This is a genomic window from Arthrobacter sp. P1_A5 (assembly GCF_056406825.1).
On record NZ_JBFTZL010000009.1, the window covers coordinates 1 to 56,506 of the forward strand.

Genomic DNA, 56,506 nt, shown 5'->3' on the forward strand with positions numbered 1-56,506 from the left:
GGCTGCTGCCGGGCGGGCTGGCCGTCGACTGGTTGGCGGCCGGCACGTATGACCGCAGCGTCGGGCTGTCCCTGTTTACCCTGCAGATCACCCACAAGATCGATGAGAACACCGACGCCGAACGCGACCATGTGGTCGGCGCCATTACCGGGGCCGATCCCGCGGCCGGGCTCAGGGTGATCCGTGATTTTTCCACCGGCTATCACGCGCGCAACGGCGGGGGTGACACCATCACCACCGRCGGCAATCTCCCGATCGTCGATCTCAGGCAGACCGTCGCGGAGCCGACCGCTGCGGGCTTGCTTGCGTCCGTCACGGCCCCGGGCGAGGGCCGCACCAGGCGTCCTTCGACCACGATTGTCGGGGCGGCCTTCGTCGGTGCCCGCGCGGCGGCGGCCGCGCTGCTGGCCCTGTCGCTGGTGCTCTTCAAGGACGCGCACGTCGGCTCACTGGTGCAGCCCGTGGCCGGCCCGGCGGTCACGGAGGCCCAGGCGGAATTGGCCGTCAGTGCCGCAACGGTGCTTGTCCTGCTCTTTGCCGTGGCCGAGATCCTGCTGGCGTGGTTCGTGTTCCTCGGCCGAAACTGGGCCCGGACGGTGGCCATGGCGCTGAGCACGGCTGCCATCTGCTTCCAGGCCGTCGATGTTTTCTACGGCGGCCCGGACATCACCCTGAAGTCCAATCTCCCCGGCCTGACCCTGGACATCCTGTTGCTTCTGGCGCTCTCCAGCAAGCGGTCCCGCGACTATGCCCTGCGTCCCCGCAAGGAAGTCAAACGGGATTCCAGCCGTCCCGGCGGCCGGACGCCCTGAATCCCCAGGATCCAGGGGCCCTTGACAGCCCTCTCGCTGCGGGAGCTAGATGTTCAAATAGCCAGCAATCCACCGCAGGAGCAGCTAAGGAGCGGACATGAGCGACGACTCACAGGCGCCCGAGCGTCATCACAGCGAGACCCCCGCCGAAGGTGATGCAACGGCTGAACCCTTCGACGACCGCGCCCATTCCCAGGACGCGGCAGAAGGCCCGGACACCGACGACGAACCGGGCCCCACGGCCTAGCCCCCCTTACGCGCCAGCCTCCCTGCGCGCTAGCCTCTCTACGCGCGAATTCGCCGGAACCCTGCGGGCTCGCCGGAACTTTCCGGCGAGYGGGGAGGCTTCCGGCGAATTGGACTCGCCTGCCCCGGCCGGTGGCCTGACGGTCCCAGCCGCACAGCGTCCTTAACCGGCGAAATATCTTCGCCTGCCCGGGTGTTGCTCCGGCATGACAACAATCGGAATCATCGGTGCAGGACACATCGGCGGCCAGATCGCCCGCAAGGCCGTGGAGCTCGGCTACGACGTCGTGATCAGCAACTCGCGCGGTCCGGAGACCCTGGCGGACCTCGTCGCGGAACTGGGGCCCAAGGCCCGGGCCGCGACGCCGGCCGAGGCGGCCGCAGCCGGCGACTTCGCCGTCGTCACCGTGCCGCTCAGGAGCCTCCCGGACGTCCCCGTGGAACCGCTGGCCGGSAAGATCGTCCTCGACACCAACAACTACTACTGGGAACGTGACGGGCATATCCCGGCCCTGGATGCCGGCGAGGCCACCACCTCCGGCCTGCTGCAGGAGCACCTTCCCCAGTCCAAGGTGGCCAAGGCTTTCAACCACATCATGTTCTCCCAGATCACCACGGACGGGACGCCGGCCGGCACCCCGAACCGCCGTGCCATGGCCACGGCGAGCGACTTCCCGGAAGCGGCCGAGCTGGTGACCAGGCTCTACGACGAATTCGGCTTCGACACCGTCAACATGGGCCCGCTCGCCGAAAGCTGGCGCACGGAACGGGACCGCCCGGCCTACGTGATCCGGCAGAACGCGGCCGAGCTCACGGAGAACCTCGCCAAGGCTCAGCGCACCATCTGACCCGCCCTGGCCCGGGCGCACGAATTCGCCGGAAGGCTGCGAGGTCGCCGGACTTTTCCGGCGAACGGGCAGGTTTCCGGCGAATTCAGCCGTGCGTGCCTGAGTGGGCGCTAGGAGGAGACCCCCACGGCCGCCGCAGTCAGGTCGGTCAGCTCAACGGGGGCAGGGCGGGCAACCGTGCTGCCGATCCGGACCGGCGCACCCGTGTGCGCCGACTCCAGCACGGACTCCATCACCTCCAGGGCGTGGAATGTCAGGGCACCGCCCGCCCTGGGTTCCTGGCCCGCAGGCGTGCGGATGAGATCGGAGATGCCGAAGCCCCGCCCCGATTCCACATAGCCCGCGGAGACGGGCAGGGTCTCCCAGTCGTCTGCACCGAGGGCGAAGAGCTGCACGTCGCCGTCGAAGTGGTTGGGATCCGGGACCACGAGGGAGCCGTGCTCACCGTGGATTTCGATGTTGGGGCTCTTGGTCTTCACGGCGTCGAAGCTCATCACCAGCGTGGACAGGGCGCCCGAGGCGTGGACCAGGACGCCGGTGACGTGGGTGTCGGTTGCCACGGGCACGTTCTGGCCTTCGCGTGGGCCCGAACCGATGGTCCGCTCGTCGCGGGTGTGGCTGGCCGCACCGATCACCGAGACCACGGGTCCGAGCAGGGTGACCAGGGCCGAGACGTAGTAGGGTCCCATGTCCAGCAGCGGGCCGCCGCCGGGCTGGTAATAGAAGTCCGGGTTCGGGTGCCAGCGCTCATGCCCCGGGGTGACCATGGTGGCGGTCGCGGAGATGGGCCGGCCGATCAGTCCGTCGTCGATGGCTTTCCGTGCGGTCTGGATCCCGGTCCCGAGCACGGTGTCCGGGGCGCAGCCGACCACGACGCCGGCTGCCCGGGCGGCGTCGAGGACCTGGCAGGCCTCCGCTGTGGTTGCCGCCAACGGCTTCTCGCCGTAGACGGATTTGCCGGCGGCAATGGCGCGGAGGGCGATCTCGGCGTGCGCCGCGGGAATGGTCAGGTTCAGGACGAGTTCGACGTCGTCGGCGGCCAGGAGCGCGTCGACTGTGAGCGCCCGGACGCCGTCGTACGAGTCGGCAACTGCCTGCGCCCGGGACGGGTCAAGGTCCGCGACGGCGACGAGGTTGATGTCCTCGAGCCGGCGGAAGTTGACCAGGTACTGGGCGATGATGGCTCCACAGCCGATGATTCCAACGTTTAACGGCTTGCCCACAGCAGGCCCCTTTCGATGATGGTGCGGACGTTGCTGTCCTGGAGGATTTCGACGCGGTGTCCCGGGGTGCAGACGAAGATCCTGCCCTTGCCCCACTGCCGGGTCCAGACGGCGGGCGAGGTGACTTCCCGGTGCCAGGGGTCCCATTCGCGAACCTTCTGGGTGGTGGTGGCCAGGACGTCGATGTAGTCGTCGGCGAGGACCCAGTACTGTTCGGTGACGAGATCGAAGTCGCCGAGACCGGCAGTGATCGGATGGTCCGCTGCCGCCGGGATTGTGGTGACGTCCGGCTTCAGTACGGCCCAGTTGAGCGCCTTCCGCCGGCGGCACATCCCGGTGGTGGTGATCGATCCGCTCAACCCGCCGCCGTCGGAGGTTGTCAGTGTGGGGGCCACGAACTGGGCGGGCGGCAAGGAAGCCACGGAGCACCTGCTCGGCCTCGGCCACCGGCGGATCGCTTACATTGGCGGACCAGAATCGGCCGAATGCAACCAGGCCCGCCTCCATGGCTATATGGCGGCACTCATGGCCGGCGGAGTCCAGATCAGGCCCGACTACGTCATGCTGGACAAATTCCGCCCCGAACACGGAATCCGCTCGCTCAAGGCGCTCATGGCCCTCCCCGAGCCCCCCACCGCCATCTTCGCGGGGAGTGACAGCATTGGCCTCGGCGTCCTGGCCGAAGCCCGGCGGCACGGGCTGCGGATCCCCGAAGACCTGAGCGTGGTGGGCTTCGACGGCACGTACCAAGCGGAGCAGTCCATCCCCGCCCTGACTACCGTGACGCAGCCGCTGCAGGAGATGGGCCGCGCCGCACTGCGCGCCGTCCTCCGGCTGGCCAACAACGAGGAGCTCGACTCGCGGCGGGTCGAACTCGCCACCCACTTGGTGGTCCGGGAGTCGACGGCCGCTCCCGCCGCCGGGGACCCGGAACCGGAGATTCCGCGGCACTAGTCGCCGTTGGCACGGCGGAAACCGGGCGGATCCTGGTGGCCGGAGGCCAGCAGCACCGGGCGGATCCTGGTGGCCGGAGGCCAGCAGCACTGTTACGGCCAGCAGCGGCTCAGTTGCCGGGGTCAACGCGACTGCTCGCCCGCAGGTAGTTTTGCCTGATGGCTGGGTGGAAGTCCGGGGCGGGTGCGGCGTCCACCGCGACCGGCCAGGCCGGCCGGTTGCCGCTGGACGCCCAGGCTGCCTGGACGGCAGCACCCCTGGCCACGTACTCCCCCGGGCTCGGGACCACGACCGGCAGGTCGAAGACCTGGGCCGCGATGGCCTGCACCGCGGGGTTCTGCACGGCGCCGCCGATCAGCAGCAGCCGTGTTGCGGGGCTCCCTTGGGCGCGGAGGGCATCCAGGCCGCCGGACAGCCCGCAGAGCATGCCTTCGATGGCGGCCCGGGCCACATTGCTCCTGGTGCTGGAGGCAATGCTGAGCCCGTGGAAGCTGGCTTTGGCGTGGGGCAGGTTGGGCGTGCGCTCACCTTCGAAATACGGCACCAGCACCACGCCGCCGGCGCCGGGTTCGGCGCCCAGGGCAAGTCGCGCAAGTTCGTCGAAGTCCACGCCCAGGATGCCTGCCACGGAGCCGAGCACGCGCGCGGCATTCAGCGTGACGGCGATGGGMAGGTATTCTCCGCTGGCGTCCGCGAAGCCCGCCACCGTTCCGCTGGGATCGGCGACGGCACGGGACGCCACCGAGAACACCGTGCCGCTGGTGCCAACGGACACCACCACGTCACCGGGTTCGGCCCCCAGACCGAGGGCGGCGGCCGCGTTGTCCCCGGCGCCGGCGCCGAGGAGAATGCGGTGACCGGGTCCTGCCGGGCTTGATCCGGACTGGCCGGGCAACTGAGTCGCGGAACCGAAGCAGCCGGGGTGGACCGCCCCGGCGGCGTCCCCGGGGCCAAGCACCCGCGGCAGAACCACGGTGCCTGGATCCCGGTGCCCGGCACCCCCGCTGGCCTGCCTGGCGTCCCGGCCGAAGGCCAGTTTGAACAGCTCCAGATCGTATTCGCCGGCCGAAGGGCTCCAGTATCCGGTGCCGCTGGCCTCGGAGCGGTCGGTGGTGAGCTGGTCCAGATCCGGGCCCAGCGGGCTGGCTGCTGCCGGACCGTAACCGCGGAGCCGCCAGGTCAGCCAGTCGTGGGGCAGCGCAACAGCCGCCACCCGGTCCGCCAGGTCCGGTTCGTGGTCCCGGACCCAGCGGATCTTGGTGATGGTGAAGGAGGCCACCGGGACCAGCCCGGTCCTGCGGGCAAAGTCCTCCGCCCCCACTTCATCGGTGAGTGCGGCCGCCGCCGACGCCGATCGGGTGTCGTTCCACAGCAGCGCCGGGCGCACTACGTTGCCGGCGTGGTCCAGCAGCACCATGCCGTGCTGCTGGCCCCCCACCGAGAGCGCGCTGACGTCCGCCAGCCCGCCGGCGTCGTCGAACGCCGCTGACAAGGCCCGCCACCAGTGGTCCGGGTGGACTTCCGTTCCGTCCGGGTGGGCGGCCCGGCCCTGGCGGACCAGCGTGCCGGTGCCGGCGTCGAGGACCACCACTTTGCAGCTTTGGGTGGAGGAGTCGACGCCGGCAACAAGGTTCATAGGAGCAGCCGTCACGGTCTTAGCGGGCGCCGAGCAGGTGCTCGATGAAGAGCTGCTGCAGCTTCACGAAGCCGAAGCCCTTGCCGCCGAAGTAGGCGTCGGCGTCGAAGTCCTCGTAGGAGGCGCGGTCGGCGCGGAGCTGTTCGTAGCCTTCGCCCGGGTTGAGGGTGGGTTCGTTGATTTCCGCCACGCGGGAGGCCTGCAGCGCGGCCTGGACCTCGGGGTCGGCGCGGAAGGCCTTGGCGCGTTCCTTGAGCAGCAGGTAGGTCTGCATGTTGGCGGCCGCGGAGTCCCATACGCCGTCGATGTCCTCGGTGCGGCTGGGCTTGTAGTCGAAGTGGCGCGGGCCGTCGTAGGCCGGTCCGCCGTCGGGGCCGCCGTTTTCGAGCAGGTCCACGAGGGAAAACGCGTTCTGCAGGTCGCCGTGGCCGAACACCAGGTCCTGGTCGAACTTGATGCTGCGCTGGCCGTTGAGGTCGATGTGGAAGAGCTTGCCCTGGTAGAGCGCCTGGGCGATGCCGTGGGTGAAGTTCAGTCCGGCCATCTGCTCGTGCCCGGTCTCGGGGTTGATGCCCACCAGCTCGGGGCGCTCGAGGGTTTCGATGAACGCCAGGGCGTGGCCCAGGGTGGGCAGGAGGATGTCGCCGCGGGGTTCGTTGGGCTTGGGCTCGATGGCGAACCGGATGTTGTAACCCTTGTCCGTGACGTAGTCGCCCAGCAGGTTCACGGCTTCGCGGTAGCGTTCCAGGGCGCCGCGGATGTCCTTTGCGGCGTCGTATTCGCTGCCTTCCCGGCCGCCCCACATGACGAAGGTTTCCGCACCCAGCTCGGCGGCGAGGTCAATGTTGTCCAGGACCTTGCGCAAGGCGAAGCGCCGGACGCCGCGGTCGTTGCTGGTGAAGCCGCCGTCCTTGAAGACGGGGTGGCTGAAGAGGTTGGTGGTGACCATCGGGACGATCATTCCGGTGGCCTTCAATGCGCCGGTCAGCCGGTCGATTTCGCGCTGGCGGTCAGCCGCGGAGCAGCCGAAGGGAAAGAGGTCGTTGTCGTGGAAGGTGATGCCGTAGGCGCCGAGGTCGCTGAGCCTGTTGACGGCTTCCACCGTGTCCAGCGGCGGGCGGGTGGCGGAGCCGAACTGGTCCTGGGCCTCCCAGCCCACCGTCCAGAGGCCGAAGGAAAACTTGTCGTCACGGGTGGGCTGAATCGCCATTGAATGCTCCGAGGGTAGGGGGTGGTCGTCGATTGGTCAGGTTCAGGAATGAATTGTTCTAGAGACAAACATATTACGGATTTTCGTGATGTCAACCACTCGCTCCAGACCCAATCCGGCAATGTGGTGCCCGCTGTAGCGGAATCTTCGTGCGACTGTTATGTTGTGACAAACAGCAAAACCGGCCGTGTCCGCGGCACCACTATGGCTGTGACGTGGGCAAAGAGCCCCGAGCGAAGGATGCAACCGTGATCGATCAGATGGTGACCGAACGCAACTGGGCGGGGAACTACGGCTACCAGGCACCGCAGATAGCCCATCCGGCCAGCGTGGCCGAGCTGCAGGACCTGGTTACGGGTGCCGCGAAGATCCGTGCGCTGGGGTCCCGCCATTCGTTCAACGACATTGCGGACACCGCCGGCACCTTGGTGGTGCTGGACAGGCTCGACGCGGGCATCAGCGTCGATGCGCAGAACATGACCGTCACCGTCAGCGGTGGCACGCGCTACGGGACGCTCTCCGCAGAGCTCCAGCGCCGGGGCTTCGCCCTGCACAACCTCGCGTCGCTGCCGCACATCTCGGTGGCGGGCGCCGTTGCTACCGCCACCCACGGCTCCGGCGACCGCAACGGCAACCTCGCCACCGCCGTGGCGGCGCTGGAGCTGATCACCGCCGACGGCGCCGTGGTCACCGCGCGCCGCGGCGACCCGGACTTTGCCGGCATGGTGGTGGGACTGGGCGCATTGGGCATCGTCAGCCGCCTGACCCTGGACATTGAACCCAGCTTCGAGATTGTCCAGAGCGTCTTTGAGGGCCTGGACTGGGAACAGGTCCTGGAAAGCTTCGACGACGTGACGTCCGCGGCCTACAGCGTGAGCCTGTTCACCGACTGGAGCGGGACGAAGGTGGGCCAGGCATGGCTCAAGAACCGCACGGACCAGGCGGTGCTGTCCGCCGGATTCCCGGAATTCTTCTCCGGCACCCCGGCCACGCAGGCCCGGCACCCGTTGCCCGGCGTGTCCGGGAGCAACTGCACCGAGCAACTCGGCGTTCCCGGGCCGTGGTCCGACCGGCTCGCGCACTTCCGGATGGAATTCACCCCCAGCAAGGGTGAGGAGCTGCAGAGTGAATACCAGATCCCCCGCGAGCACGCCGTGGAGGCCATCCGCACCATACGGGGCCTGTCAAAAATCGTCACTCCCCTGCTCCTGGTCGGGGAAGTCCGCACGATCGCAGCCGATGACCTGTGGCTCAGCCCCAACTACGGCCGCGACGGAATCGGCCTCCACTTCACCTGGCGCCGGGACGAGCCCGCGGTCACCGCGATCCTGCCCCGCCTCGAAGCGGAACTGGCCCCGTTCGGCGCCAGGCCGCACTGGGGCAAACTTTTCCACGGCGGCGCCGCCGCCCTCGCCCCGCTGTATCCGCGCTTTGCCGACTTCACAGCCCTGGCCGGCAGGCTGGATCCGGCCGGAAAATTCCGCAACGCGTTCCTGGACCGCACGGTATTCGGCCGCTGATATTGTCACGATGATGCCTCCACGTACCCAAGCTTCCGCGCCGACGGGCGAGCCCGATCCGTCGCGCCGCAACAATTTGTCGTTGCTGACCTCCCTCGTCCATCACCACGGGGTCCTCAGCCGCGCCCAACTGACCCGCCAAACGGGGCTGAACCGCTCCACCGTCGGAACGTTGATCGGCCACCTCACCTCCCTGGGCCTGGTCTACGAATCGGCGCCCTCCGGCGAGGGGCAGGTAGGCAGGCCCAGTCCCGAGGTCCACCCCAGCCCGTCGATTGCGGCGCTGGCCGTCAACCCGGAGGTCGACGCCGTTACCATCGGCCTGGTCAGCCTCGGAGGGAAAGTGCAAAAGAAGATCCGCTTCGAAACGGAACGGATTCCGAGCGCCCGGGAGGCGGTGAATATCGCAGCGGCCGTGATCGCCGGGATGCGGTCCGAGCTGGATGCGTCCTACCGGATCACCGGCGTTGGCATGGCCGTGCCGGGCCTGGTCAACCGCGACGACGGCGTCGTGCGGCACGCTCCGCACCTGGGCTGGCGCAATGAACCGGTCGCCCGCATGCTGAGCGAGGCCGCCGGCTATCCGTGCCAGGCCGCGAACGACGCCTCCCTCGGAGCCGAAGCCGAGCTGATTTTCGGCGCTGGTGCCGGTGCCGGCACCAGCGCCGGGCAGGGGAACCTGATCTATCTCAACGGTGGCGCCAGCGGCATCGGCGGCGGGATCATCGCCGACGGACAGTTGCTCAGGGGTGCCTCCGGCTACGCGGGGGAACTCGGCCACACCTTTGTCCGTTCCGGCGGCAGCGCCTGCCACTGCGGTGCCACGGGCTGCCTGGAAACCGAAGTCTCCCAGTCCCGCCTCATGGAACTGGCCGGGTTGAGCAGCGGCGATACCGCCGACCTCGAAGAGGCGCTCGGGAACAGCCGCAGCGCCGCGGTGGACGATGAAGTCGGCCGCCAGCTCACGTATCTGGGTATAGCCCTGCGCAACGCCGTGAACATCTTCAACCCCGATGCGATTGTCCTGGACGGTTTCCTGGGAACGCTGCACGCGCTCGCCCCGGCGTCGTTGGATGCAATCCTGCGGTCGCAGGCCATGGACGGTCCCGCGGGCCAGGCGAAGATCTACCGCGCAGCACTCGGGTCAGATCTGATGATGATCGGCGCCGCGGAACTGGCCTTCACCCCATTCCTGGCCGATCCCGCAGGCCTCGGCCCAACCCCCGGCACCATCCCCGCACCCGCGTCACGGACAGGCTGACCGTGCCAAGGCAGGGAACTTCGCCGATGGGTGAGCACTACGAACTGCAGGGAATGTTGGACGGCCGCAGCCAAAAAGCCGTCGTCACGGAAATCGCCGCCAGCCTGCGCGCGCTGGAAATCGACGGCGTCGCCCTCCTGCAGGACTACCCCGCCCAGTCCGCTCCGCCCTCGTGCGCCGGCTGGGTCCTGGTGCCGTGGCCCAATCGGGTGGCCGATGGCCAGTGGACCTACGACGGTGTCCCGCAGCAGCTGGAAATTACAGAACCCGGCAACGGCAACGCCCTGCACGGGCTGCTGTCCGGCGCCTCGTACCGGGTAGCACGCCGGACGGCTGCCAGCATTACGCTGGCCGCCGATATCACCTCAGCACCGGGCTACCCCTTTCAACTCGCGACCTCGGTCGGCTACCAGCTCACGGCAGATGGACTTCTTGTCACCCACAGCCTGACCAATACCGGCTCCAAGGCCGCCCCGGTCGCCGTGGGGGCCCACCCTTTCCTCCGGGTGGGTGCTGTGCCCACGGAAGACCTCAAGCTCGTCATCAATGCCGGCGCCCACCTCGAAGTCAACGACCGACTTAATCCGACCGGTGCCACCACGGCTGTCCACGGAACTAAGCACGACTTCCGGGCAGGGCAGCTAATTCGCGAGGTCGCCCTCGACGACGCCTGGAGCGGCGTTCTCCGGGAACCGGACGGCAGCTCACTGCACTATCTGGAAGCCCCGGACGGCCGCCAGGTGCAACTGTTCATGGATGCGTCCTTCGGCTACGTCCAGGCCTTCACCACCCGTGTCTTCCCCAGCGAGAGCGGCCCGGTAACGGCGGTGGCGCTGGAGCCCATGACGGCCCCGGCGGACGCCTTCAACAGTGGCGAAGGCCTGCGCTGGCTGGCCCCCGGCGAGACCTGGCACCTCAGCTGGGGCATCCGCTACCGGCTGCCCTGAGCCAAGTAGCCGACGGCCGCCGGTCTTGAAGGGCGCGAATTCGCCGGATGCCTCCGAAGTCGCCGGACTTTTCCGGCGAACTGGCAGGCTTCCGGCGAATTCGGCCGGGCGGGGACAGGGTCCGCCAGCCGAGTCACCTGTCGCCGGGTGGAGCGTCCTTCCCGAACCAGGCACTGACCAGCAGCCACACGGACCACACGAGGATGAGGACAATGCCCGCCAGCGTGGGAATGGTGTTCGCCGGGGAGAAGCCTTCGGCCCCGATGATCCAGCCCTGCGCGAGGTAGGCGAGCCCGGACAGCGCCATGAGATAGCCGATCGGCCGGGAGACGCGGCGCGCCCCGACAACCACGGCACCGGTCAGGATCAGGGCCACGCCCAGCACGAAGCTCTGGTAACTGCGCATGCCCCACTCCAGCCAACGGATACCCTCGGCCGTCGCTAACCGCGCAGCTTTCTCCGGCTCCGGGGCCGCAACCCAGGCGTCCACGGCGTGCTTGAGGGCAACGCCGTCGACGGCTTGGAGCGCGGCGTAAAGTGCCAGCGCGGCGACCACGGCGACAGCGCCGAAGCGGGCCGTCCAGGCCATGGCCCCATTCGGTGCTTTCAGGACCACCAGCAGGACCAGCAGCCCGGAGATGAGAAGCGCCATGCCGGCGAACTGGCCGAGGTGGACCGCCGTCCAAATACCGCTGCGGGCGTACTCCGCGAACGTCGTCGGGTGGTCGTTTGCGCTGGCCGTATCGGCATGGAGCAACCCGGCGACCACGGACAGGGTGAAGCCGGCAAACGCCAGGGTGGCGGCGAGGCGAAGCGGTGCACGGGCTGATGACGGGCGCCCAGACCCGGCCGAAGCCGCCGGCCGCGGATCATGATCTGTGCCGTATTTCTTCATGGCATCGTCCGTTTCGTGCCGACGCGCGGGTGCGCGAAGTGCTCCCCTAAGCGCAGGCTACGCCGATTGCGTCCGCGGAGCCACGGACCTTTGACCGGCATCTCGCGGCCGCACGTGCGACCCGGCGGGACCGCCCGTTAGTCTGGACCCCGCCACACCCATTAGGACTGCGCTCCTCCATGGCCCAACCGCGCAGCGAAGCGCGCGACCGCGTCTTCCGGAGTTGGCGCGGGACCGAAGAGCTCTGCCTGGCGGCTCGTCTTGGCCACGTAGCGGCCGGTATCGAACCAGGCCGCCATGGCTCCCATGTCTTTCATGAGCGGGGCTGACTTTCCCGCAACCTTGCCCACAGCGCGGAGCAGACCGGCGGGAATGGACACGACCCTGATTTTCTTATTCGCCAGCCGCGACACCAGCCCAGCGCCCTCCTGCATGCTGATCGGCCGGCTCCAGCCCAGATCGATGCGTTCCCCGGCGGCGATGTCCGCGTCAACGGCTTCCGCGAGATAAGTCGCGACGTCGCTGACCAGAACGAATGTCAGGGGCACGCTTTTAGAGCCAAGCCAGACGATCCGGCCCTTCTCGAACGGGTCACCGCCCATCTGGGCGATCTGATCGAAAAATGCACCGGGACGCAGGGCAACGAACGGGACGCCGAGTTCTTCGAGTTTGTCCTCGGCGAGCTTCTTGTGCCAGAAATGCGGCACATTCGGTGTCTGGTCGCTCGTGAGGATGCTGGTGAGCACGAAGCGCGGCACCCCGGCTTTGCTGGCGGCGATGGCGAGATTGGCGTTGCCCCGCGTGTCGATCTCGTGGGCGTTCTTGTTCTTCCCGGTGTACCCGGCCGCCGTCGTGATCACAGCGGCGGCGCCGGTCATCGCGGCGATGAGCGAATCGAGGTCGAGCATGTCGCCGCGGGCTATCTCGACGCCCTTGGCCTCGAGTTTGCCCGCGTCCGAGCTCGGGCGGACAAGCGCCCGCACCTTCTTGCCCCGGTCAAAAAGCCGGTCGACGACCTGCCCACCGAGCGATCCCGTTGCACCGACAACCAGAACGGGTTCCTGTTCAGACATTGTTATCTCCTAGATGTTTTCTCTGCGGCAGCTGCGAAGGGCGGGCACCCGGGTAACCCGGGTAATAAGCCGAAGGAGTTCGACGGCGCCCGTAGCCTGTGGGCGTTTAGTTCGGCGGCGCCTGGCCCGCCCCGCTCCACAGCCGCCGCCACCAGGGCCGCTTCGGCTCCGGCTCCGGAGGGGCGACGGCGGCCGCGGCAGCCCGGCGGCCCCGCCAGCGGTCCAGTTCGACGTCGACGTCCCGCGTCTTGGTGATCACGGGCGGCCCGCCCTGTAGCTGCCGCCGGGCGTCGATGACCCGGGCATTGAAGTCCTCCACGATCTCGCGGACCTGCTTTTCGCTGAACTGGGCATCGAGCCGCGCGTCGAGCTCGGCGTCCTCGGTGCGGAGCAGGATGGCCTTCGGGCCCAGGCCGGAGATGTTCTCCCGCTGGATCAGGCCCTTGACCCACCAGTCGGGGTCGTACGCCTCGCCCAGCCCGGGAATGGGTTTGCCGGCGTACTTGAGGTTGTCGAACTTGCCCTGCGCCATGGCATCCCGGATCAGGTACTCGGCCTTGGCGGCGTCGTCGATCTTGGCGCGCTTTTGCCGGAGTTCCTCCTCGGCGGTGTTGAGCTCGTCGTTCTCCTGCGCGGTGCTGCCCGAGGCCCGCACGGCCCGGAGTTCCGCGGCACGCTCCACCCGGCGCCGGAAAGCGCTGTTGGAACCACTGACCCCGCTGCTCATCAGTCACCACCGTCCTCGCCTGTCGGAATCGCGGATCTGCCTTCCAGTATGAGGAACAGCCGGGCGGCGGCAAAAGGTCCGCGCGGCAGCAAACCGCGGCCATTGCAACCCGCCCCCTCGCCGAGACGGGATCCTTACACACCCGTAACCCGGTGTTAACCCACCCGTGCGAAGCTGGGGACTTCGGATAAAACTAAGCGTCCTTCCCATCTTTTCTGCACAGCAGATCCCGAGGAGTTGCAGCCGTGAACAGCCAAAACCAGAGCGCGTCCGGAAGCCCCCTACAAACCAGCAGCGAGGAAGCGCCCGAGGACCAGAGCAGCACGCACGTCACGCATGTCCGCGAAGACGTGGCCATGGCGGGCCGGTGCGCCAACGTCCACCTGCCCACCGGGCGCACGTGCACGTTGCCCAAGCGCCACCCCGGCTCGTGCAATTTCGTCGGACCCGAGGACGCGGAGCACGTTGCAAAGCAATAGATCAAAGCAGTAGGACGAAGCGGACTCCCTACGCAGTTTTGCGCAAGGATTCCGGCGGATCCGGTCCCGGGTGCCACGCCGCGGCTACGCTGATCGGACATTGAGCACCGGATCTAGCTGAGGGAGATCACGTGCCTCGTGAGAATCTGCGTGAAGATCTGCGGCAGCGCGCCGAGAATGCATCGGCTCAAGGGCTGTCCGACGGAACCACATCCGCTGCGCCGCGGCCCGTACCACCGGACGCCACAGCCCTGACCCGGGCCGGCATTGCCGGCTGGGCCGCCCGGCTCGGCCCTCCCGGAGCGGAAGCACCCCGGTCCCGGAGGCTGGCCCATGTCGGCGGTATCGCGGCCATCGCCGCCCTGGTCCTCTACCTGACGTGGCGTGTCCTGTTCACGATGCCGTCGGGTGAATGGAACCTGGCCATCGCCTGGATCCTGGTCACCTTCGAGGCCCTGCCGCTGGCCGGACTCATCCTGAAGGCGTGGTCAGTGTGGAACATCGACAGCCATCCGCCGGCGCCCGTGACGGAGGCCCCGAACGGCATGCGGGTGGCGGTGCTGATCCCCACGTACAACGAGCCCATCGAGGTTCTGACGCCCACGGTTGCGGCGGCCTGCGAACTGGCCCCGGCGCATGAGACGTGGGTCCTCGACGACGGCGACCGGCCTTGGGTCGAAGAAATGTGCGTCGCCTACGGCGCCCGGTATGTCCGACGGGCCGTCCACGACCACGCCAAGGCCGGCAACATGAACCACGCACTGTCCCTGATGGCCTCGGAGAAGGCCGCCGGCGGCCCGGGAATCGACATCATCGCGGTCCTGGACTGCGACCACGTCCCGCTGCCCACGTTCCTCACCGCCACCCTGGGCTGGTTCGAAGACCCCGGGATCGCCCTGATCCAGGGTCCGCAGTCCTTCTACAACGGCGGCGCGTTCGACGACGACGGCATCACGGGTGAGCAGGGCACCTTCTTCAACGTCCTCATGGCGTCCCGCAACGTACCCGGCGCCGGACCCTTCTGGTGCGGGTCGACGTCGTTGTTGCGCCTGAGCGCCCTGGAGGAGGTGGGCGGCGTGGCGACCGAGACCATCACCGAGGACATGCACACCACGCTCAAACTCATCCGGCGCGGCTGGCGGACCGTCTACCACCACCAGACGCTCGCCGTCGGGCTCGCGCCGGCGACGCCGGACCAGTACCTGCTGCAGCGCCGGCGCTGGGGCATGGGCGCCATGCAGATCCTCGTCCGCGAGAAGCTGTGGGCGGCGAAGGGGTGGCTGTCGTGGCGGAATTACCACGAGTACCTCAACGGCACGCTGTGGTGGCTGGAGGGCATCGCCACGCTGGTGGCCTTCCTGATTCCGGTGGTGATCATGCTGTCCGGGGCGCAGACCTCCACCGCCGGGCCGCTGCTTTTCACCGGGGTCTTCCTGGTCATGTTCACCGTGCGCCTGTGGGGGTCCAAGCAGCTGATGCGCAACGAAATCCACTGGCCCACGGCCTTCGCCCTGCGGATTTTCCGCGTCCCGGTCGGCCTGGCGTGCCTCTGGTGGCTCATGTCCCGGAACATTCTGGAGTTCCAGGTGACGCCCAAGGGCGCCGCCGACCTCCGGCTCCGGGGCCGGACCCCGCGCATCCTGATCGTGATGGTTGTCCTCATCTCCGCGGTGATTCTTTACGCGGCCGCCGGGTTGGCCGGGCTGGTGCCCTGGCGCACGACGCCCGGTTCCACGGTGGCGTCCGGTGCCTGGCTGGTGCTCGCCGGCGCGGTCCTGGTGCTCGGGACGCGCAGGATCCGGGCCGCCGAATTCGCCACATCCCGCCGCAACGCCTACCGGATGGAGGTGTCCGCGCCGGTGGAGGCCGAGGGCACCAGCGGAGAGCTGCTGGACATTTCGGTCGGAGGCGCCGCAGTCCGCTTCCCGCACGGCACGCTGCCGGCTTCGGGGACAGTCACGCTCCGGTTGCCGGAGGCCGCGCCGGTCCGGCTGCAGGTCATCCGCACCACCAGGCAACCCGACGGCACCGAGATCGCGTCCCTGCGGGCGGCCGACGACGACTGGGCCACCTATCGTGCGCTCTCGTTGTGGATCTTCCACACGCCCGCAGGGGCGCTGCCCGATTTCCCGCCCGGCGTCCCGGCCGCGGCGTCGCTGCGGGGGCGCTGAGGGCTGGAGGCCGGCGTTACCGTCCGCTCACTCCCCCTCGAGGCAGAGGATGAACCCGGGAAACACATGCCGGCCGGGGCGTCCGCCCACCTCGTCGATGGCCCGGCGGATCTGCCGGAGCTGCTCCACGGTCATCTGCAGCGGTGGTTCGTCGGGCTGGTAGGTGGTGAAGATCGGATAGTCGACGCCGGGCTGCCGCGACATTTCGATGTGGCAGCCCAGGACATGGGTGACGGTGTGGGTGGCGCAGAACCCGATCAGCCGTTCGATGGTGCTCACAAACGCTGGCCAGTCCTGGATGTAGAGCCGGCCGGGATAGACCGTGTCTCCGGTGAGCAGGAACCCGGTGTGGGGATCGTAGAACGTCACGGCCGCGTTGTGGTGCCCCGGGCTGGGCCAGCATGCCAGGACGCGCCCGCCGAGGTCCACCTGCGCGGGCTGACCGGCGCCGCCGCGGGCGTCCGGGTCGCCGGCGTCCGGGTCACTGGCGTCCGGGTCGCCGTCGTCCGAGTCACGGGCRTCCGGGTCGCCGGCGTCCGGGTCACTGGCGTCCGGGTCGCCGTCGTCCGAGTCACGGGCGTCCGGGTCGCCGGCGTCCGGGTCACTGGCGTCCGGGTCACTGGCGTCAGTGAATCCGAAGAATTCCCAGGCGTTGTCCCGGGCCGCATCCACCAGAACGGTGTCGGGACGGCCGGCGAACTGGGCATCGCCTGCGACATGATCGCCATGCGGGTGGGTATGGAGGACAAGGAGGCCGTAGCCGTCGCGGGGATGGGCGGCGAGCCACGCGTCCATGAGGCCGTCGACAACGCGGCGCAGCGGGAAGAAGTCCGCGGATGCGGTCGCGCCGGTATCGATCAGGACGGCCCTGGCGTTGCCGAACAGCAGGAACATGAACGGCGCCTCGTAGTTGACCGCCATGTTCTGGCGCAGGATGAACGTGTGCCCGTCGTAGGCGTGGACCTGGATGTCCGGGTCCGTGTTGTGCTTCGCCGACTCCGAGCCGTGGATCCAGGCCACCTCCAGGTCTCCGGACCGGGCGCCGCCTGCCGTGAAGTCGATCAGGTCGGGGGGCGTCTCCATGCGTTCTCCTAAGGGCGTCAGCGCCAGTGGCGGCGGGTGCGGCGGACGTCGGTTCCGCAGTGACGCACCAACACTCCATGATGACCGGTCCCCTTCCGGTCCTCAAACCCCGTCGGTTGCTCCGTAAAAGCCCTTTTGACGAGTGATTACGGCACCTACGGAGCAATCGATGAGGCCCCCGCAGCTCTGCAGACCTCACCTTGGTCCGTAGACCTAAAACGGGCCGCGTAATTTAGGAACTTTTCCATACTTTGGGCGATGCCTGCTGGATAGGCTGAGGTGTCCGGACAAAGCCGTCCGGGAAGGGTGCCAATGTCAGAAAGAAGCCCATGGCCGCAGCTACAGTGGACGACATCCTCGCGGATCTTCCGCTGGGTTTCGCCAGCCTGATGCTTCGGCCTTCCCGCACGGATGCTGTGATCGAACGCTTTCTGATCGTCGACGCCGATGACGAGACCGCCGACGGCGCGACTGCGTTCGTCCTGCTGATCGGCGTTCGCGGACGCTCCGCGTTGCCCGCAGTGCGGCGCCTCTTGAAAAGCCCGCCCCTGGTCCTGGCCGTCAAGGGCAGCCCCGACGAACTGGCGGAAGCCGAAGAGCTGCTCCGCGCCGCCGGAACCGGCCTGCTGCTGGTGGACCCGGCGGCAGACTGGGACCGCTTGCTGTCCATCGCCAAGGACCGGATCCAGCCGCCCAGCTACCAGCGCGAAGTGCTGACCCTGCTCGAAGAAGACCTCTTCGCCATCGCCCAGACCACGGCCCGCCTGACCTCCAGCCACGTGGTGATCGAGGACGCCGCCAACAAGGTCCTGGCCTACTCCACGGTCACCAACGCCATTGACGAGCTGCGCAAGGCCTCGATCCTGGCCCGGCGCGGYCCGCGCAAATACGAACTCCTGCTCAARGACCTCGGCGCCTACCGCGAGCTGCACCGGACGCGCCTGCCGGTCCGGGTTCCCGCCCGGCCCCAGGACGGCCTGCGGGAGCGSGTSGCCATCAGCCTGTTCGCCGGTGAYCGCATCATGGGCTAYATCTGGCTCCAGGAAACCGGCGSSGGCTTCGGCGACGACGTCGACTATGTGCTCACCGGCTCGGCCGCGCGGGCCTCCGCCGAGCTGATCCGGTACCGCAACCAGCAATCCGTGCACATGCGCGAGGACCGGATCGTGCGCCTCCTTTCGGGTCCCGCGGAGGCTGCGGCGAGCGCGCACAGCGAGAAAATCCCAGCGGACCGCCCTGCGGCCCTGATCCTGATTGGCCTCTCCGCGTCCGAAGCCCAGGAGAACGACGCCGCACTCAAACACGGCGAGCTGGCCAACCTCGCTTCAATCCATGCAGCCGCCTACAAGCCTTCAGCCATCGTGGGACAGTTCCACGGCGACACCGCCGTGATCCTTCCCGGGCTGCAGTCCGCCAACGCCGGGGCCGGTCTGCGGAGTCTGGCCGAGGCAATCGTCAAGGACGCCAACAAGCACCTCGGCATCAGCCCCTTTGCCGCCGTCGGCCCCGCTGTTCCCGATCTGCTATCAATCCATTCCGTGACCGGAATATGCGAAGCGCTGCTGGGCTGCATGCGCCGCTCCGGCGAAGTTTCGGTTGCCACGGTGGACGATTTCGAAGCCGAGATCCTCTTCCACGACGCAGTGGAGAACTTTACGACGGCGGCCTTCCGGCACCGCAGCCTCTGGGCCCTGCTCCGCGACGACGCGGAACTGGCCGTAACCCTGCGTGCCTTCTTCGACGCGTCACTCGACGTGGCCGAGTGCGCGAAGCGGATGCAGCTGCATAAGAACACCGTCTACTACCGGATCGGCAAGGTCAGCCGGGTCACCGGCCTGGACTTCGGCAATCCCCGCCATGCACTGGTCGCGCTGCTGCATGTTCAGGAGTGGTCCGGCATACAGAAGGAGCACGTGGGCAAGAAATGATGACAACACTTGATTCGCCGCCGCTTGCCTTATTACTGGATGACATTGTCCGCGGCCACCGGCCCCGGACGGAAGCGGGGTCAGTCCCCGCAAACATTCCCCACCTGCAGTCCCCGCCGTTCGACCGTTTCGGCATCGCGGTTGCCACAACGTCCGGGGAGCTATTCAGTTCCGGCGACGCCGATCTTCCGTTCTCGATCCAGAGCATCTCCAAGGTCTTCACCCTGGCGATGGCGCTCGGCGCCGATGACTCCGGCTCGTTGTGGTCCAGGGTCCTTCGCGAGCCTTCAGGGACGTCCTTCAACTCTTTGGTCCAGCTTGAAGTCGAGCACGGGATCCCGCGGAACCCGTTCATCAACTCGGGCGCCCTGGTGGTCACCGACCATCTGATGGAAAGAACTCCCGACGCCGCCGCCCAGGTCCTGCGTTTCCTCACCGGCCAGGTGGGTCACCAGAATGGAAGACAGGGTCCGTTCATCGACGAGGCGGCCGCAAAGAGTGAACTCTCCAGCAGCAGCCGCAACCTGGCCCTCGCCCACTTCCTGAAGGAATTCGGCAACCTGCGGCGGCCCGCACAAGCCGTGGTGGAGAACTACGTCCGGCAGTGCTCAATCATGATGACCTGCGTGGAGGTGGCCAAGGCAGGTCTATTCCTCGCGCAGGATGGTCGTGGAGTACAAGGCGCGGTGATCTCCAGGAGCGAGGCTAAGCGCATCGGCTCCATCATGCTGACCTGCGGCATGTATGACGCAGCCGGCGAGTTCGCCTACCGCGTGGGACTTCCCGGGAAAAGCGGTGTAGGCGGCGGCATCCTGGCGATTGTCCCCGGCCAGTGCGCCATCTGCGTCTGGAGCCCGCGGCTGGATTCCAAAGGAAATTCCCTGGCAGGCACGGCGGCTCTCGCTGACCTGTCCGACCGGACCGGGTGGTCGATTTTCTGATCTGACGTCCGGCTGTCCCCACAATCTCCCTCCAGAACCCCATTTAGATCTCTGACAGATCGAAAGGAACACCCATGCCCAACAACCCCAATGACGAGGTTGGCTTGTACCAGGCCGATGGCGGCCACGCCCACGCTTCGGATTCCCTGATCCACGCGGAGGACTCGGGCTATCACAAGAGCCTGAAGCCCCGGCAGATCCAGATGATCGCGATCGGCGGGGCCATCGGGACCGGCCTGTTCCTGGGTGCCGGCGGCCGGCTCAACGCGGCAGGCCCGTCACTGGTCATCGCCTACGCCGTCTGTGGCTTCTTCGCGTTCCTGATCCTGCGCGCCCTGGGTGAACTGGTGCTGCACCGGCCCTCGTCAGGATCGTTCGTGTCCTACGCCCGCGAATTCTACGGAGAGAAAGCCGCGTTCATCTCCGGCTGGTTCTATTGGATCAACTGGGCCACCACCACCATCGTGGACATCACCGCCGCGGCCCTCTACATGAACTTCTTCGGCAAATACATCCCTTGGATGGGGGCCGTACCGCAGTGGGCGTGGGCGCTGATCGCCCTCGTCGTGGTCCTTTGCCTCAACCTCGTCTCCGTCAAGGTGTTCGGCGAGCTCGAGTTCTGGTTCGCCCTGATCAAGGTCGCGGCCCTGGTCGCATTCCTGTTGGTCGGCACCTACTTCGTCATGTTCGGCACGCCCGTGGAAGGCCAGGAAGTCGGATTCAGCCTCATCACCGACAATGGCGGCCTCTTCCCCAACGGGCTGCTGCCCATGATCATCCTTATGCAGGGCGTGCTGTTCGCCTACGCCTCGATCGAACTGATCGGTACCGCCGCCGGCGAAACCGAAAACCCCGAAAGAATCATGCCCAAGGCCATCAACTCCGTGGTCTTCCGGATCGCCGTCTTCTACGTCGGCTCGGTCATTCTGCTCGCCCTGCTGCTGCCCTACACCTCGTATGAAAAAGGCGTCAGCCCGTTTGTGACGTTCTTCGGATCCATCGGTATCCAGGGCGTGGACGTCATCATGAACCTCGTGGTCCTCACGGCCGCCCTGTCCTCGCTGAACGCCGGTCTTTACTCCACCGGCCGCATCCTGCGTTCCATGTCAGTGGCCGGATCGGCCCCGAAGTTCGCCCAGCGGATGAACAAGGCCGGTGTCCCCTACGGCGGCATCGCCATCACCGCCGGCGTCTCCCTCCTCGGGGTCCCGCTGAACTACCTGGTCCCCGGCCAGGCTTTCGAGATCGTCCTGAACGTCGCCGCTGTAGGCATCGTCGTCACGTGGGCCACCATTGTGCTCTGCCAGATCCAGCTCAAACGGTGGGCAGACAAAGGCTGGCTTGAGCGCCCCACTTTCCGGATGTTCGGCGCCCCCTACACCGGTTACCTCTCCCTGGTATTCCTGCTCGGCGTCCTCGTCATGGTCTTCATCGATTCCCCGCTCACATTGCTGGTGACCCTGGTGGCCTGCGCGCTGATGGTAGGCGGCTGGTACGCCTGCCGGAAACAAATCCACGACATCGCCGAAACCCGCGACGGCTTCACTGGCGCCGCGCCCGTGCTGGCCAACCGGACTCCAATCCGCTAATCGAACATCCCAGTGCCGACCAATCCCGCAACCCGGCACCCAACGCGAAAGCCTTCATGAAGCCACGAAACCCGCTGAGTCCCGGCCGAACCAGCACTCTGCAGGAACTCGACCCGCCAGCTGCGCACAAAGACAAGCCGCCGGCGTCGAACGACAGCTGCGAGGACGTCTGCTTCTTCTGCACCGGACCGGAAACAGACTAGCCACCGTTCCGCTGGATTCAGTGGACATGCCATGCCCGCCAACCCAACCCAACCCAAGAAGACAAGTAGTGATGAAAACCGAGTCTGCATCCATAATGACCGCAACCGACACGCACCCAGTTGAAGGCGACACCATCAAACCCGTGCAGACGGCCCCAGGGGCTGTCCTGGATAACCGCAACGGCGCCAGCACCCTCAAGTCCGCCGGCCACGTGATTGTTGATTCGCTCGCGGCGCACGGGGTAGAACGCACGTTTGTTGTCCCCGGGGAAAGCTTCCTGGACGTCCTCGACGGGCTGCACGGCTCTGAGATCGAGACCGTGGTCTGCCGGCACGAGGGCGGTGCCGCCTACATGGCCGAGGCCGACGGCAAGATGAACCAGCGTCCCGGCGTCGCCATGGTCACCCGCGGCCCCGGGGCAGCGAACGCCCACGTGGGCCTGCACACCGCGTGGCAGGACTCCACCCCGATGCTGCTCTTCGTCGGACTGATTCCGTTCGCGCACCGGGACCGCGAGGCGTTCCAGGAGTTCGACATCAAGGCGTGGTTCGACACGGGCGCCAAACGCGTGATGGTCCTGGACCACCCCGAGCGGGCCTCCGAAATTGTCGCGGAGGCAATGTTCGCGGCCATGAGCGGCCGTCCCGGGCCCGTGGTAGTGGGCCTGCCGGAGGACATCATCCGGGTCCCCATTGATCCGGCCCTGCACCCGGCCATCCCGGTGGCCGCGGGCGGGATGAGCAGCACCGATGCCGGTGCGCTGGCTGAGGCGCTGGCACAGTCGAAGAAGCCGCTCTTTGTCACCGGCGGGAATGACTGGACCCAGGAAGCCGCCTCGGAACTAACCCGCTGGCTCGAAAAGCACCACATCCCGGCCGCGGCGGAGTGGCGGACACAGGGGACCGTCTCCTTTGATTCGCCCAGCTACGTGGGGCCGATCGGCTACGGCCGGCCCCGCCCCACCTATGACCTCCTGGAGGAAACCGACCTGCTCGTTTTCGTCGGGACGGTCCCGGGGGACGTGATCACGGACGGTTTCGTGTGCCGGCAGGACTGGAACAAGAACAACTTCCTCGTCAGCATCGATCCCTCGCTGCGCGGCCGCTCCGGTCCGGTCTCCCGCCAGATCCTGGCCAAGCCGGACGCCTTCGTCCGGGACCTGGTCAACATCGACCTGCCCGTCAAGGAGGAGTGGAAGGCGTGGACGGCCCGGATGCGCGCCGAGCAGCGCTCCTTCGCCAGCCTGCCGCCGTCGGTCCCCGGCGACGGGCCCGCGAAGATGGACACCCTGATGGCCAACCTCGTGCCGCTGCTGCCGGAGGACGCCCTGGTGACGTTTGGGGCGGGCGAGCACACCAACTGGGCGCACCGGTACTTCCCCACCCGGCGCTACGCCTCGATGATCAGCGCCCGGAACGGTTCCATGGGGTACTCGGTGCCCTCGGCCATCGCCGCCTCGCTGGCCARCCCGGAGCGCCGGGTGGTCACCATCGCGGGCGACGGGGAATTCCTCATGAACGGCCAGGAGCTCGCCACGGCCGCCCAGTACGGAGCCACGCCGCTGATCATCGTGATGGATAACCAGGAGTACGGCACCATCCGCACCCACCAGGAACGCCACTACCCGTCCCGGGTGTCGGGGACGCAGCTGAAGAACCCCGACTTCGGCATGATGGCCCGGGCGTTCGGCGGTTTCGGCATCACCGTCACCGAGGATAAGGACGTGCCGGCCGCCCTCGAGGCGGCGCTGGCCGCCATCGACCGGGACGGTGTGTTCGCCCTGGTCCACCTCGTCGTCGAACAGCGGGTCAAGGCCTACTAAATCCAAGCTGCCTAACCTGGTTGCGCTATCAGTCCTGGTCGTCATTCGGCGTCCATAACAGCCATGACCGATAGCGCAACAAGTGGTTGGAGGGGTGCCTCGAGGCTACTCCCCTGTTTCGCCGCCTATTCCCCCGTCTCGCCGTCTAGGGCCTCGCGGAGGAGGTCGGCGTGGCCGTTGTGCCGGGCATACTCCTCGATCATGTGGCACAGGATCCAGCGCAGGCTCGGTGCCGAACCGTCGGGCCACGGGCGACGAGCCAATTGGTCCAGGCCGCCGCCGGCCAGGGCCTCCGTGACGCTGGCCCGGGACCGGTCCACGGCGTCCTGCCACAGGGTGCGCAACTGGTCCGGGGTGTCCCCGGCGGCGGAGTGCCACTCCCAGTCCGGGTCGGCCTTCCAATCCACGGCGGCAAACGGGGCCTCCCGGTCCCGGGCGTGCAGGGAACGGGAGAACCATTCGCTCTCCACATAGGCCATGTGCTTTAGGAGCCCGCCCAGCGTCATCGATGAGGCAGCGGTAGTAGCCACGAAGCCGGCCGCGTCCAGCCCTGCGCATTTCCACGCCAGCGTGGCCCGCTGGTAGTCCAGGAAACCCAGGAGGGTCGCGGTTTCGTCGGAGGCGAGGGGAGGCTCCGGGCGGCCCTGATCGTCCACAATTGTCATGCGCGTGAGTCTAGCCGCCCGGCCTCCACGTCGCCGGAAACCGTCCGCTTCGCCGGAAGAGTACGGCGAGCCGGCACGCTTCCGGCGACTTCGACGACGGCGGGCAAGCGCACGGTCCGTCTGGTGCGCACGGTCCGCCTGGCGCGCCGGTGGATGACGTACTCGGCCACCGCAAGGTTGATCACCCAGGCTGCCCCCAGGAGCACCGCCCGGGTCGGCTCGTCGGGCGGGCCCACCAGCAGCATCCACGGCAGCCCTGTCAGCGCCTGCGTTCCCGCGGCGACGCCGATCGCGTAGCCGCGCGTCATCCACGCGCCGTGCCGCACAAAGTCGCGGCGCACAACCGCCACGACTCCCAGGACAATGCTCGCCGCCATGGCCGAGCCGAAGACCAGCCGCAGCACCAACAGCGCCGGTCCGTCCCCGGGCGGCAGCGGATAGAAGACGGCCATCCACAGGCCGGACAGGGCGGCCAGCAAGCCCGCCGGCGCGAGGATGCGGCCGGCGACCCGGTGCCAGCCGCGGCGGCCCCGCAGCGCGGGGAGGAACTGGAACGCACCGAGCAGGCTGTAGGTGGTGACGCTAAGGATGTGCGTCACCACAGGCACGGGCGAGGCGAAGAACCGGGCGTTCTGGGCGGTGATGGCGGCACCGCCGGTCAGTTCCGTCAGCCGCGCCGCGCCGGCGATCACCGGGATGAGGCTGAGAAGGATCAATCCGGCGGCCACTGGCCACTGGGGGCGGCGGCGGACACGGGGGACGGGGGCGCTGCTGGCGTGTGTTGTCACGGCGTGGTCCTTGGCTGGGATGGCTGGTGGCGGTGGTACATGAATCGCGCGGTGTACGGCGTACACCTGATGCGGCCACGTTAGGTGTACGGCGTACACTTGTCAATAGAGAACCGTTAGGGAAGGGTGGCCGGATGACCCAGCAAGCGGAGCGCACGCGCCGGATCCCGTTGAGCCGGGACCGCGTCCTGGCTGCCGCCGTCGTGCTGGCCGATCAGGTGGGGATCGAGGCGCTGAGCATGCGCCGGCTGGCGCAGGAACTCGGCGTCGTCCCGATGGCGCTGTACAAGCACGTGGCAAACAAGGAGGAACTCCTTGACTGCATGGTGGACGCCCTTGTCAGCGAGATCGATCCTCCCGTCCGTGATGCCGGCTGGAAGGACACCGTGCGCCTGAGGGTGCTCTCGGCGAGGGGGGCGCTGCTGCGGCATCCGTGGGCCCGGCAAGTGCTGGAATCGCGCACGAATAAAACGCCGGCGGTCCTTGGCTACATGGACTCGTTCATCGGCATGTTCCTGGCCGGAGGCTTCTCCGTGGACCTGACCCATCACGTCATGCACGCCCTCGGCAGCCGCATGTGGGGGTTTACCCAGGAGCTGTTCGACGACTCCGCCGGCGGGGACGCCGCAGGGCTGGTGACCCTTCCGCCGGAAGCGCAGGCGGCCATGTTCCGGGAGATGGCCGAGCGGTATCCGAACATTCTGAAGGTCGCCACCGCCTCCGCGCACCAGGACTCCGTGGTGGGCCAGGGGTGCGATGACCAGTTCGAGTTCGAGTTCGCCCTGGACCTGCTCCTGGACGGCTTCGAGCGGCTGCACCGGCAGCACTGGAGCTCCACTCCGGCACAAACCAGCCCGGCACAGACCAGCCCGGCACAAACCAGTCCGGCGCAGACCTCCACGCCGGCAACGCCCTGACCGGCCCCTACTCCTCCAGGAACCGCAGCAGGTACGGAAGAGTGGTCCGCATGGCCCGCAGGTCGCCCCCGCTCGCGGCCAGCTCGCCCAAATAATCGCCGTGGCTGCCCGGCACGATCATCAGACGTGCCCCGGGAATGAGCCGTGACATCTGCACGGCATGGTCAGCGCTGACGACGTCGCGGTCGGCGCTCAGCACCAGGGTGCGGGCCGTGATGCGGCGCAGGTCCTCGTCCGGCCAGCCGGGGAAGGTCAGGATCCGCTGGCGGTCCAGTTCGAACATCCGCTCGAGGTGTCCGGGCTCCGGGTTCAGCCGGCGGTCCGCGTCCTGGTACACCTCCGGCATGTCATCGAGGGTTGCCTTTTCCATCCCCTCCCAAAATTCATCGCCCACAGCGTCGCGGCTGGCGAAGGTGGAGGCGGCAATCAGGCACCGCACCATGGACGGATGCCCCATGGCCAGCGCGAGCGCCGTGTGGCCCCCGGCGCTGAACCCGAGCACATCCACGGAGTCCACGTTGAGCTCATCGAGCACGGCTTTGATGTCCTCTGCCGATCCTTCGGCGGTGAGCGGCCGGGCGGTAGCCGCGGTCCGGCCGTGGCCTTCCTCTTCGACGGCGATCACCTGCAGGCTCTCGGCCAGCAGCGCGGGGATGAGGCCGGCGAAGTTGGTCTCGATGCTCGAGCCTCCGCCGGGAATCAGCAACAGCGGGGGCTCGCCGGCCCGCGGGTGACCGTGGACCTCGTAGTACATGCGGAGGTCGCCGTTCGCCGCGTAACCGTGGGTGAATGTCACACGGCATGTTACCGCCGCTAATACCGGGCTGAACAGGGCCTTGCGGACGACGGCGGGAGATTCCCGCCGTCGTCGTGTTGCGTTGCAGGTCAAGCGTTGACGGACTCGGCGATGATCGCGTCGACCTGGCCCAGCGCCTCCCTCATGCCTTCTTCCATGCCCATGGCGACGATCTTCTCCATCTGCTCCTCCGCCTCGAACGTGGACATGATGGTCATTCGGGTGCGGTCGCCGATTGGCTCCAGTGTCACAACTCCATGGATCGTGCCCATGTCGGCCACGGGGTCGCCGTTGTCGTCCGCGAAGCCATCATCGAACTCCAGCCGGTGCGGGGCGTTGATGGTCACGAACCGCCACCAGCCGCGGGCTTTCTCCCCCTCGGGTCCCGTCATGTAGTAGCTGGCCTCGCCGCCCGGGACGAACTCGTGCTTTTCGAAGGTGGCCGGCCACGTGGGCGGCCCCCACCAGCGCTCGAGCTGGCGCGGGTCTTCCCAGATTTGCCAGACGCGCCCAACTCCGGCATCAAACTCGGCGACCACGGTGAGGCTCAGCGCCTCAAGATTCTTGACTGAACTGACAACCGTCATGACGAACTCTCCTATCCTTCAGTTTCCTTCAGCTTGGCCTTGCGATTTATTCGTTGTTCTGGCGCCTGCCTGCGTCTCGCCAGGTTCCGGGGCGGCCGATTCGGCCAGCAGGTCCGCAATCCGGTCGGCGCGCTGGCGCCAAATGACCTCGTAGTCGTCCAGCAGGCGGCGGGCCCGCTGCAGGCCGTCATGGTTGGCCCGCACGATCTGCTCCCTTCCCCGCTTCTCCTTCGAGACAAGGGAAGCGCGTTCCAGCACCGCCACATGCTTCTGGACGGCCGCAAAACTCATGGCGTAGAGGGCAGCGAGCCCGGAGACCGAGTACTCGCCCACCGTCACCCGGCGCACGATGTCCCTGCGGGTCGCGTCGGCGAACGCCTGGAAAAGGCGGTCGAGTTCGTCGTCGCTGAGCTGGGTTCGGAGCTGATCTACAACCATTTGGTTGTAGGATAGTCCGACTGCTCGGGCGTGTCAATGTGTCGGGAATCGACCCCAGCGGCCTCGGCGCTGGGCGGCAAAGTGGCCGGTGTGCGGAGCGTATGCCGAGCGTAGAGTGAGCCCATGAAGCGTGTGTTGATCGACCGCTTCGGCGGCCCCGAAGTCCTGCAGGTGGTGGAGATCGACGATCCACGGCCCGGCCCGGGTGAAGTCCGCGTCAGGGTCCTGGCTTCGGGGGTCTCTTTCACCGATGCCCAGCTCCGCGCCGGCACCTACCTCGGCGGACCGAAGCCGCCGTTCACGCCCGGATACGAGCTCGTCGGCATCGTTGATGAGCTCGGGCCCGGTTGCTCGCGGGTACGGATCGGGGACCGCATCGGCGCGCTGACGGTGTGGGGCGCCAACGCCGAGCGCGTCTGTGTGCCGGAGGCATACGCGGTGGATGTGCCTGAGGACCTCGACCCGGCCGAGGTCGTAAGCCTCGTCTTCCCCTACATGACCGCCTACCAGTTGCTGCACCGGACGGCCCAGGCGAAGCCCGGGGAGAGCGTTCTGGTTCACGGCGCGGCAGGCAGGGTGGGCGCCGCCATCCTCGAGCTCGGAGCACTGGCCCGCCTCCGCCTCTACGGGACCGCCTCCGGCCGGGACCGCGCCGCAGTGGAGCGGCTGGGCGCGGTGGCGATCGACTATCAKAACGAGGATTTCCTGGCCCGAGTGCGCGGGCTCACCGGCGACGGCGTAGACATTGCCCTCGACGGGATCGGTGGGCCGTTGTCTCTGCGCTCCTTCCGGGCGCTGCGGCCCGGCGGCCGGCTCGTTGTGTTTGGCCGCTACGCCACCATCGCGCAGGGGCGCAAGAACTGGCCGGGCGTGATCGCCTGGTACGCGGCAACGGGGAGCGTCGCACTCTGGGGCTGGCTGTCACCCCGCCGAAAGGTGCTGTCCTACCGGATCCAGAAGCTGCGCATCCACCACCAGGACTGGTTCAGGGCAGACTTCTTCGCGCTGCTCGAGTTGCTTCGCCGCGGCGAGATTCACCCGGTGGTGGCCGAGCGCCTGCCGCTTTCGGACGTTCGTCGCGCCCATGAGCTGCTGGGGAGCACCGCGGCGAAAGGGAAGATCGTGCTCGTACCCTGATCGGGCATGGTCGCTGCCGCGACACTACGTGTAAGGCCCCGCCGGGTTCGCGGGAAGCCTGCGAGGTCGCCGGAAGGTTCCGGCGAGTCCGCACGTTTCCGGCGACTTCGCGGCCCAACGCCACGAGGGAGGATAGTTTTAGGGCATGACGGCAAGCTACACGTACGACGTCGAGATTCTGCACCTCCTCGTATCGCCGGCACACGCCTACTTCGGCCGCGCCCGCGATGGTGCGGCGCAGGTCCCCACGACGGACGCGGACCAAGTGGAACTGGTGGCCGGCAAGGGCATCGTCGGCGACCGGTTCTTCGGCAAGGCCGCGCACATGGACGCCGCCGTCACCCTCCTCTCGATCGAGGCCCTCGAGGCGATGGCTGAAAAGCTGGGAGCCGGCCCCTTTGACCCGCTCCTGACCCGGCGCAATGTGGTCCTCCGGGGCGCCCCCCTCGCTCCCCTGCTCGGCGAAGAGTTCGCGCTTGAATCGAAGGGCAACGTGGTCCGGCTCCGGGCCGGACGGCCAGCCCACCCCTGCGCGTGGATGGACCGGATGCTTGCCCCGGGCGCGCACGACGCCATGCGCGGCCGGGGAGGCGTGCGCTGCCAGCCGCTTTCGACCGGCCTCCTGAGCCGCGGCCCGGCCGTGCTGGTCAGCCCCGTCCCGCTCGACCCCGGGCAGGCCGGCGTCCCCACGCTGTTGCGCCCCTCCCGGCTGCCGTAGCGCGGCGAAGACCCGAGCGGCGCGGACGACGGCGGGCGTTGCGTGATCCGGCGAGCGGCGATCATGCTCTTTGCCGCGGATGTGGAACAAATGCGCATCCGAATCGTCCGCAGGAAATAGGCTCGGACTCATCGATCAGGCGGCCGCACGGCAACCGTCAAGTGCAAAAACCGGTGAAGGAGCCAGGGTGGACACCCGAAAGCTGAAGTATTTTCTGGCTGTTGTTGACCACGACGGGTTCAGCCGGGCCGCGGAGCACCTACTCATCGCCCAGCCATCGCTCTCGCAGACCATCGCCGCCCTCGAGAAGGAGCTGGGCGTGCCGCTCTTCCACCGGATCGGGCGGCGGGCGGTGCTCACCGAGGCGGGCAAGGAGCTGATCGGGCCGGCCCGGCTCGTGATGCGCAACCTCGATGCGGCGCAGTCCGCGGTGCAGTCGGTGCGCGGGCTGCGCAGCGGACGGCTGGACATCGTCACGATGCCCTCACCCGGGATCGAGCCCCTGTCCTCGATGATCGCCGCCTTCACCCGTGCCCATCCCTTGGTCAGGCTCAATGTCAGCGCCGCCTTCACCCCGGAGGACGTCATCGAGTCTGTCCGAAGCGGCAGCACGGAGATCGGGCTGGCAGGCTCCCCCACGCCCATCAAGGTTCCCGGTGTTGAGGTGCTGGAGCTCGATCGCCAGCCGCTGATCCTTCTCATCAATCCCCAGTCCGATACGTTTGGCGCCGCAACAACGATTCAACGCGAGGAGCTGGCCGGCCACCGCCTGGTCGCGAGCCAGCGCGGCTCGCTGATGCGCTGGCTTGTGGACGATGCACTGGCGCGGGGGATCGACGCCGAAATCGTCGTCGAGGTCGCCCACCGGACGTCGATCCTGCCCTTGGTCCTGGCCGGGGTCGGCCACGCCGTGATGCCGTCGTCGTGGGCGCCCCTGGCGCACAAATCGGGGCTGCGGACGCTGCTGATCGAACCCGTATCCTACCTGGATGTTGCCGTTCTCAGCCGGAGGGACGACCTGACCCCCGCGGCCCGGTCCTTCCTGGCGGTGGCGCGGCTGCACGCGGCCCCGCAACCGCAAGGAAGGACAGACACGCCTCCCCCGGCGCATCATCAATAGGCTGAACCTATCTAGCGGATCGGATCTTGGTCTTGGACGGCATGTGGTGCCGGCCCGTCTACTTGAAGAGGAAGGCAGTGTGACGCTGCTAACACACTCAACGAGGAGGTAGGCACATGAGCGCCACCCAGAAATTCAGCATCGCTTCAATCCCCGCAGACGGGGTCGGCAAAGAGGTCGTCTCCGCCGGACGCCGGGTCCTGGACGCCCTGGCGCAGAATTCCGGCGGCAAGTTCGCCTTCGAATGGACCGAGTTCCCATGGGGCTGCGAGTACTACGCCAAGACCGGCCAGATGATGGACCCCGACGGACTGGACACCCTCAAGGATTTCGACGCCATCTACTTCGGCGCTGTCGGCTGGAAAAACGTCCCGGACCATATCAGCCTCTGGGGCCTGCGCCTGAATATCACGCAGAACTTTGACCAGTGGGCCAACATCCGTCCGGTGAAGTTCCTCCCGGGCGTCCAGTCCCCGCTGCGCAAGGCCGACACCACCGAACTCGACTGGATTGTGGTCCGCGAAAACAGCGAAGGCGAGTACGCCGGCCTCGGCGGGCGCAACCTCAGCGGCCGCGGCCCGGGCAACGAGGTCGCCCTGCAGACCGCGCTGTTCACCGAGAAGGGCTGCGAGCGSATCATGCGCTTCGCGTTCGAYCTCGCCCGGACCCGCACGGTGAAGAAGGTCTCCTCCGTCACCAAGTCCAACGCCCAGCAGTACGGCATGGTCCTCTGGGACGAAACCTTCCAGCGTGTTGCCCTGGACTACCCCGATGTCGCCACCGAGAGCGTCCTGGTTGACGCGATGAGCGCCAAGTTCATCCTGCACCCGGAAGACCTCTCCGTCGTCGTGGCCTCAAACCTGAACGCCGACATCCTCTCCGACCTCGGCTCGGCCCTGGCCGGCAGCCTCGGCCTGGCGGCCAGCGCCAACCTGAACCCGGAGCGCCGCTTCCCGTCCATGTTCGAACCGGTGCACGGCTCGGCCCCGGACATCGCGGGCAAGGGCATCAGCAACCCGATCGGCGCGATCGCCAGCGCAGCCCTGATGCTGGACCACTTCGGCCTGCACGAGGAAGCCCGCCGCGTCGAGGCCGCCATCGAAGAGGCGACCGGCGCCGGCCACCTGACCCGCGACGTCGGCGGCGACGCCACCACCGCGGACGTCACTGACGCCATCATCGAGGCCCTGGCCCGCACCCTGGCGGCCGTCTAGCGCTTCCGTCCACCGCTGCGAAGCACCAAAACGGACGACGGCACTGAAACGGACGACGCCGGCCGCGCGGCCGCCGTCGAACGCTAGACACCGCACGGGGCGGCTGCGCCCAACTGGCTCCCGCCCCGTGCAAACCCCCCCACTTAAAGCATCTCCAGAGACATTCCACAATGAGGTAGGAATCATGGGACACATCACCACCGCGGGCACGGACATCCCGGCCCCCAAGAAACGCTGGTACAGGCAGCTGTACTTCTGGGTATTGACCGGCATCGTCCTCGGCATTCTGGTGGGCTGGCTGGCCCCGGCTGCGGGCATCGCCATGGAACCGATCGGCACCACCTTCGTCAACGCCATGAGAATGCTGATCGGCCCGATCGTGTTCCTGACCATCGTCGGCGGCATCGCCAGCGTCGCGGATCTGAAGAAGGTCGGCATGACCGGGCTGAAGGCCCTGACGTATTTCCAGATCGGCACGATCTTTGCCCTGCTCTTTGGCCTGGTCGCCATCAACATCTTCCGCCTCGGCGACGGCGTCAACGCAGACGCCAGCGCGATCAAGACGACGGACTCCGCGGCCAAACTCATCGACGCCGGCGCCCACCAGGAATGGTGGCAGTTCCTGACCCACGTCATCCCCACCAGCGTCGTCGCGCCCTTCGTGGAAGGCGACATCCTCCAGATCATCTTCATCGCCGTGATCTTCGGCGTCGCGCTGAACGCCATGGGCAAGGTCGGAGCGCCCGTCCTGGACGGTGTCCAGCGCCTCACCGGGGTCATGTTCAAAATCCTGGGCTTCATCATGAAGGCCGCCCCGCTGGGCGCTTTCGGCGCGATGGCCTTCGCCGTCGGCAAGTACGGCGTCTCCTCCCTCTCCAGCATGGGCGGGCTGATCGCGCTCTTCTACGCCACCTCGATCCTCTTCGTCGTCGTGGTCCTCGGCTCCGTCATGGCCTTCCTGAAGCTGAACATCTTCAAGATGATCCGCCACCTCAAAGAGGAGTACCTGCTCATTCTGGGCACCTCCACGGCCGAACCGGCCCTCCCGGGCCTGATGCGCAAGCTCGAGCACGCCGGCGTGAAGAAGGAAACGGTCGGGCTCGTGGTCCCCACGGGCTACAGCTTCAACCTCGACGGCGCCGCCATCTACCTTTCGCTGGCCGCTGTCTACATCGCCCAGGCAACCAACACGAACCTGACCATCGGCCAGCAGCTTGGCCTCATCGCGGTCATGCTGCTCACCTCCAAGGGCGCGGCCGGCGTCGCCGGCGGCGGCTTCATCGCCCTGACCGCCACCCTGGCCACGCTCGGCACCATCCCTGCCGCCGGCATCATGCTTATCTTCGGCATCGACAAGTTCATGTCCGAGTGCCGGGCCCTGGTGAACTTCACCGGCAATGCCGTCGCCACCTTGTTCATCGCCTGGTGGGACCGCACCCTGGACGCGGACCGCGTCCGCCGCGTCTTCAACGGCGAAACTGTTGAGACCCTGCCCAGCGAGGATCCGATCCTCCCGGACGGTTACGGCGACATCGACGATGACCTGATCGAATACGGCCACCACACGCACCAAGACAACAACCCGGAGCGCACAGAACCCGCCGATGCCGATTCTACGGCCAAGGACAACCGCCGCCCCGCCTACTCGGAAACCATCTGACATGGTCCACACCACCGCCCCCAAAACCGTGCGGACCCTCATCGCACCGGACAAGTTCAAAGGCAGCCTCACGGCCGGCGAGGTAGCCGATGCCCTGGCCGCAGGGCTCCGCGCCGGAGCCGGCTCCACTGGCGGGGCCGGAGCGGTCCACTGCGAGCTGCTTCCGCTGGCCGACGGCGGGGACGGCAGTGTGGACGCCGCCGTCGCCGCCGGCTTCACCCGTCACCGCCACACTGTCACCGGGCCCACCGGCCAGCCCGTCCCGGCCGGCATCGCGTTCGACGGCACCACCGCCGTCGTCGAGGTCGCCAACACGTGCGGCCTGGCGCTCCTGCCGGCGGCCCAGCTGGAACCGTTGGCGGCCTCCAGCCGGGGCTTTGGGGAAGCGATCCTGTTCGCCCTCAGTCTCAACCCGGCCAGGATCGTCCTGGCGCTGGGCGGAAGTGCCAGCACCGACGGCGGCATGGGAATGCTCACCGCCCTGGGCTACGGCTTCCACGACGTCCGCGGCCGGCAGCTCCACGGCAGCGGAAAGTCGCTGGCGCAGATCCACACCATCCGCCGGACCAGGTTCCCCGAACTGGACGGCACGGAGCTCGTAGTCGCCAGCGACGTCCACAATCCACTGCTCGGGCCCGGCGGCGCGCCGGCGGTCTTCGGGCCCCAAAAGGGCGCCGGACCGCAGGACGTTGGGGCGCTGGAGCACGGGCTGGCGCACCTCGTCGCCACGTTGACGGACGCCGGATTTGAGGACGCCGAGGCACTGGCGCAGCGTGAGGGCGCCGGAAGCGCCGGCGGCATCGGCTTCGCCTGCCTGCTGCTGGGCGCCAAGCAGGTCTCGGGCGCCGACTACTTCCTGGACCTGCTCGATTTCAACAACCGCAGGGACAGTTGCGACGTCGTCATCACCGGCGAAGGCAGCATCGACGAACAGACCCTCGCCGGCAAACTTCCCGCCGCCGTCGCCCGGAGGTCCGGAACCCGCCCGATCATCGCGGTGGCCGGCCGTTCCCTCCTCCCCCGGGAAAGGTGGTCCGAACTGGCGCTCACCCGGGTCTACACCCTGGCCGAGTACACCGACCAGGACTCCTCCAAGGACCCCGGACTGTCCGCCGCCCTGCTGCAGAGGATCGGGAGGGACATCGCGGCAAGCCTGCTGTAGGCGACCTTCCGCCGACGAGGGGAACGCCTGCCTGGGGACACCCGGGCGGGCGTTCTTGTCGCGTTCCCTTTGATGTCCGCTTGTGGTCCGCCCACCGGCGGGCCGCTGTCAGCAGTAGCGGGACCTGGCCCCGCGGTCCTACTGCCTAATCGCGCCCTGGCTCTTCCCGCTCCGCGATTCCCTTCACGCTCTTCACCAGGCTGTCCCACATGCCCTTGGAGTGGTCGGCGTCCTCGGCACTGGCGTTGTTGTCCTGGGCGAGCGTCAGATGCGTGGCACCGGCCTGGTCCTCGAGCGTCCAGGTCAGCGTGTGGTAGTTCTCCGGCGCATCCGGCTGGCCGCTCAACGGGCTGAAGTGCGTGACAACAAGCCGCCGTCCGGGTTCAAACTCGAGGATGCTGCCCCTGTCCTCGTACTCCTTGCCGTCCCAGGTGCCCCGCCACAGGATGGGTCCGCCTACCGTCCAGTCGGTCACGAGTTCGGTGCCGAACATGAACTCCTTGGCTGCATCGGGATCGGTGATTACGGACCATACGCGGCTCGCGGGCGCCTCGATGGTGATGGTCGAGGTCGCCACATACATTCCAGGCATAGCCTTCCTTTCCTCGCGGAGTCGCTCGGCGCCGGCAGCGCCCGGCACCGAGACTACTCCGCCGGGCGGAACGTGCGGAAGCTCCCTAGGCCGGGTAGATCGCGATGGCGGCGGCCTTGATGACGAAGTAGACGCTCATTCCGGGGACGAGGCCGAGGTCGGCTGACGCGGCCGGGGTGATGTCCGCGGAGAGTCGACCGGCACGGACACGGATCTGATCGCCGTGGGGCTCCAGGTCCGTGATGATCACTTGGAATGAGTTTCGCGGGCTGCCGTGCTCTTCGGTGAGGAACACCGATACCGCCGAGGGCGGAAAGACCGCTACTCCGTCCTGCCCGGGCTCGACGGACTCGTCCTGGTGGCCCGCGACGACCATGCCCTGGGCCGTGGTCACCCCGGCGTTGCTGACGGTGCCGGCCACAAGGTTCAGCCCGGCCAGCCCGGCGGCGAACTGGCTGCGCGGTTTTTCCAGGACTTCGCGGGTGGGGCCCTGTTCGGTGATCCGGCCGTCCTCGAGGACGATCACCCGGTCGGCCAGCATGAGGGCGTCGAGGATGTCGTGGGTGATGATGATGGCCCGGCGGCCGGCGAGGACGCGTTTGAGGAGCCGGCGGAGCAGCGGGGCGGCGTGGATGTCGAGCGCGGCCATGGGCTCGTCGAGGAGCAGCAGGTCGGGGTCGGCGGCGAGGGCGCGGGCCACGGCCACCCGCTGGGCCTGTCCGCCGGAGAGCTGTCCGGGGCGCCGCGAGGCGAGGGAGTCGGCGTCGACTTCGGTGAGCCAGTGCATGGCCGTTTCGCGGGCCGCCGCGCTGGAGGCGCCGGCGCTGCGTGGCCCGAACGCGACGTTGTCCAGTGCGCTGAGGTGCGGAAACAGGAGGGCTTCCTGGGCCAGCAGCGCCGTGCCCCTGGTGTGCGGGGCGCGCCAGATGTTGGTGTCCGCGCTCAGGTCGAACAGGACTTTTTCGCCGATCGTCGCCTTGCCGGCATCGGGGCGCAGCAGGCCGGAGATGATCGAGAGGAGCGTCGATTTACCGGCCCCGTTGGGCCCGAGGATGGCGATTGTCTCGGCCGGTCCGAGGCTGAGGGAGACCTCGAAACTCCGTGCGGCAAGGGTTGCGTCCAGCCGAAAGGTCACCGGAGTGCTCCTTCCGGTGCAACGCCAAGGCGAGGGCGCCGGTAGGAGAGCCCGACGACGGCCACCGCCACGGCGACCAGCAGGAGGGAGAGCGCGACGGCGGCGTCGGCGTCGGTTTCGCGTTGCAGATAGATCTCCAGCGGCAGGGTGCGGGTGACGCCCTGCAGGCTGCCGGCGAAGGTCAGGGTGGCACCGAATTCGCCCAGGCTGCGGGCGAAGGACAGAACGGCGCCGGAGGCCAGGCCGGGGAGCACCAGCGGGATGGTCACCCGGCGCAGCACCGTGCCCGGGCGCGCGCCGAGGGTCGCGGCGACCGCCTCGTACTTGTTGCCGGCGGTGCGCAGGGCGCCTTCGAGGCTGACCACCAGGAACGGCAGGGCAACGTACGTCTGGGCGAGGACGACGGCGGTTGTGGAGAAGGCGATCTGGATTCCGGCCAGTTCCAGGCTTTTGCCCAGGAGTCCCTGGCGGCCGAAGGTGTAGAGCAGGGCGATGCCTCCCACCACGGGAGGCAGGACCAGCGGCAGGAGGACGAAGGCCCGGAGCAGGCGCTGGCCCGGGAACGGGCTCCGCGCCAGGATGAGTGCGAGCGGCACGCCGAGGACGATGCAGGAGGCGGTGCTCGCCGCGGAGGTACGCAGGCTCAGGCCGAGCGCGGTGAGTGAGGATTCGGAAGTGATCAGCGGGATGAACTCGGACCAGTTGACCCTGGCGACCATTGCCACCAGCGGAAGCAGGACGAAGAGTGCCCCTGCTGCCGCGATGGCGTAAATCCATGCCGGGATGCCCGTGTACCCGGTCCCGCTGCGCCTGTGCATGCCGTTTACGGGGTGCCGAATCCGGCGTCGCTCAGGACCGTCTTGCCCTCGCTGCCGGTGACCGCGGCGATGAAGGCAGCGGCGAGCTCCTTGTTCTTGCTCGTGCCGACCGTGGCGATGGGGTAGGTATTTACAGCCCGGTCCGACTCGGCGAAGCGGATGCCTTCGACCTTGTCTCCGGCGTTCTTGACGTCCGTGACATAGACCAGCCCGGCGTCGGCCTCACCCGAGGTGACCTTGCCCAGGACATCCGTGACGGACGATTCCTCGCTGACCGGCGCCAGGGTGGTGCCGGTGGCTTTTTCGACGGTCTCGGCCGCGGCGCCGCAGGGAACCTGCGGTGCGCAGACCACCACCTTCACGCCCGGTTTGGCGAGGTCGGCGAAGGAGCTGATCGATGCCGGGTTGGACGGCGGAACCGCGATTTCCAGGACGTTCGTGGCGAAGTTGGCCGGGGCGCCGTCGATCAGTTCCGCATCGGTCAGCTTGGCCATGTTCTTGGTGTCGGCGGAGGCGAAGACGTCGGCCGGGGCGCCCTGGGTGATCTGCGTGACCAGGTCCGAGGAGCCGGCAAAGTTCAAAGTGATTTTGGTGCCGGGGTTCTTCGCCTCGAAGTCGCTGGCCAGCTTGGTGAAGGTCGATTTCAGCGAGGCCGCGGCGTAAACGGTGATCGCTCCGGACAGCGTGCGGGTCTCACTGGCCCCGGCGCTGGAGTTGGAGCCGGTTCCGGCTGCCCCGGGCGTGCCGGCGGCGCAGCCGGCCAGGCCCGCGGCCAGGGCGCCGGCCGCCAGCAGTGCGGGGACGTGCTTGCGGGCAGTCCTCATATGATGCTCTTTCCGTGGGGCGTTTCGATGATGACGGTGGTGGCTTTGACCACGGCGGTCGCCACGGATCCGAGCTCCAGGCCCAGTTCCCGGACGGCTTCGCTGCTCATCAGGGACACGACGCGGAAGGGCCCGCACTGCAGCTCAACCTGTGCCATGACTTTGTCAGCAGTGATGCCCGTGACCAGGCCGACGAACCGGTTGCGGGCGGAGCGGCCCACCTTGGTGGGGTCATCGGGAAGCTGTGCCTGGTCGCGGGCCAGGTGGGCAAGTTCCAGGCCGTCCACGGCCAGCCGGCCGGAGTCATCCTTGACCGGGGTCAGGATCCCATTCTCGGTCCAGCGCCGGACGGTGTCGTCACTGACCCCGAGAAAACGTGCTGCTTCGGAGATGCGGATTTTCGGCATGACTCTATAATCACCTATTTGCGGAAATTATGGGGATTCTGATCCGCAAATCAGTAAATAATCCTCGTTTGGTGTCATCCGAGGAGCAGCCGGGTGCGGCCCCCGGGATCCTCGAACTCAAGCCGCATGTCGGGCCGGCCGATGGCGCCGCCGCCGGGCGCCGCCCGCTTGGCGGCCACCAGGAGCGACGGCGGGTCGATTTTCCCGCCGCCCGGGACGATAATCGGAGGTGACCGGACAGCTTCTGCCGAGAGGAGCCGGCCGTGGCACCCACCACCCTGCTGGCAGGATTCAGATCTGCGATCGCCGCCCTCACGCTGGGGGTGCTGCTGACCGGAACCGGCTGCTCCTCCGACAACCCCGCGGAAACCACGAAGATCACGCCGGCGACCAACGGGATCAACACCGTGGTCGGTCCGATGAAGCTGGCGGACATGCTCATCCTCTCCCACGGAGCGGACCAGCCCGGACGGATCATGGGCACGGTTTTCAACACGTCCGCCAAAGACGCGGTTGTCACCATCTCCGGCGCTTCCGGATCGACGGTATCGATTCCGGTCAAGGCCAACGGCGAAACGTCTTTGGCCCAACCTCCGGCCATGATGCTGGACCCCACCACGGGATCCCCCGGGTCCCTGGTCACGGTCCGGGTGAGCGAGGACTCCACAGGTAAGTCGGCCGAGCTGCAGCTTCCGGTCCTGGACTCCACGCTGCCCGAATACCAGTCGTACATGCCCGCGACGCCCGGATCCGGGACTGCCTCCGGCAGCCCGTCACCCACACTGCCCGGGAACACCACCGCCCCATCCGGAACCGGGTCCCCCACCTCCAGCCCCTCCCCCAGCCCGTAGCCCGAAGCCCGGTCTCAGTCGCCTGACAACCATGGATCTGGTCCCAGGGGCGGCGCTCCCGTTACCGGAGCAGGACGGGGCTTAGGCAGGCAGGGCCGGTGAACGCAGACCCTGCCTGCCAGCCGTGGCCCTGGCTAGGAGAAGCGTCCCGGCCGGAAGGTGGCCAGCATCGGGTGCTTCGTGCCAGTCATGATCTCGCCCGCGAGAAGTTCGCCTGCGATGAGGCCGAGCGTGGCCCCCGAGTGTGTGAAGGCCACGAAGCAGCCGGGCACCTGGCCGAGTTCACCGAGGACCGGTTCGCCGTCGCCCGGGATGGGCTTGTAGCCGATCTTCCAGGAGGCTGGTTTGAGGTCGGGGTTGCCGGCGATGAGCCTGGATGCCTCATCGGCGAGCTCCTGGACCACGTCATCGGGGATGCTGAAGGAGCCGTCGGCGTGTTCGGCGATGTGCCCTTCATACCAGTCGTGGTCCAGGGCGAGGGTGTTTCCGGGGTTGGGCCGGACGGCGGCCCTGGGGGTGTTCAGCACGGTCTTCAGCTCGTGCTCGACGGGTTTGGTCAGCACCAGCATGGAGACCGGGGATCCGTTGGGGATTTCGACGCCGAGTGGCGCGACGACGGCGGGAGTTGCGGCACCGCACGCCACGAGGACAGCGTCTGCCTCGTAGGTTTCGCCTGCGGCCGTCTCGACGCCGGTGGCCCGGCCGCCGTCGACCGTCACGGACACCTTGCCGGCGTTGAGGACGAGTTCACCGCCCAGGGCGTGGAACTCCTCCATCAGGAAGTCCACCAGATCGGGCAGGCTGACCCAGCCCTCGCCGGGATTGAAGATGGCGTTCTCCGGAACGGCATCCGGATCGATGCCGGGGGTGGCTGAGGAAACCTGCGCGGGTGTCAGAAGCCTCGAGTCATAGCCGATGGATTTCTCGTAGTGGTGGCGGGCTTCCGTGGCGGCTTCCTGGCCGGCGGGATTCCACATGAGGCCACCGCCGAACTGCAGCCAGTCCCGCACGGGGTCCGCGGCGAAGAGCGTGCGGTAGCGGTCCACGCCGGCGACCCGGAGCTGGTGGTACGGCGTGGACCGTTCTCCGGCGGAGTTCAGCCAGGAGAGCGAGCGGCCGGTGGCCTCGCTGGCCAGGCCGTGTTCGGTCAGGAGGGTGACGGAGGCGCCGTCGCGGAGCAGGTGGACGGCGGTGGAGACGCCGAGGATGCCGCCGCCGATGATGGCGATGCGCTTGGTTGAGGGTGTGGAGGACATGGGTCTGCCTTTCCTTAAGTAGAGGTGTCAGGGGTGCCCGCCAGGGGCACTGGGAGGCGGTGTGCGGGCTATGCGAAGGCGCGGATATTTTCGATGACCCTCAGGACGTCGAGGGACTCCTCGGGGTCGACCGGAAGTGGGCCCTTGCCACGGAGGGCAGCCGCGAGCTGTGCATAGAACAGCGGATAGGCGCCGGGTTCAGATGCGACTGGCCGCAGGTCTCCGTCGACACCCACGGTCCCCCAATGGGTTTGGGGTTCGACGCCGTAGCCCTGGTCCGTGGGTGTCGTTCCGGCCGCGAGGGCCGGTTCCTGGCCGTCCAGGCCCCACTTCGTGTAGCCGGACTCGGAGCCCAGGACGTGAAAGCGCGGGCCGACCTGCGCCGCCATGCCGTTCATCCACAACCGTGAGCGGACCCCGGATTCGTGGAGCAGGGACACGAAGGCCTCGGTGTCGGCGCCGCCCGGATCCGGGCCGTGGTTCGCCGTTTCGCCGTAGCTTTGGGTCACCGGGCCAAAGAGCTGGATGGCCTGGTCGATCAGGTGGGCACCGAGGTCGTTGAGGATGCCGCCGCCCTCGGGCACGGCGGCGGTGTCCCGCCAGTTTCCGAAGCCCTCCGGCCGCCACCATTCAAAGCGCGACTCGAAGCTGCGGACCTCGCCCAGCGCTCCTTCCTCGATAAGCTTCTGAAGCGTCAGGAAATCGGCGTCCCAGCGCCGGTTCTGAAATACCGTAAGCTGCACGCCGGCGTCGGCCGCCCGGGAGATGAGTTCCTGCCCCTGGTCCGATGTGGTGACGAACGGCTTGTCCACCACCACGTGAAGGCCATGGGCGATGGCCGTCGCGGCGAGGTCGAAGTGGGTCAGCGGTGGCGTTCCGAGGACCACCAGATCGAGGTCACCGGACAACGCAAACAGGTCCTCTGGCGTAGGGACGATCCGGGTGTCCGGGTAGAGCCTTGCAGCTTCCGAGGCGCGGTCCGGGTCCGCCGTGACGATCACGTCCAGCGAGTAGTTGGCATCCGCCGCGATCAGCGGTGCGTGGAAGACTTTGCCCGAGATGCCGAACCCCACGACGGCGGTGCGGATGGGTGCCGCGGCGGTGTTTCCCTTCAGGGTCTCCATCAGAGCACTTCCGAGAGGAAGCGCTGGAGGCGTTCACTTTGCGGGTTGTCGAAGAGGTCGGCGGGCGTGCCGGACTCGACGACCTCGCCTTCGTCCATGAAGACGACCTGGTCGGCGACCTTGCGGGCAAACCCCATCTCGTGCGTGACCACCAGCATGGTCATGCCGCGGCGGCCCAGGCCTGCCATGAGGTTCAGCACGCCCTTGACCAGCTCCGGGTCCAGGGCGCTGGTGGCCTCGTCGAAGAGCATGACTTCCGGTTCCATGGCCAGGGCTCGGGCAATCGCGACGCGCTGCTGCTGTCCGCCGGAGAGGTCGCGGGGGCGGTGGTCGGCGCGTTCGGCAAGACCGACCTCGGCGAGGCGGCGCCGGGCGCGTTCCCTGGCCTCGGCCTTGGGCATGCCCTTGACGCTCCAGAGGGCCAGCGCCACGTTCTCGAGGGCGGTGTGGTCCGGGAAGAGGTTGAAGTGCTGGAACACCATGCCGATGCGGCTGCGCAGGAGGTCCGGTTTGACCTGCAGGGCGCTCTCGCCGGCCAGGAGCACGTCCCCACTCTTGGGTTCGTGAAGCCGGTTGACGCCGCGCAGGAGGGTGGATTTGCCGGAGCCGGAGGGCCCGATGATGCAGGTGGTGGTGCCCGGGGCGACGTTGAGGCTGACCTTGCGGAGCACCTCGACGTCGCCGTAGGCCATGGTCAGGTTCTTCAGTTCCAGGCTGGAGCCGTGGAACGTCTCGATGTCCGGGACTGGTTCTTTGGCGTTGCTGGTGCTGCTTGCGGTGTTGCTGGCGAGGCTCATGTGTTGCTCCCGGTGGTCAGCGGTGAAGCCGCGGCGAGTTCTTTGACTTCCTTGAGACCGCTGCTGGGTGCAGCGGGGCGGCGTCGGCCGGTGCGGAAGCGGTTATCGAAGTAATTGACCAGATGGGTCAGGGGAACCGTGATCAGCAGGTAGAAGATGCCGGCCATGACCAGGGGCGAGAGGTTGCCGGAAAGCACGGCGGCGTCCTGGCCCACGCGGAAGAGCTCGCGTTCCGTGACCAGCAGGCCCAGGAAATAGACCAGCGAGGAGTCCTTGACGATCGCGATGAACTGGTTCACCAGCGCCGGCAGGACCCGGCGGACGCCTTGCGGAACCACCACCAGGGCCATGGACTTCGCGTAGCTCATGCCCAGCGCGCGGCAGGCCTCACCCTGGCCTTTGTCCACGCTCTGGATACCGGCGCGGAAGATCTCACCGATGTAGGCGCTGGCGATCAGGCTCAGGGCGATGATCCCCAGGGGGTAGGGCGAGGGGCCGAAGATCGATTGGCTGAAGCGGGCGAAACCCTGGCCGATCAGCAGGATGGTCAGGATGGCGGGGAGTCCGCGGAAGAGGTCCGTGTAGATCCGGGCCGGAACCCGAAGCCACCGCGAGGGAGATATCCCCATCACGGCGACGACCATGCCGAGTGCAACGCCGATGATGGTCGCCGCAACGGAGATGATGAGGGTATTGAGGAGACCGACTCCCAGAAGCTGGGGCAGGACCTCGGCCATTGCGCCGAAGTCGAAGAAGGTGCGGGTGATGGTGCTTAACCAGTCCATGGTTGCTCTCAGACGTAGGTAGCTTGTGGAACCCGGGCGGGCCGCGCAGTGCGGCCCGCCCGGTCAGGTGGCAGCCGGGCTATGTGCCGGACGTGCCGATGGTTCGGTGCCTATTGGTTGCCGGTCGCTTACTTGCTGGGCCGTTTACTTGCTCGGCGCAGGCGTTGCCGTCTGCTCGGCTTTCGGCAGGTACTGCTCGGGCATCGGGGAGCCCGGGAACCACTTCTGGTAGAGCTTCTTCCAGGTGCCGTCCTCCATGGCTGCGGCAAGGCCCTTGTTGAGGGCGTCCTTGAAAGCGGTCTTGCCCTTGGCCACGGCGAAGCCGGCGGGAGCGTCGAAGGACGGGATGTCCGCGGCGCTGATCAGCCCGTACTGCGTTTCATAGGCCTTGGCGGCCTCGTAGTCCAGGAAGTGTGCATCAACGGATCCACTGTTGACGGCGGCGATCGCGGTGTTGTTGTCCGGGAAGCGCACCAGGCTCGCGGAGGTGAAGTTCTTGACCGCGTATGCCTCCTGCAGCGTTCCCTGCACGACGCCGAGACGCTTTCCGGCGAGACCGTCGGCGCCGGTGATGCCCGAGGTCTTCGTGGTGATGACGGTCAGGTAGCCGGCCAGGTAGCCATCGGAGAAGTCGACGGTCTGTTTGCGCTTGTCCGTGATGCCGATCGCCGCAACGCCGGCGTCGAACTGGCCGTTGGAGACGGCGGCGAGCAGCCCGGAGAAGTCCTGTCCGGTGAAGACGACCTTGTCGACTCCGGCGCGGTGGGCGACGTCTTTGAAGAGCTCGACGTCGAAGCCGGTGAAGTTGCCCTGGGCGTCGGCAAAGGTATAGGGCTTCGAATCACCCAGGCTGGCAACACGGATGGTGCCGGCCTCAATCAGGCCGTAGGGGTTGTCCGCCGGCGAGGACGAGGCGGATGAGCTGCCTCCGCAGCCGGAGAGTGCCAGGACCGCGGCAACAGCAGCGGCGATGAGCGCCCCGGGRCGCATTTTGTTTCCTGTGTTCACAGCGTTTCCAATCGTGGGGGTGAGCAGCGGGGCAGGCAGACAGTGGGCCCCGTGGAGTGGGACTTTGTCGATGGAAGTCTTGCTGAGTCCGGTCTCAGTCCCTAGGATTGAGACCGGACTCACATCGATTGCTAGAAATGTAATCGAAGCCACATCAGGCGTCAAGGGTCCGCTACGAAAGGCCGTAATGAATAGTGATGCTTCCCGGCGCCGCGATGTCACTGTCGCCGACGTCGCCAAAGCAGCCCAGGTTTCCAAGGCCCAGGCCGCCCGCGCCCTGGGCAACTACGGGGCCGTGAGCGACGACGTGCGCGAGCGGGTGCTGGCTGCCGCCGAGGAACTGGACTACCGGCCCAACGAGCTCGCCCGCAGCATGAACACCGGGAAATCGCACACCATCGGGGTGGTGGTCGGCGACATCGAAAACCCCCATTTCGGCCTGGCCACGCGGGGCATCACGGACACCGCCAAGCGGAGTGGATTCAATGTCATCCTGATCAATACGGACGAGGATACCGAGGCGGAAATCGACGCCGTGAGGGTGCTCCTCGACAAGCGCGTTGACGGCCTGATCGTGGCACCCGCGTCTTCCGTGGCAACGCAACATTTACGGCGCGTTCACGAATCCGGCCGTCCGCTGGTCCTTTTGGACCGCAAGGCGCCAGGGCTCGACGTCGACACCGTGGCGGTGGACATGGAGGACATCTCCCATGAATCCACCAGCTATTTGCTCAAGTCCGGCCACCGGAGGATCGCCTTCGTCTCCACGCTGAAAACAGCCGGGCCGTACCACGACGGCTTGCAGCTGGACTCGTCCCAGATCTCGGACCGGCGCGACGGAATGAAACGCGCATTCGAGGAGGCGGGGCTGGACCTGCCCGTCGATCTGATCCGCCTCAACGCCGGCGACGACGAGTCCATCAAGAAGATCACCCGCGAGCTGCTGCAGCGCCCGGACCCGGCGACGGCGATCATCGCCTCCGACGGCCTGATCGGCCTCAGCGTGGTGGAGGCGATCCACGAGCTCGGCCTCTCCATTCCGGATGATGTCTCCTTCCTCATGTATGACGACTTCGCCTGGACGCGCCTGACCACGCCCCCGCTCACGGTCATCGCCCAGCCTGTCTATGACATGGGCGTAGCGGCCGCGTCAGCCCTGATCCGGCAGATCGAAGGCCGCAAGGCACCGGCGGCCGCACCGACATTCACGGCCGCACTGATCCGCCGCGGCTCGGTCGCGGCCCCGCCGGGGCAGGAGCAGGACAGGGCTTAGTTCTCTGGCGCGGTCCCGGGCCAGTGGATTCACTGAACTGCAGGGGAACGTTTAGTGCAATCGGCGGAGGGAGCGTGATCCCTGTGGGCGGACCCATACGGCTGCTGGAATCGGGCCGCCCTCACGCGGCGCCCACGGAAACGGGCGCCGATCCGTCATGGAGCTGACGGTCATTGTCCTCATCACCGCCCTCCTGTTCGCGTGGGCGCTGGTGTCGGCGCGGCTGCAGCAGGCGGACCTGACCGCTCCCATTGTGTTCACCGCTGTCGGCGCAGCCCTGGCCTGGTCCGGGCTGGTCAATGCCGCCTCGGCGCCCGCGCTGATCACCCCGGTTGTCGAGGTCACCCTGGTGTGGGTTCTCTTCTCCGACGCCGCCCGCCTGCCGCTGCAGGAATTGCGCCGGGACGTGGGCCGCTACGTGCGGCTGCTGGGAGTCGGCCTGCCGCTGACGATTGTGTTCGGGTGGGCCCTGGCCGCCTGGTTCTTTCCCCAGTTCGGGTTCTGGCTGGCCCTCCTCGTCGGCGCCGCGCTTGCCCCTACCGACGCCGCACTCGGAATACCCGTGGTGACGAATCCGGCGGTGCCGTCGCGGATCCGCCAGCTGATCACGGTCGAAAGCGGCCTCAACGACGGCATCGCCACCCCGGTCGTCATGCTCGCCATCGCCGGCGCGGCCGCCGCAGCAGGCCTGGAGAGCGCCGAAGGCCCAGGCAGCGCGGCCATGGAGCTGCTCATCGGCGCCGGCGTCGGCGCAGCGGCCGGCGCCGCGGGAGGGTGGCTGCTCCAGCTGGCCCGCCGGCGCGGGACCGCAACCGAGGACTTCGCCGGCATCGGCGTCCTGGCCCTGAGCCTGCTCTCCTACAGCGCCGCACTCGCGGTGGGCGGCAACGGCTTCGTCGCCGCGTTCTGCGCCGGGCTGGCGTTCGGCACCTGCGCCGGGGAACGGGGGCCGGCCGAACTGGCCTTCGTTGAGCAGATGAGTGGCCTGGTGTCCCTGCTCGTGTGGCTGGCCTTCGGAGCCATCACCGTGCCGATCATGCTGGAGCACTCCCTCCCCCTGACCATCGCGTATGCCGTGCTCAGCCTCACGGTGGTGCGCATGCTGCCGGTAGCGCTGGCCTCAATTGGCGCCGGCCTCGACCGGAAGACCGTCCTGTTCGTGGGCTGGTTCGGCCCGCGCGGACTGGCGTCCCTCGTGTTCGCGCTGCTGGCGCTGGAAGCCCTTGGACCAGTGTCCGATCAGGCCGTGGCCGTTATCGCCGCCACCGTACTGCTCAGCGTCCTGGCCCACGGCTTCAGCGCCGCACCGTTGGCTGCCCGCTACGGACGGGCCGCTGCCGCAGCGGGACCGGAGCCCGGCGGACCGGTGCCGGTCTCTCCGGCCCCCGCCCGGGGGCTGAGCCGCATGCATATCCACCCTCCGCATTTTCGGTCGAAGCGGTCCCGTCCCTAGACGGCACTGAACCGTCCGCGCCGGACTCGGGTGCCGTCGTCGCCGTCCACGTTCCGGCACAGCGGCTGTGATGAGTCTCACGCGCAAATTTCGCCATCTGGCTTGAGCCTCCCGCGTGGCGCTGTGCACTATGGAAAGGCAAGGCAGGGACTGCGACGTTCCTGCCGGTGCAGCCTGACGAATTCCTGCGACGTTCCGCGTCCGCAGAAAACGCCGGGCACCCATCCTGGTGGACGCAATGAGGCCAAACCGGTGAGCTCGCAGAGCTGCCCACGGTCTCAGGCGTTCCTGGTTTGGCCCCTACGGCGGCTCCGCATCGGTGCGGCAGCCGGACATCCGGATTCATGAAATGGAAGCACTGAACAATGACGTTTGAAACTGCCAACTCTGTAACCCACAAGCTCTGGGACCGTTCCACCATGCACCACGAGCTGGACGCGCTGGTCCACGAGCTCTCCGAGCGCCACAACACCGCCAAGAGCAACATCGCGGTCCACGCCAGTGGCCCGAACACCTTCACCCTCAGCCTGAACCACGGCGCCTAAACCCCGGGTTCCAGGCAGCAAGGCCGAACGACGACGGCGGGAGCCACCTCCCGCCGTCGTCGTTTGGCGTTAAAGACCGCGGATCAACCGGTGCACACGGCCCCGCGCATTTCCGTCTTGACGCGGTATATGTCCTGATCTGCGGCCAGCAGCAGGGCCGTGGCCAGTTCTTTGTGCGCGGCCGAATCGGCGTCCGCCGGGACAGCCGTTTCCGCCTGGCCAACGGACATGCCCAGCCGGAGCTCGCCCCCGTTACCTTTTTCGTAGCCCGTTCCTGTTGCAGGATGTGGGTGTGCTGGCCTGCCGGCCCCGGCATGATTGCCGCCCCCAGTCGTCAATGATCCGGGGGGTGTTGTCACCGGGGTCCGGTAGGTGCCGGAGAGACCGCTAATAGAGGCAGGACAGTTTGGGATCGTCGTGCGTAACGTGGATGCCGGGCTCTGACACCGCGGACAGTCCAGCACTGGTATCAGCTGCTGCGACTGGGAGGTAGAGGTGATCGGAAACCACGAAAGCATTGATGTCTTCGTCGGTCTGGATGTCGGCAAGGGCGAACACCACGCCATTGCAGTGGACCGGGCCGGGAAGAAGCTCTTCGACAAGGCCTTGCCCAACGACGAGGCCAGGCTGCGCGAGATCCTCGACTCTTTGAACAAGCACGGCACCATCCTGCTCGTCGTTGACCAGCCGGCCACGATCGGTGCACTCCCCGTCGCCGTTGCCCAAGCCGCCGGTGTCATGGTCGGATACCTGCCCGGACTGGCGATGCGCCGGATCGCCGACCTGCACCCGGGCGAGGCGAAAACCGACGCCCGGGACGCGTTCATCATCGCCGAAGCGGCCCGGACCATGCCCCACACACTGCGCTCCATCCAGATCGCCGACGAACAACTCGCCGAGCTGACCATGCTCTGCGGCTTCGACGACGACCTGGCCAAACAGGCCACCGCAACATCCAACCGGATCCGCGGCCTGCTCACCCAGATCCACCCGGCACTGGAGCGTGTCCTTGGCCCGCGACTGGACCACCCGGCAGTGCTGGATCTGCTGCGGACCTGGCCGACCCCCGAAGCCTTGCGCCACGCGGGCCGGCGCCGGATCGAAACCCGGCTGACAAAGCTTGCACCCCGGATGGGTAAGCGCCTTGCCGGGGAGATCATCGAAGCCCTGGACCAGCAAACAGTCACCGTCGTGGGGACCAACGCGGCCACGATCGTGCTGCCCCAGCTGGCCCGGATGCTCGCCGACATCCGCGAGTCCCGGGACACCGTCTTCACCCAGGTCGAAGCCCTCGTGGAGGCCCACCCTCTTCACCCGGTCCTGACGTCTCTCCCGGCGGTCGGCGTCAGGACCGCAGCACGGATCCTCACCGAGATCGTCGGAAAAGACTTCGCCTCCGCAGGGCACCTGGCGTCCTACGCCGGTCTGGCACCGGTGACCTGGCGATCAGGGTCCTCCATCCGCGGTGACCACCCATCCCGGAAAGGAAACAAGATCCTCAAGCGGGCCCTGTTCCTCTCCGCGTTCGCCGCACTCAAGGATCCTCTGTCGAGGGCCTACTACGACCGGAAACGAACCGAGGGCAAACGCCACAACCAGGCCCTCATCGCCCTCGCCCGCCGCCGATGCGACACCCTCTACGCCATGCTCAGAGACGGCACCTTCTACGAACCACGACAACCCTCAGCCGCTTGACGAAAACCATAGAGGCACCCCCCCGATGGTGACGGTGTCCGCGCCGCGCACTGCCCGGGAGAGCATCAGCGCCACCTGTTCCAGGACCTGGTCGCCGGCCGCGTGGCCCAGGTGTCGGCTTCCCGCAGGAGCGTGGCGCGCGCGGCCGATCCCGGACACGCCTATGGACCTCCTGTTCCCGCCAGGAGGTCCGGCACACGACGGCAAATGGGCAACCAAGCGGGCACCTCTGGCCCGCGCCGCCCTCCTGCTGGCACACTGAGCCGATGAGTGAACCCCTCCCCCAGTCCCGGCGGCCTGGCATCCGTGCCGCGATGTTCGTGGACTTCGACAACGTCTATACCGGCCTGATGGCCTTGGACCCGGCGGCCGCAAAGAGATTCGCCGAGGACCCCAAGCACTGGACGGAGGCGCTGGCCGCCGGCGGCGCGGGCGAAGAATCCCGGCGGTTCCTGATCCGCAACTGCTACCTCAACCCGGTGATCTACTCCAAGTACCGGCCGTACTGGACCCGCGCGGGCTTCCGCGTGATCGACTGCCCCTCCCTGACGCAGCGGGGCAAGTCCAGCACCGACATCAACCTGGTGCTGGACGCGATGGATGCCCTGGCCGGCGCGGCACATGTTGAGGAGTTCTTCGTCGCGTCTGCGGACGCCGACTTCACCTCGCTGGTCCAGCGGTTCCGGGCGGCCGACCGCATGACCACCGTCATCGCTGCCGGCGCCGTGGCGTTCGCATACCGGGAGATGGCCGACAGCGTGGTGGAGTCCCACGATTTCGTGGCAATCCTCAACGGGACCGCGGCTGGCATCCCCCGCATGGTCCCGTCCGCCGGACTTGGGACCCCGCTCCGCACCGCCCAGGGCACGCCCGGGTCCGCGACGTCGGCCGCCGACGAGGTCCGGGCCCTGGTGCAGGCCGCGCCTGGTCCGGTCACGGGAGCGGTCGCGGCGCACCGGGCCCTGACCGCGGACCCGTCGCTGAAGACCGATTGGGGCGGGCACGGCAAGTTCGGGGCCTGGATCGCCCAGATCGGCCAGGGCGTCCAATACTCGTCCACGCCGTCGCCCGGCTGGGTGTGGGACGCGAAGCGGTTTTCCCCGGAGCCCTCCTCGCTGGCCTCCGACGCCCGGCCCGCGATCGAGGAGCAGGTCACCCGGGTCACGGACGTTCCGGCGCTGTCGGCAGAACAGTTCCGGCAGGTCTTCTTGTCCCTGGCGGCGAAGTTGCGCGACCATTCGGGCAACCGCAGCGAATTGGCACGGTCCGTCCGGGACGACTGCGTGGCCGCCGGGCAGCCGGTGTCCCGCTCTGCCGTCAACTTCGTGATCCAGGGCGTGGTGTACGCCGGTGGCTCCCTCGCAGAGGAGATATCAGCGGCAGATCTCGCTGCCGCGTGGACCAGAAACGTGGAAGAGCTGTGCCGGCTGGCCCTCATGGAGTTCGACGACGCCGAAAAGCTCGCGCTCAGGCGCTGGGCTGGCGGCGGGCTGCTCGACTCCGGCCCCGGCGGCTCCCGGGCGTAGCGAACCTCCCGCCGTCGTGGGCTTGCACTGGGTGCCAAACCGATCAACAGTGTGAATTATCTATGAGTAGTAACCAAACGAATTCGGAAAGGAGCTGGAAATGCCCAACGACCTTACGGAACTGGTCAGCGTCCGGTACTTGGTGGCCGATGTCGATGCCGCGGTCGACTTCTATACAACGCATCTCGGATTCACCGTCAGAATGAGCGCCGCGCCGGCGTTCGCCGATGTCACCCGCGGCCGGTTGCGGCTCCTCCTGAGCGGGCCGGCCAGCTCGGCAGGCCGTCCCATGCCGGACGGCACGGTGCCCATCCCGGGAGGATGGAACCGGATCCACCTCATCGTGGGCGATATCGCGGCCGAAGTGGCACGGTTGCGCGTCGCAGGCGTCACGTTCCGGAACGACATTGTCAAGGGCCCAGGCGGACAGCAGATCCTGTTGGAGGACCCGTCCGGGAACGTTGTCGAATTATTCCAACCCGCCGGCGGATAGCGACCGTTTCACACGCAAGCGGACGACGGCGGGATTTCTCTTCACCGAGGTCGCCGAGCTGGGCTCCCCTTCCGGTCCAATGGGGAGCCCAGCTGCACTTGGGTCCGGGCTGACGGAAGGCCTGAGGAGATCTCCCGGAGCGGGGACATCTTCGCTACGGCTTCAGGACCACCTTGATGCAGCCGTCTTCCTTTTTCTGGAAGATCTCGTAGGCGGCCGCGGCACCGTCGAGGTCGACCTCGTGAGTCTTCAGGTCCATGACGCCGAGCGGGTCTGCGGGATCTTCCACGAGCGGGAGCAGCTCGTCCGTCCACCGGCGGACGTTGCACTGGCCCATCCGGAGTTGGATCTGCTTGTCGAACATGCTCAGCAGGGGCATGGGGCTCGCTGTACCCCCGTACACCCCGCTTAGCGAAACGGTGCCTCCCCGGCGCACGGAGTCGATCGCTGCATGGAGGACCGTCATGCGGTCTACGCCCGCAGTCTCCATGGCCTTCTTTGCCAAGGCATCCGGCAAGAGCCCCACCGCATTCTGCGCAAAGGCGCCGACGGGCGAATTGTGCGCTTCCATGCCGACGGCGTCGACGACCGCGTCAGGGCCCCTTCCATCCGTCATATCGCGAAGCTGGTCACTGACGTCCTCTGTGAAATCGATCGTTTCCACCCCGTGCCGCTCGGCCATGCGGCGGCGTTCCGGAACCGGTTCGATGGCGATGACGCGCTGGCCGAGGTGTCGACCGACCCGGCTGGCGAACTGCCCCACCGGGCCGAGCCCAAAGACGGCCAGTGTGCCGCCCGCGGGGACATCGGCGTATTTCACTCCCTGCCAGGCGGTGGGAAGAATATCGGAGAGGTAGAGGTACCGCTCATCGGGCAGTTCGTGCCCGACCTTTATCGGCCCGTAGTCGGCGTAGGGCACTCGCAGGTACTCCGCCTGTCCACCGGGGACCGACCCGTAGAGCTCGGAGAACCCGAACAGGCTCGCCCCGCTGTTGTGGGCATGGACCTGGGTGGTTTCACACTGGGACTGCAGCCCCTGTTTGCACATCCAGCAATGGCCGCAGGAGATGTTGAAGGGGATGACCACCCTGTCGCCCGGCTTGAGGTTCCTGACCTCGGAGCCGACCTCCTCAACGATGCCCATGGGTTCGTGCCCCAGGATGTCGCCGGCCTTCATGTAGGGGCCAAGGACCTCGTACAGGTGGAGGTCCGAGCCGCATATGGCCGATGAAGTGATCCTGACGATGGCGTCCGTGCCCTTCTCAATGACCGGATCCGGAACCATCTCCACGCTGACCGACCGCTTGCCCTGCCAGGTAAGTGCCTTCATGTTCGCTCCTTCAGTCGCAACCAAATTAGTAAGTCTACTGATCAATAAGCATGCCTTGTCCGCGCCCGGATGGGAAGGAGCGTCGGCCTGAGTCCTACATAGCCGTGGCTGAGTTCGGGCCGGCTGGCGATAAGCGCGTTCGAAGGGCGGAAGCCCGCGGCTGAGGACAGGGTGCGGCCACGGCCTGGCATCCGCCCTGGCCGCCCGCCCCAAATAGCCGCCCGGCGGGTCAGCGGCACTTCGTACAAAGCGGACGACGGCGGGACTCCCGCCGTCGTCCGCTTGCCTTTGGTGTCATTTACCTACAGTGCCGGCGCGCGAGTGGTTGTGACGATTTCGGCTTCGTCCGGGCTCGCTATTATGAGGGCGCCGCCGCCACCGCCACCGCCACCGCCGCCGCCGCCCTCGTTAGTCAGAACATCGTTAACTGCGTCCCAAGCGCGACCGGTGAGGTCCTTAGCCGCGTCCCATATAYCCGACAGACTGAACGCAGCTGCTTCAAAACCAGGGCTCGCTGGCCCTGAGACCACGAAATCTGGCGTCTTGCGCTCTGCATCGCATTCGGCTGTTAACACTGCTGTCCGACCGTGCACCATTGCACGAATTCGATCGCTCTGGCCGAACGCCAGAGGTTCAGATGTAAAAACACCGGGCGCGTCTGCAACCGGCTTAAAGGAATTGCTAATCATTTTCTCTCCGTTGATCCCCAGATTCGGAGTTGTCTAACAGACGCGTAAGCACGAGCTTCGCGTAAGTGATATTCCGCGGCAGCCTAAAATTTGGCGCGGGAATAATCGGCACACATGCGTATTTTTGGCCCGTCAGACTTTGAGTTATCCCCCCCATCATTGACTTTCACTCGTCATGGTCCTCGCAGGAGACACGAAAGTCAACGGGCTGTTTACACCTGATTCCGCGCGGAAGTTTTGACCAAGCCGCTCGCGAGGCAAGCACCGGAACCGGGCCGCCGCTCCCCCGAAAAACAATCGGCTGTCGAACCCAGGGGCGATGTTCAGAAAGGTTTGTGGTGGTTATGATTCGGTCATGCCGAACCCGCGATTGTCTCTCGCCTTAGAACGGATTGGCCCTGGAGACTGGGCGATATTCGAATCGTTCGCGTCGGAGTTCTTAGCCGTCGAATATCCAGCCCTGCGGACGATGGCAGCTCCGAACGGAGACAAGGGCAGGGACGCCGAAATATTCACGATTGATGGGGTGCCAAAAGTTGCATTTCAGTACTCTGTCACGGCGAGTTGGAAGACTAAAATTACGAGCACACTGGACACCCTCAAGAGGAATTTTCCTTCGGTCAGCACCATGATCTACCTGACCAACCAGGTGATTGGTCCGGCCGCCGATGAACTCAGGGAAGAGTCCCGACGTGATCGGAATATAACCGTGGACATCCGGGACCGGTCGTGGTTTGTGGACCGCGAGAAGTCCTATCCGCAACGACGAGTGGCCAGTGAAGAGCTGGCTCAGAGATTTGTGGATCCGCTCCTGTCCAAACGAGGGGTCCTCGAAAGAATATCGACCTTGACCGCCGATGAGAGCAAGGTCGCGGTGCTGCACTTGGCTCTCGACGGCGAAGATCAGGCAACCGAGCAGAGCCTTACCAAGAGCTGCTTCGAGTCATTGGTCTTGGCGGCGCTTCACGATTCGAGCACATACAACAGGCTCAGCCTGAGCGAAATCAAAGACGGCGTCGCACTCCGCATGCCCGTGGGGAAGCGAGGGCAGGTCGATGCCCTGACCCTGAGCGCATTGAACCGCCTGTCTCGGAAGGGCCCAGTCAAACAACACAAATCAGCGACCGGGGCCGAGGACACCTACCATCTCAGTTTTGAAGAAACCAAGAGGATAAATGATCAGACAGCCAAGTTCCTTCTTGATGAAGCTGTCCTCGATGCGAAACTCCTCGCGGCGGTTCGGGCCGTCGAAGCACCGAAGGCACTGAGCGAAGCACAGCTAACCGAGGTTTCTCGGCAACTGCGATCAGTGTTGGAAGAAACACTCCTGGAACGAGGCGAGTCTTTTGCCGCAGCCGTGGAAACAGGAGCACCGTTCCAACTCAGCCCTGTAGCCATAGCGGACCGAATCACAGCAAATGGCGGCATCCATGAGCTCAGTTCTGATGCCGCGGCCGCGGCCATAATGCACGTACTGGAACAGCCTTCGCCGCAAACACAGTCGCATCTTCGGCGACTAGCTGACGCATACACGCTTTTCGCGTTCCTGAAACAAACCCCGGACGTCCAGAAAGTCGTGCTCAACGTCTTCAGTGAAGGCGACATATGGATGGACACCACCGCGATCCTGCCGCTTATCGGAGAGAGCCTGGTAGACGATCCGGAAGAGCGCCACTTTACGATTCTGATGCGCGCAGCGGTAGACGCAGGGTTGCTCCTATATGTAACGGACGGAGTCGTAGAAGAAGTTGAAAGACACCTCAACCTGGCCGTTGCTTATGGTCACAACAGAACGTCGACTTGGTCGGGAAGGGTCCCCTTCCTTTATTCGGCCTTCGTGCTCTCGGGCCGACCAGAGACTGAATTCCTGGACTGGCAACGGAATATCTGTGGACGAGAACAGCCGTTGCAGGACGTCAGCGACTACCTTGCCGACGAATTCTGTATCGAGACCAAGAGTCTCCTCGAGTACTCCGATGCCGCATCGACCGAACTCCGGGGTGCGGTTCAGGAACTATGGAATGAGACTCACGAGAGAAGGCGTCAACGAGGTGAGTACGGAGCCGAGCAAGGGACACGGTCTCGCCTGGTTGCCCACGACGTTGAAAACTCAGTCGGCGTCATCGAGTATCGGCGGACGATTGGACCATCGCCCATGGGCTACCTTGCATGGTGGCTGACGTTCGACAGAACAGCCATGAAGATGAAGGACCACCTGCGGGAGCGCCTTGGCCCGCAAGCGCCTGCGTCGCCGGTGTTGAGCCCGGATTTCCTCACTCAATTGCTTCGGTTGGGCCCGCTCCGCACCGCCATCGAGCAGGACCTGAGAGTGCAGCTCCCCCTGCTCACGGACATGAGCGTCAATCACTACGCTCCGCAGGCTCTGCTCGATTTAGCCAGGGAAACGCGAGAAAAGTCGTCGAGCCAGAATGAACGGGTAGTGCGTCGCGAAGTCCGCGACGCGGTGAACCGCGCAAGGCAGCAGATGGGGCCCGCGGCGGTCGGCGGCGTTCGAGCCATGGAGGATCGAATTTCAGCTTCCATCAGACGTCAGTCACCCGGATGAATCCTGCCGGCGGTCGCACATAACCAGCAGTCGGACGGCAGCCAGGACTGCTGATAGCGGAATACCCCCGGTTTCGCTCCGATCTGGGCGGCCGCAGCCGCACGCTCACTTCTGTCGCATGGGAGTATTCACCTATGACTATCGATAACGATGCTGCCAACCTCCCGGCGCAATTGGACTCCCACGGCACAGACGACTCGATCGAAGTCAGCCGTGGCTGGGACCACATCGGGGCCATCATTGTCGATGCGACCCTGCAGCGGCGACAGAACTACCACGCGACCGTCAGGCCGCGCGTTGTCGCTCTGGTCGGGGCATGGCCTGATGCCGCCACGACCAGTGGATTCCGGCGGCGCCTCGATACCGGGATGCTTTCCGAAGTTATCAGCTGGCCGTCCCCCGGCCGCCTCGCCCAGGTTGAGGACATGACGCGCGTGTTCGAGAGCCAGGGCATCGAGACGGTAGTCGAACTCCGAGGAGCACTTGGCGACGACGCCCGCAGAGCCGTTCTCCGGGAGGCTCTTGGGGCCGTGCGGCATGTCAGTCCCAAAACGCTCGATTACATTGA

The 56,506-nt window shown here is 66.9% G+C and carries 52 protein-coding genes and 3 pseudogenes (1 of these 55 cut by a window edge); 29 read left to right on the forward strand and 26 right to left on the reverse strand.

Going from position 1 to position 56,506, the window contains the following annotated elements:
* The 3 genes from AC1D1S_RS03610 to AC1D1S_RS03620 form a co-directional block, all read left to right on the forward strand.
* On the forward strand, window positions 1-812 hold an 812-nt coding region (locus AC1D1S_RS03610; RefSeq protein ID WP_476993740.1), incomplete at its 5' end, for an LssY C-terminal domain-containing protein.
* Window positions 813-909: 97 nt separating this feature from the next.
* Window positions 910-1,059 carry a hypothetical protein gene (locus tag AC1D1S_RS03615; RefSeq protein WP_164468554.1) on the forward strand — a complete coding sequence of 50 codons (150 nt, stop codon included), beginning with the start codon at window positions 910-912 and terminating at the stop codon, window positions 1,057-1,059.
* Window positions 1,060-1,264: 205 nt separating this feature from the next.
* Window positions 1,265-1,906 carry an NADPH-dependent F420 reductase gene (locus AC1D1S_RS03620; protein ID WP_476942847.1) on the forward strand — a complete coding sequence of 214 codons (642 nt, stop codon included), beginning with the start codon at window positions 1,265-1,267 and terminating at the stop codon, window positions 1,904-1,906.
* Window positions 1,907-2,016: 110 nt separating this feature from the next.
* Here AC1D1S_RS03620 and AC1D1S_RS03625 read toward each other — a convergent pair whose 3' ends face one another.
* Window positions 2,017-3,129 carry a Gfo/Idh/MocA family protein gene (locus AC1D1S_RS03625; protein WP_476993741.1) on the reverse strand — a complete coding sequence of 371 codons (1,113 nt, stop codon included), beginning with the start codon at window positions 3,127-3,129 and terminating at the stop codon, window positions 2,017-2,019.
* Window positions 3,114-3,413: pseudogene (locus AC1D1S_RS03630) on the reverse strand (ThuA domain-containing protein); the annotation flags it as partial. The gene AC1D1S_RS03625 and the pseudogene AC1D1S_RS03630, both read right to left, overlap by 16 nt.
* Between AC1D1S_RS03630 and AC1D1S_RS03635 the strand changes: the two are divergent.
* A pseudogene (locus tag AC1D1S_RS03635) lies at window positions 3,394-4,083 on the forward strand (substrate-binding domain-containing protein); the annotation flags it as partial. The pseudogenes AC1D1S_RS03630 and AC1D1S_RS03635 overlap by 20 nt on opposite strands.
* A gap of 109 nt (window positions 4,084-4,192) precedes the next feature.
* Here AC1D1S_RS03635 and AC1D1S_RS03640 read toward each other — a convergent pair.
* Together AC1D1S_RS03640 and xylA are read right to left on the reverse strand one after the other, a co-directional pair.
* Window positions 4,193-5,719: a xylulokinase gene (locus AC1D1S_RS03640; RefSeq protein ID WP_476993742.1), complete on the reverse strand. Its 1,527-nt coding sequence runs from the start codon at window positions 5,717-5,719 to the stop codon at window positions 4,193-4,195.
* 19 nt (window positions 5,720-5,738) lie between these two features.
* Entirely contained in the window at window positions 5,739-6,929 is a 1,191-nt protein-coding gene (gene xylA / locus AC1D1S_RS03645; RefSeq protein WP_223981120.1) for a xylose isomerase, read from the reverse strand.
* A 260-nt stretch (window positions 6,930-7,189) separates the two neighbouring features.
* On the opposite strand from xylA, the gene AC1D1S_RS03650 reads away from it, so the two are divergent.
* The 3 genes from AC1D1S_RS03650 to AC1D1S_RS03660 all read left to right on the forward strand — a co-directional run bounded on the left by AC1D1S_RS03650 (window position 7,190) and on the right by AC1D1S_RS03660 (window position 10,657).
* Window positions 7,190-8,449: an FAD-binding protein gene (locus tag AC1D1S_RS03650; protein ID WP_476993767.1), complete on the forward strand. Its 1,260-nt coding sequence runs from the start codon at window positions 7,190-7,192 to the stop codon at window positions 8,447-8,449.
* 82 nt (window positions 8,450-8,531) lie between these two features.
* A complete protein-coding gene (locus tag AC1D1S_RS03655) occupies window positions 8,532-9,710 on the forward strand; it encodes an ROK family protein (protein WP_476993743.1) in 1,179 nt (392 codons plus the stop codon).
* Between the two features lie 26 nt (window positions 9,711-9,736).
* Window positions 9,737-10,657 carry an aldose 1-epimerase family protein gene (locus tag AC1D1S_RS03660; RefSeq protein WP_243181678.1) on the forward strand — a complete coding sequence of 307 codons (921 nt, stop codon included), beginning with the start codon at window positions 9,737-9,739 and terminating at the stop codon, window positions 10,655-10,657.
* Between the two features lie 133 nt (window positions 10,658-10,790).
* Here the strand turns inward: AC1D1S_RS03660 and AC1D1S_RS03665 are convergent, their stop codons facing one another.
* The 3 genes from AC1D1S_RS03665 to AC1D1S_RS03675 all read right to left on the reverse strand — a co-directional run bounded on the left by AC1D1S_RS03665 (window position 10,791) and on the right by AC1D1S_RS03675 (window position 13,352).
* Window positions 10,791-11,552, reverse strand: a complete 762-nt coding sequence (locus tag AC1D1S_RS03665; protein WP_243181677.1) for a DUF4386 family protein — start codon at window positions 11,550-11,552, stop codon at window positions 10,791-10,793.
* 161 nt (window positions 11,553-11,713) lie between these two features.
* Window positions 11,714-12,625, reverse strand: a complete 912-nt coding sequence (locus tag AC1D1S_RS03670) for an SDR family oxidoreductase (RefSeq protein ID WP_243181676.1) — start codon at window positions 12,623-12,625, stop codon at window positions 11,714-11,716.
* Window positions 12,626-12,731: 106 nt separating this feature from the next.
* Window positions 12,732-13,352, reverse strand: coding sequence for a DnaJ family domain-containing protein (locus AC1D1S_RS03675; RefSeq protein ID WP_243181675.1), 621 nt, complete (start codon window positions 13,350-13,352; stop codon window positions 12,732-12,734).
* Window positions 13,353-13,597: 245 nt separating this feature from the next.
* Here AC1D1S_RS03675 and AC1D1S_RS03680 point away from each other — a divergent pair, with 245 nt between their 5' ends.
* Both AC1D1S_RS03680 and AC1D1S_RS03685 read left to right on the forward strand, forming a co-directional pair.
* Window positions 13,598-13,831, forward strand: coding sequence for a hypothetical protein (locus AC1D1S_RS03680; protein ID WP_243181674.1), 234 nt, complete (start codon window positions 13,598-13,600; stop codon window positions 13,829-13,831).
* 131 nt (window positions 13,832-13,962) lie between these two features.
* Window positions 13,963-16,002, forward strand: a complete 2,040-nt coding sequence (locus AC1D1S_RS03685) for a glycosyltransferase family 2 protein (RefSeq protein ID WP_476993744.1) — start codon at window positions 13,963-13,965, stop codon at window positions 16,000-16,002.
* Between the two features lie 27 nt (window positions 16,003-16,029).
* Here AC1D1S_RS03685 and AC1D1S_RS03690 read toward each other — a convergent pair whose 3' ends face one another.
* Window positions 16,030-17,085 (reverse strand): MBL fold metallo-hydrolase, encoded by a 1,056-nt coding sequence (locus AC1D1S_RS03690; protein ID WP_476993745.1) that lies wholly within the window; start codon window positions 17,083-17,085, stop codon window positions 16,030-16,032.
* Between the two features lie 329 nt (window positions 17,086-17,414).
* Between AC1D1S_RS03690 and AC1D1S_RS03695 the strand changes: the two genes are divergently transcribed.
* The 4 genes from AC1D1S_RS03695 to AC1D1S_RS03710 all read left to right on the forward strand — a co-directional run bounded on the left by AC1D1S_RS03695 (window position 17,415) and on the right by AC1D1S_RS03710 (window position 23,569).
* Window positions 17,415-19,013, forward strand: coding sequence for a PucR family transcriptional regulator (locus tag AC1D1S_RS03695; RefSeq protein WP_476993746.1), 1,599 nt, complete (start codon window positions 17,415-17,417; stop codon window positions 19,011-19,013).
* Window positions 19,010-19,954: a glutaminase gene (locus tag AC1D1S_RS03700; protein ID WP_243181669.1), complete on the forward strand. Its 945-nt coding sequence runs from the start codon at window positions 19,010-19,012 to the stop codon at window positions 19,952-19,954. Before AC1D1S_RS03695 ends, AC1D1S_RS03700 begins: the two co-directional genes overlap by 4 nt.
* A gap of 74 nt (window positions 19,955-20,028) precedes the next feature.
* Window positions 20,029-21,543: an amino acid permease gene (locus tag AC1D1S_RS03705; protein WP_243181668.1), complete on the forward strand. Its 1,515-nt coding sequence runs from the start codon at window positions 20,029-20,031 to the stop codon at window positions 21,541-21,543.
* A 298-nt stretch (window positions 21,544-21,841) separates the two neighbouring features.
* Window positions 21,842-23,569 (forward strand): thiamine pyrophosphate-dependent enzyme, encoded by a 1,728-nt coding sequence (locus AC1D1S_RS03710; RefSeq protein WP_476993747.1) that lies wholly within the window; start codon window positions 21,842-21,844, stop codon window positions 23,567-23,569.
* A gap of 125 nt (window positions 23,570-23,694) precedes the next feature.
* Here the strand turns inward: AC1D1S_RS03710 and AC1D1S_RS03715 are convergent, their stop codons facing one another.
* Both AC1D1S_RS03715 and AC1D1S_RS03720 read right to left on the reverse strand, forming a co-directional pair.
* Window positions 23,695-24,234, reverse strand: a complete 540-nt coding sequence (locus AC1D1S_RS03715; protein ID WP_243181666.1) for a DinB family protein — start codon at window positions 24,232-24,234, stop codon at window positions 23,695-23,697.
* Entirely contained in the window at window positions 24,231-25,022 is a 792-nt protein-coding gene (locus AC1D1S_RS03720) for a DUF2306 domain-containing protein (protein WP_476942855.1), read from the reverse strand. Before AC1D1S_RS03720 ends, AC1D1S_RS03715 begins: the two co-directional genes overlap by 4 nt.
* A 134-nt stretch (window positions 25,023-25,156) precedes the next feature.
* Between AC1D1S_RS03720 and AC1D1S_RS03725 the strand changes: the two genes are divergently transcribed.
* Entirely contained in the window at window positions 25,157-25,939 is a 783-nt protein-coding gene (locus AC1D1S_RS03725) for a TetR/AcrR family transcriptional regulator (protein WP_243181664.1), read from the forward strand.
* 7 nt (window positions 25,940-25,946) lie between these two features.
* Here AC1D1S_RS03725 and AC1D1S_RS03730 read toward each other — a convergent pair whose 3' ends face one another.
* The 3 genes from AC1D1S_RS03730 to AC1D1S_RS03740 all read right to left on the reverse strand — a co-directional run bounded on the left by AC1D1S_RS03730 (window position 25,947) and on the right by AC1D1S_RS03740 (window position 27,760).
* Window positions 25,947-26,735, reverse strand: a complete 789-nt coding sequence (locus AC1D1S_RS03730) for an alpha/beta fold hydrolase (RefSeq protein WP_243181663.1) — start codon at window positions 26,733-26,735, stop codon at window positions 25,947-25,949.
* Between the two features lie 89 nt (window positions 26,736-26,824).
* Window positions 26,825-27,322 carry an SRPBCC family protein gene (locus AC1D1S_RS03735; protein ID WP_028275161.1) on the reverse strand — a complete coding sequence of 166 codons (498 nt, stop codon included), beginning with the start codon at window positions 27,320-27,322 and terminating at the stop codon, window positions 26,825-26,827.
* 18 nt (window positions 27,323-27,340) lie between these two features.
* Entirely contained in the window at window positions 27,341-27,760 is a 420-nt protein-coding gene (locus tag AC1D1S_RS03740) for an ArsR/SmtB family transcription factor (protein WP_243181662.1), read from the reverse strand.
* Window positions 27,761-27,883: 123 nt separating this feature from the next.
* Between AC1D1S_RS03740 and AC1D1S_RS03745 the strand changes: the two genes are divergently transcribed.
* From AC1D1S_RS03745 to AC1D1S_RS03770, 6 genes are all read left to right on the forward strand, one after another.
* Window positions 27,884-28,897: a medium chain dehydrogenase/reductase family protein gene (locus AC1D1S_RS03745; RefSeq protein ID WP_476993748.1), complete on the forward strand. Its 1,014-nt coding sequence runs from the start codon at window positions 27,884-27,886 to the stop codon at window positions 28,895-28,897.
* Between the two features lie 145 nt (window positions 28,898-29,042).
* Entirely contained in the window at window positions 29,043-29,615 is a 573-nt protein-coding gene (locus AC1D1S_RS03750; protein WP_476993749.1) for an MOSC domain-containing protein, read from the forward strand.
* A gap of 187 nt (window positions 29,616-29,802) precedes the next feature.
* Window positions 29,803-30,735: a LysR family transcriptional regulator gene (locus tag AC1D1S_RS03755; protein ID WP_243181659.1), complete on the forward strand. Its 933-nt coding sequence runs from the start codon at window positions 29,803-29,805 to the stop codon at window positions 30,733-30,735.
* A 116-nt stretch (window positions 30,736-30,851) separates the two neighbouring features.
* Complete coding sequence (locus AC1D1S_RS03760; RefSeq protein ID WP_243181658.1) at window positions 30,852-31,949, forward strand: tartrate dehydrogenase; 1,098 nt, start codon at window positions 30,852-30,854, stop codon at window positions 31,947-31,949.
* Window positions 31,950-32,133: 184 nt separating this feature from the next.
* Window positions 32,134-33,609 (forward strand): C4-dicarboxylate transporter DctA, encoded by a 1,476-nt coding sequence (gene dctA / locus AC1D1S_RS03765; RefSeq protein WP_028275164.1) that lies wholly within the window; start codon window positions 32,134-32,136, stop codon window positions 33,607-33,609.
* A gap of 1 nt (window position 33,610) precedes the next feature.
* Window positions 33,611-34,771 carry a glycerate kinase gene (locus tag AC1D1S_RS03770; protein ID WP_084475842.1) on the forward strand — a complete coding sequence of 387 codons (1,161 nt, stop codon included), beginning with the start codon at window positions 33,611-33,613 and terminating at the stop codon, window positions 34,769-34,771.
* Between the two features lie 145 nt (window positions 34,772-34,916).
* Here AC1D1S_RS03770 and AC1D1S_RS03775 read toward each other — a convergent pair whose 3' ends face one another.
* The 5 genes from AC1D1S_RS03775 to AC1D1S_RS03795 form a co-directional block, all read right to left on the reverse strand.
* Window positions 34,917-35,363, reverse strand: coding sequence for an SRPBCC domain-containing protein (locus tag AC1D1S_RS03775; RefSeq protein ID WP_243181657.1), 447 nt, complete (start codon window positions 35,361-35,363; stop codon window positions 34,917-34,919).
* Window positions 35,364-35,448: 85 nt separating this feature from the next.
* Window positions 35,449-36,498: a sulfate/molybdate ABC transporter ATP-binding protein gene (locus AC1D1S_RS03780; RefSeq protein WP_476993750.1), complete on the reverse strand. Its 1,050-nt coding sequence runs from the start codon at window positions 36,496-36,498 to the stop codon at window positions 35,449-35,451.
* Window positions 36,495-37,316, reverse strand: a complete 822-nt coding sequence (locus tag AC1D1S_RS03785) for an ABC transporter permease (RefSeq protein ID WP_028275168.1) — start codon at window positions 37,314-37,316, stop codon at window positions 36,495-36,497. The genes AC1D1S_RS03780 and AC1D1S_RS03785 overlap by 4 nt, the downstream gene beginning before the upstream one ends.
* Window positions 37,317-37,321: 5 nt before the next feature.
* On the reverse strand, window positions 37,322-38,140 hold the full coding sequence (gene modA / locus AC1D1S_RS03790) for a molybdate ABC transporter substrate-binding protein (RefSeq protein WP_476993751.1): 819 nt from the start codon (window positions 38,138-38,140) through the stop codon (window positions 37,322-37,324).
* Window positions 38,137-38,547, reverse strand: coding sequence for a TOBE domain-containing protein (locus AC1D1S_RS03795; RefSeq protein ID WP_018775502.1), 411 nt, complete (start codon window positions 38,545-38,547; stop codon window positions 38,137-38,139). Before AC1D1S_RS03795 ends, modA begins: the two co-directional genes overlap by 4 nt.
* Before the next feature lie 263 nt (window positions 38,548-38,810).
* On the opposite strand from AC1D1S_RS03795, the gene AC1D1S_RS03800 reads away from it, so the two are divergent.
* Window positions 38,811-39,398, forward strand: a complete 588-nt coding sequence (locus AC1D1S_RS03800; protein WP_476993752.1) for a hypothetical protein — start codon at window positions 38,811-38,813, stop codon at window positions 39,396-39,398.
* Window positions 39,399-39,532: 134 nt separating this feature from the next.
* Here AC1D1S_RS03800 and AC1D1S_RS03805 read toward each other — a convergent pair whose 3' ends face one another.
* The 5 genes from AC1D1S_RS03805 to AC1D1S_RS03825 form a co-directional block, all read right to left on the reverse strand.
* Window positions 39,533-40,654, reverse strand: coding sequence for an NAD(P)/FAD-dependent oxidoreductase (locus AC1D1S_RS03805; RefSeq protein WP_476993753.1), 1,122 nt, complete (start codon window positions 40,652-40,654; stop codon window positions 39,533-39,535).
* A 68-nt stretch (window positions 40,655-40,722) separates the two neighbouring features.
* Window positions 40,723-41,778 (reverse strand): Gfo/Idh/MocA family protein, encoded by a 1,056-nt coding sequence (locus AC1D1S_RS03810; RefSeq protein WP_476993754.1) that lies wholly within the window; start codon window positions 41,776-41,778, stop codon window positions 40,723-40,725.
* Window positions 41,778-42,575 carry an amino acid ABC transporter ATP-binding protein gene (locus AC1D1S_RS03815; RefSeq protein ID WP_279294091.1) on the reverse strand — a complete coding sequence of 266 codons (798 nt, stop codon included), beginning with the start codon at window positions 42,573-42,575 and terminating at the stop codon, window positions 41,778-41,780. Before AC1D1S_RS03815 ends, AC1D1S_RS03810 begins: the two co-directional genes overlap by 1 nt.
* Window positions 42,572-43,360, reverse strand: a complete 789-nt coding sequence (locus tag AC1D1S_RS03820) for an amino acid ABC transporter permease (RefSeq protein WP_018775513.1) — start codon at window positions 43,358-43,360, stop codon at window positions 42,572-42,574. Before AC1D1S_RS03820 ends, AC1D1S_RS03815 begins: the two co-directional genes overlap by 4 nt.
* 144 nt (window positions 43,361-43,504) lie before the next feature.
* A complete protein-coding gene (locus AC1D1S_RS03825) occupies window positions 43,505-44,350 on the reverse strand; it encodes an ABC transporter substrate-binding protein (protein WP_476993768.1) in 846 nt (281 codons plus the stop codon).
* A gap of 205 nt (window positions 44,351-44,555) precedes the next feature.
* On the opposite strand from AC1D1S_RS03825, the gene AC1D1S_RS03830 reads away from it, so the two are divergent.
* The 3 genes from AC1D1S_RS03830 to AC1D1S_RS03840 all read left to right on the forward strand — a co-directional run bounded on the left by AC1D1S_RS03830 (window position 44,556) and on the right by AC1D1S_RS03840 (window position 47,639).
* The gene (locus tag AC1D1S_RS03830; RefSeq protein ID WP_476993755.1) at window positions 44,556-45,641 is read left to right on the forward strand and encodes a LacI family DNA-binding transcriptional regulator; all 1,086 of its coding nucleotides are present in this window, start codon (window positions 44,556-44,558) and stop codon (window positions 45,639-45,641) included.
* 157 nt (window positions 45,642-45,798) lie between these two features.
* Entirely contained in the window at window positions 45,799-47,094 is a 1,296-nt protein-coding gene (locus tag AC1D1S_RS03835) for a cation:proton antiporter (RefSeq protein ID WP_476993756.1), read from the forward strand.
* Window positions 47,095-47,459: 365 nt separating this feature from the next.
* The gene (locus AC1D1S_RS03840) at window positions 47,460-47,639 is read left to right on the forward strand and encodes a hypothetical protein (RefSeq protein ID WP_018775517.1); all 180 of its coding nucleotides are present in this window, start codon (window positions 47,460-47,462) and stop codon (window positions 47,637-47,639) included.
* Between the two features lie 83 nt (window positions 47,640-47,722).
* On the opposite strand, the gene AC1D1S_RS03845 is transcribed toward AC1D1S_RS03840, so the two are convergent.
* Window positions 47,723-47,869, reverse strand: coding sequence for a hypothetical protein (locus AC1D1S_RS03845; RefSeq protein WP_476993757.1), 147 nt, complete (start codon window positions 47,867-47,869; stop codon window positions 47,723-47,725).
* Window positions 47,870-48,069: 200 nt separating this feature from the next.
* Here AC1D1S_RS03845 and AC1D1S_RS03850 point away from each other — a divergent pair.
* From AC1D1S_RS03850 to AC1D1S_RS03860, 3 genes and pseudogenes are all read left to right on the forward strand, one after another.
* Window positions 48,070-49,334 (forward strand): annotated as a pseudogene (locus AC1D1S_RS03850) (IS110 family RNA-guided transposase).
* Between the two features lie 266 nt (window positions 49,335-49,600).
* Window positions 49,601-50,860, forward strand: coding sequence for an NYN domain-containing protein (locus AC1D1S_RS03855; RefSeq protein ID WP_476993758.1), 1,260 nt, complete (start codon window positions 49,601-49,603; stop codon window positions 50,858-50,860).
* A gap of 100 nt (window positions 50,861-50,960) precedes the next feature.
* Window positions 50,961-51,353, forward strand: a complete 393-nt coding sequence (locus AC1D1S_RS03860; protein ID WP_476993759.1) for a VOC family protein — start codon at window positions 50,961-50,963, stop codon at window positions 51,351-51,353.
* Between the two features lie 154 nt (window positions 51,354-51,507).
* Here AC1D1S_RS03860 and AC1D1S_RS03865 read toward each other — a convergent pair whose 3' ends face one another.
* Both AC1D1S_RS03865 and AC1D1S_RS03870 read right to left on the reverse strand, forming a co-directional pair.
* The gene (locus AC1D1S_RS03865) at window positions 51,508-52,683 is read right to left on the reverse strand and encodes a zinc-dependent alcohol dehydrogenase (RefSeq protein ID WP_476993760.1); all 1,176 of its coding nucleotides are present in this window, start codon (window positions 52,681-52,683) and stop codon (window positions 51,508-51,510) included.
* Window positions 52,684-52,985: 302 nt separating this feature from the next.
* Entirely contained in the window at window positions 52,986-53,372 is a 387-nt protein-coding gene (locus AC1D1S_RS03870) for a hypothetical protein (RefSeq protein ID WP_476993761.1), read from the reverse strand.
* 319 nt (window positions 53,373-53,691) lie between these two features.
* Between AC1D1S_RS03870 and AC1D1S_RS03875 the strand changes: the two genes are divergently transcribed.
* Entirely contained in the window at window positions 53,692-55,938 is a 2,247-nt protein-coding gene (locus tag AC1D1S_RS03875; RefSeq protein ID WP_476993762.1) for a hypothetical protein, read from the forward strand.
* 134 nt (window positions 55,939-56,072) lie between these two features.
* Window positions 56,073-56,506, forward strand: the 5' portion of a protein-coding gene (locus tag AC1D1S_RS03880) for a hypothetical protein (RefSeq protein WP_476993763.1). Its footprint extends 52 nt past the window's final position; 434 of the gene's 486 nt are visible here — the first part of the coding sequence; the start codon lies at window positions 56,073-56,075; its stop codon lies off the right edge, out of view.

Excerpts from the sequence above, each read along its gene's own strand:
- AC1D1S_RS03615 (WP_164468554.1), top strand. The coding sequence starts at position 910 with ATGAGCGACGACTCACAGGCGCCCGAGCGTCATCACAGCGAGACCCCC.
- xylA (WP_223981120.1), bottom strand. The coding sequence starts at position 6,929 with ATGGCGATTCAGCCCACCCGTGACGACAAGTTTTCCTTCGGCCTCTGG.
- AC1D1S_RS03650 (WP_476993767.1), top strand. The coding sequence starts at position 7,190 with ATGGTGACCGAACGCAACTGGGCGGGGAACTACGGCTACCAGGCACCG.
- AC1D1S_RS03660 (WP_243181678.1), top strand. The coding sequence starts at position 9,737 with ATGGGTGAGCACTACGAACTGCAGGGAATGTTGGACGGCCGCAGCCAA.
- AC1D1S_RS03665 (WP_243181677.1), bottom strand. The coding sequence starts at position 11,552 with ATGAAGAAATACGGCACAGATCATGATCCGCGGCCGGCGGCTTCGGCC.
- AC1D1S_RS03670 (WP_243181676.1), bottom strand. The coding sequence starts at position 12,625 with ATGTCTGAACAGGAACCCGTTCTGGTTGTCGGTGCAACGGGATCGCTC.
- AC1D1S_RS03675 (WP_243181675.1), bottom strand. The coding sequence starts at position 13,352 with ATGAGCAGCGGGGTCAGTGGTTCCAACAGCGCTTTCCGGCGCCGGGTG.
- AC1D1S_RS03700 (WP_243181669.1), top strand. The coding sequence starts at position 19,010 with ATGATGACAACACTTGATTCGCCGCCGCTTGCCTTATTACTGGATGAC.
- AC1D1S_RS03705 (WP_243181668.1), top strand. The coding sequence starts at position 20,029 with ATGCCCAACAACCCCAATGACGAGGTTGGCTTGTACCAGGCCGATGGC.
- AC1D1S_RS03715 (WP_243181666.1), bottom strand. The coding sequence starts at position 24,234 with ATGACAATTGTGGACGATCAGGGCCGCCCGGAGCCTCCCCTCGCCTCC.
- AC1D1S_RS03725 (WP_243181664.1), top strand. The coding sequence starts at position 25,157 with ATGACCCAGCAAGCGGAGCGCACGCGCCGGATCCCGTTGAGCCGGGAC.
- AC1D1S_RS03735 (WP_028275161.1), bottom strand. The coding sequence starts at position 27,322 with ATGACGGTTGTCAGTTCAGTCAAGAATCTTGAGGCGCTGAGCCTCACC.
- AC1D1S_RS03740 (WP_243181662.1), bottom strand. The coding sequence starts at position 27,760 with ATGGTTGTAGATCAGCTCCGAACCCAGCTCAGCGACGACGAACTCGAC.
- AC1D1S_RS03750 (WP_476993749.1), top strand. The coding sequence starts at position 29,043 with ATGACGGCAAGCTACACGTACGACGTCGAGATTCTGCACCTCCTCGTA.
- dctA (WP_028275164.1), top strand. The coding sequence starts at position 32,134 with ATGGGACACATCACCACCGCGGGCACGGACATCCCGGCCCCCAAGAAA.
- AC1D1S_RS03770 (WP_084475842.1), top strand. The coding sequence starts at position 33,611 with ATGGTCCACACCACCGCCCCCAAAACCGTGCGGACCCTCATCGCACCG.
- AC1D1S_RS03775 (WP_243181657.1), bottom strand. The coding sequence starts at position 35,363 with ATGCCTGGAATGTATGTGGCGACCTCGACCATCACCATCGAGGCGCCC.
- AC1D1S_RS03785 (WP_028275168.1), bottom strand. The coding sequence starts at position 37,316 with ATGCACAGGCGCAGCGGGACCGGGTACACGGGCATCCCGGCATGGATT.
- modA (WP_476993751.1), bottom strand. The coding sequence starts at position 38,140 with ATGAGGACTGCCCGCAAGCACGTCCCCGCACTGCTGGCGGCCGGCGCC.
- AC1D1S_RS03795 (WP_018775502.1), bottom strand. The coding sequence starts at position 38,547 with ATGCCGAAAATCCGCATCTCCGAAGCAGCACGTTTTCTCGGGGTCAGT.
- AC1D1S_RS03805 (WP_476993753.1), bottom strand. The coding sequence starts at position 40,654 with ATGTCCTCCACACCCTCAACCAAGCGCATCGCCATCATCGGCGGCGGC.
- AC1D1S_RS03810 (WP_476993754.1), bottom strand. The coding sequence starts at position 41,778 with ATGGAGACCCTGAAGGGAAACACCGCCGCGGCACCCATCCGCACCGCC.
- AC1D1S_RS03815 (WP_279294091.1), bottom strand. The coding sequence starts at position 42,575 with ATGAGCCTCGCCAGCAACACCGCAAGCAGCACCAGCAACGCCAAAGAA.
- AC1D1S_RS03820 (WP_018775513.1), bottom strand. The coding sequence starts at position 43,360 with ATGGACTGGTTAAGCACCATCACCCGCACCTTCTTCGACTTCGGCGCA.
- AC1D1S_RS03830 (WP_476993755.1), top strand. The coding sequence starts at position 44,556 with ATGAATAGTGATGCTTCCCGGCGCCGCGATGTCACTGTCGCCGACGTC.
- AC1D1S_RS03835 (WP_476993756.1), top strand. The coding sequence starts at position 45,799 with ATGGAGCTGACGGTCATTGTCCTCATCACCGCCCTCCTGTTCGCGTGG.
- AC1D1S_RS03840 (WP_018775517.1), top strand. The coding sequence starts at position 47,460 with ATGACGTTTGAAACTGCCAACTCTGTAACCCACAAGCTCTGGGACCGT.
- AC1D1S_RS03845 (WP_476993757.1), bottom strand. The coding sequence starts at position 47,869 with ATGTCCGTTGGCCAGGCGGAAACGGCTGTCCCGGCGGACGCCGATTCG.
- AC1D1S_RS03855 (WP_476993758.1), top strand. The coding sequence starts at position 49,601 with ATGAGTGAACCCCTCCCCCAGTCCCGGCGGCCTGGCATCCGTGCCGCG.
- AC1D1S_RS03860 (WP_476993759.1), top strand. The coding sequence starts at position 50,961 with ATGCCCAACGACCTTACGGAACTGGTCAGCGTCCGGTACTTGGTGGCC.
- AC1D1S_RS03865 (WP_476993760.1), bottom strand. The coding sequence starts at position 52,683 with ATGAAGGCACTTACCTGGCAGGGCAAGCGGTCGGTCAGCGTGGAGATG.
- AC1D1S_RS03875 (WP_476993762.1), top strand. The coding sequence starts at position 53,692 with ATGTTCAGAAAGGTTTGTGGTGGTTATGATTCGGTCATGCCGAACCCG.